Below are 57,671 nucleotides of genomic sequence, written 5' to 3'. Positions count from 1 at the left end.
CCGCCCACGACATTCCCGATGTGCATTTCTCCGGCGTGTAACTGCACCACTTCTTCCACGAAATTCAGCCCGAGCCCGGTGCTCTTTCGGCCGCTGTCAGGACGCGGCAGGGAGTAGAAACGCTCGCTCAGGCGTGGCAAGGCGTAGTCGGGAATCGGGGCGGCGTCGTTGTAGAGCGTGAAGCGGATCCGCTCACCCTCAGGCTTGGCCGTCAGACAAAGCCTGCCATCGACGGGAGTGAAGTCCAGTGCGTTATCGATCAGGTTCGCGAGCGCCTGACTCAGCAGAAAGCGCTCGCCCAGCAGTTGCAGACCGGGATCAATATGGATGTCGATGCGTAATGCCTGCCGCTCGATGCGGGTACTTCTGGCGGCCAGCAGTTTATCGATCAGCTCCGCCAGCGCAACGGGAACCCGTTCTTCCAGGCCCTGGCGTTGCTCGACCATTGCCAGGTTAAGCAAACGCTCGATAAGCTGCTGCAATCGCGCACTTTCGCCTTCGATGTTGCTGGCAAAACGTTGTCGCTGTTCGTGGGGCATCTCATCCTGCAACAGCTCGGCAGCTCCGCGAATCGCTGCCAGCGGGCTTTTCAATTCGTGGGTCAGCGTATGCACGTAGCGCTCAACGTAGGCTTTGCCTTCCAGTTGGGTGCGCATATGTTCGACCGCGGCAGACAGTTGCTCAAGCTCGCCTCCACGGTAATGCGGAAGCTTGGCGCGGCGTCCTTCGCTGACGGCCTGGGCGTAGCCGGTCAGACGTCGCAAGGCCGAACCCAGCCACCACGAGAACAACCCGCCCAGCAACAGGCCCAATACCATCAGGCCACCGCCATACCAGAGCAATCGGCGCTCGGCACGATCGACATAGGGTTGCAACGAGCTGTTGGGTTTGGCGACAGTGACCACGCCAATGATCCTGCCGTTGTCACGAATCGGCGCACCGACATGCATGACGGACGAATTCGGATCGTCGGGGTCGCTGCGGGTCGAACGCGCGCCGTACTCGCCGCGCAGGGTCAGGTAGACGTCGTTCCAGCGTGAATAGTCCTGACCCACCGCCTGCCCGCTGGAATCAAGCAGGACGATACCGTTGGCATCGGTCACGTAGATGCGGTTGTTGACCTGATTCTTGGGCAAGCCCCAGATGGTCGCGCCGGGCTGTCTCAGGCCGTAAGCCTGTAGCGCGTCCGGCAGGCGGCTTTGATCAAGGGTGCCGTCCCTTACATCGTCATGAAGAATTTCGGCCAGCAGATTCGCCGTGTCGACCAGGGTTTCTTCGGTGGACTGACGCACGCCGGGGCGCACTTCCTTCATCACCGTGCTGAGCACGAAGTAACCCGTCAACGCGATGAACACCGCATAGACCAGAAAGATCCGGATGCTCAACGGCATCAGCTGTGGCCCGGGCTGAAACTGTAGCCCAGTCCGCGATGGGTCTGGATCGGCTCGGCATCGGCCGCCACGACACGCAGCTTGGCACGCACGCTCTTGATATGGCTGTCGATGCTTCGCTCATAACCGGCATCTGCCGCTACGCCCATCGCATCGAGCAACTGCTCGCGACTGAAAACCCGCTCGGGCTGAGCCAGCAGGCATTGCAGCAGCCGGAATTCGTGACGGGTCAGGCTCAAGGGCTGAGCGCGGTAGCTGATCTGGAAACGCTCAAGATCGACCTTGAACGGCTGGTTCTCCGAGACAGGTGCAGTACGCGGCTGCATACGCTTGAGAATCGCCCGGACTCGCGCCGCCACTTCTCGCGGGCTGAACGGTTTGACGACGTAGTCATCAGCCCCGATCTCGAGCCCCACGACCCGGTCGATTTCGCCATCACGCGCACTCAGGAACATGACAGGCACTTCGCTGAAGCGCCGCAGTTGCTTGCACGTCTCGAAACCGGTGATGTCCGGCAGACCGATGTCCAGAATGATCAGGTCGGCAGGCGATGCGCGCTGATGGTTGACGGCATCCTGCCCCAGGCTGAGCCATGACGTAGTGAAACCCTCGCTTTGCAGCGCATAGACCAGCGTATCGGCAATTGCGGCTTCGTCTTCGACAATCAGTATGTGAGGCATGGCATCCGAGCGCTGGGAGAGAGGGCGAAACGTTGCGCGATTTCAGCCCTCTGCGTCAATCAGCAATCGGGTTTGTCAGCGGTATAACGGCGTGCCGGATTGACGGCTGCGTCAAACTCGCGAAGCGCCTTGGCACCGATCAGCAGCGGATAGTTGAAGTGGCTGCGATCCACCAGATTGACCTCGACGGTACGCTTCTTGTTGCCCAGGCACAGTTCCATGTCCACGACCGGACGCTTGGTCGGATCGATCACTTCATCGTCTTCGTCATCGCCTTCGGAACGGCCCTTGATCTTGCTGATCCGCGAGACCTTGTGCTCATAGACCTTGCTGTCGGCGTCCTTGGTGGCGAGGCGGAAACGCACCCAGTCGTCGCCATCGCGCTTGAACAGCTCGATGTCCCTGGCCGACAGAGAAGCGGTCAGCGCACCGGTGTCCATCTTGGCCTTGAAGGTCTGGCCGACATCCACCACCTTGATGTTCTCGTAACGACCATACAGCGTCGGTTCGGCTGCCATGACAGGCAGAGCGAGCAGGGACAACAGCGCCAGAATCGGTTTCACGTGCAAGATTCCTCTCAATGGACAACGCCTGATTGGCGCCCGGTTTTAGACAGCGAACCCGCCGTTGGTTCGGCAGTTCGGCGTCTGGTGAACATAATCACCCGCACATGAAACATTTGTAAGTACCTGTGTAATTGGCGTAGAGCGCGAGGGTCTTTATCATTGCCAGCCCTGAACGTTCAAGAGTCCTTTATGCGCCGTGTACTCACCGGCTGTTTCGTCGCCCTGCTTCTGCTGATCAATACACTCGTACTGATCGGCCCGCTACTGGTCTTCGCCCTGCTCAAGCTGCTGTTCCGAGGCAGGATGCGCGACCGCTGCTCCCATGCCGTGATGTGGATTGCCGAAACCTGGGCCGAGATCGACAAACTCATCTTCGCAGCGTGCGTCCCGACACAGTGGGATATCCGTGGCGACGAAGGCCTGCGCGCTGACACCTCGTATCTGGTGATCAGCAACCATCAGTCCTGGGTCGATATCCCTGCGTTGATTCAGGCACTCAACCGGCGCACGCCGTTCTTCAAGTTTTTCCTGAAAAAGGAACTGATCTGGGTGCCGTTGCTGGGTCTGGCCTGGTGGGGGCTGGATTACCCGTTCATGAAGCGCTACACCAAGGCGTTTCTGGCAAAGAACCCCGAACTCAAGGGCAAGGACCTGGAAATCACCAAGGCTGCCTGTGAACTGTTCAAGCGCCAGCCCGTGACCATCGTCAATTATCTGGAGGGCACACGTTTCACCCCTGCCAAGCATGCGACACAGACCTCGCCCTACACCAGCCTGCTCAAGCCGAAGGCAGGCGGAGTGGCGTTCGTGCTGGCGGCTATGGGTGAACAACTGGATGCGATTCTGGACGTGACGGTCGTGTACCCCGGCTCCGGCATTCCAGGCTTCTGGGACATGCTTTGTGGGCGCGTGCCGAAAGTGATCGTGGACATCAGAACGCGCCCCATGGACCCCGCGCTTTGGCAGGGCGACTACGAGAACGATCCTGTGTTTCGCGAGAAAATCCAGGGTTGGGTCAACCAGCTGTGGATAGAGAAGGATGCACGGATTGCGGCGTTGAGGCTGGAGGCCGCGCAGCGCTGACTAGCAGTTTCGACAGGTAGACGGCTCGCCGCGGCTGAACGAAGCTGAGTCAGACATGGAAAAAGGACTTTCTCATGCTGCCGACTACTCGCACCACGGCGTCAGGCCTTTACGCCTATGACGCAATGGATCGCCTTGCTGCTTGCATGCCTGTTGATCAGGAGAGCATCAGGCGGTTTTATCAGAATGACGTTCTGGTCAGCGAGCTGAGGGGCCTGGTGGGACTTACCTTCCTCCGGTCCGAACATCGACTGCTGGCCGCGACAGAGAAGGATATGCGCGAGCATCGCGTTCATCTGCTGGGCACGGACCAGTCAAACTCGGTGCTTCACAGTGTCAGCCTTCGGCAGCGCGAGGCCTTCGCCTATTCTCCCTACGGAACCTCTACACCAAAGAACCCGCCTTACCTGCCGGGTTACACAGGCCAGGCACCCGACCCGATCACAGGTCATTATCAACTGGGCAATGGTGCACGTGCCTTCAATCCGATACTGATGCGCTTCAACAGCCCCGATACCCTAAGCCCTTTCGGTGATGGCGGTCTCAGCGCCTATGCCTACTGCAAGGGCGACCCCGTCAACTACACAGACCCAACGGGGCACTATTCGATACCGGGCATGACAGGCATGGCCACTGTGCGACTGAAAACGGTCATCAGTCCCCGAGCAAGAAGACCCAGCATGATCGCCGAGGAGGGCTTCGCTCGAACCGTAGCCAGAGCCCTGAGCCGGAATACAACCTCGCCAGAGCCAATGCCGGAAACCAGAAAGTACCTCCACAACAGGCTCAAAAACTTAGACAAGGAGGCGCCTTTCGTCCAGAAACTTGCCTCAGTCAATCTTAACTTAGCCAGTCACGGCGACACCGACCTCAGCTTGCCCCATGCAAAATATTACGCGGACCTGGCCGTACAGGTGCATGCAGGCCAGTTGAGCAATACGGCCGCACACGTCGAAGCGGCCTTGAAATGGGCCAGCATGGTACGCGCACGAGGGGGAAGCACAACGCCTTTGATCGGCCTGGCATTCAACCTGCTTGGAGCATTGACCTCTGGCACCGCAGATCAGAAGCCGTACATAACCGGCGAGGCGTTGTTGAGTCAGAAGAATCAGTCAGTAAGACAAGTTGATAGTGCCCATCAGTGACCCGCGCCCCATACGCCACTCAGACTCTGCAACGCAGAGCCGCCCGCACCCTGTTGACCCAGGTATTGCAGAATCACCGGGACAAACTGGCTGACCATGCTGCTGTCCATGCCCAATGCCTTGAACGCGTTGTTCACGTCGCCCATGCTCTGCACGTTGCCCAAGGCACTGTTGAGCATTGAATTGTCGCCTGCCTTGCTGCCTCCCAACAGCTTGCCAAGGCCGTTTGCACCGCCCAGGCTGTCGAGCGCCGAAGTACCGGACAGTTGCTCCAGACCGGGAACCGATTTAGCCAGTTGCGAGTAATCATTACCGGCCAGTTTGTTTTTGGCCAACCCCAGCAATGCGCCTGTCCCTCCTACCGCTTGTTCCGGGGTCACGTTGAGCTGAGAACCCAGCGCATTGAGCAGGCCAGCGGCTTCAGGCGCAGCGGTCGCTTTCTGATTACCGCCTGTTGCATTGGAAACCGCATTCGCTGCGTCATTCAGGTTGAAGGCAAACACCGGGCTTGCTGCCAGGCCCATCAACGTTGCCAGTGCCATCATGCGTGCAGTCTTCATTCGGTCAACCTCATCAAAACCTGAACCGCCCGATAGTGGGCGGTAAAACAGACGGTTTGACTGGAGGAGCGGAAGCTTGTTCCCGGTGTGGGTCAGTGGATGGGGGTTATTTCCTGCTCTGACGTCGGAGCAGGGAGTGCGCATCAGGTATTGCCTGACAGTTCTGATAGCTAGGCAGCTCACTCAGCCGGACACAGACTCAGCCATGAATGCCTGGCGTCGAGAAGGAGAATCACATGACCCCCGTTGCGAGTGAGACACGCTGCCGTTATGACTACGACGCCCTTGATCGTCTGGCAGGCAGCGAAGTCGATAGTCAGGCCAGCGTACAGCGCTTCTATCAGAAAAATCGCCTTGCAACGCAGATCCAGGCGCAGACCCGACACAGGCTGTTGCACGCTGGTGAGTATCGGTTGGCGTTTCAACGAAAGCATGAAGAAGGGTCGGAATGTGAGTTACTCGCGACAGACCAACAGGACTCGGTCATTGCAATACCGCAATCAGCCTTCTGCTATACGCCTTATGGAGGTCGGCACCCAAAGGACAATCCCATGGATCTGCCCGGCTTCACAGGTCAACAGGCAGACCGGGTGACCGGGCATTATCCGCTGGGCAACGGGTACAGGGCATTCAATCCAGTGTTGATGAGGTTCAACAGCCCGGACAGTTTGAGTCCGTTTGATGAGGGTGGTCTGAATAGATATGCCTATTGCGCAGGCGATCCGATCAATCGAATGGATCCGAGCGGGCATATATGGGCCTTCGCAAGAAATTTTTTTGGCCGCTTCTGGCGAACTGAAAATGGGCTGCGCTCAGGTTCCATAGCCGTGGGCAGCTCGGAAGACCTTGTAACTCGGCCAATTGCTCAACAGGAGTCGATACGGCCCGTCATCCAGGAAACTAAAGGACCGTTAACGCGCGCCGATACCAAACACTTGAAAGCCATCTCAAAACAACTAAACAAACACAAGCGTACTTTATTCGACAGGGCGGCTGTAGCTGTAAACACAGAAGAGCTTTTGCACCCTGTCAACAACGCCCTAAAAAATATTCCAAGAATAAAACGTCTTATGATCCAACGGGAACGGCAAGCCCCGGCCTACCTTCTGTTCTCTAGAAAATACATAGCAGCCACCAACGATCATCAGCGGCTGCAAATTGTTCACAATGAGGTAATGAGACCATTCGACATTCATCACATTCCCTTGGACGGCTTTCCCCGTGATATCGCAGTAAGGATGGAGAGCATTCGAGGTATTGAACGTTGACAGCCGATTATTTTCAAACACCTTAACCATTAAATCGAAAACGCATTAACCAAAGGCCAACGCTATGAGTCTGCCGGGCCTGCGCTCACCTATGGGAAAACGAAGCGCACTATTTGTAGTGGGCGGCATCAGCCGCCCACCCGTCACGATCACGCCGCACTGAACAACTTGTGCGGATCGATCACAAACTTCTTCGGCACACCCGCATCGAACTCGCCATAGCCACGCGGCGCGTCATCGAGACTGATAACTTCGACGCCCACAACGTCGGCGATCTTGATGCGGTCCCACATGATGGCTTGCATGAGTTGACGGTTGTACTTCATGACAGGCGTCTGGCCCGTGTGGAAGCTGTGGGATTTGGCCCAGCCCAGGCCGAAGCGGATGCTCAGGCTGCCCATTTTCGCGGCCGCGTCCACGGCGCCTGGATCTTCGGTGACGTAGAGGCCCGGGATACCGATCTTGCCTGCGACGCGCACCACACCCATCAGCGAGTTGAGCACGGTGGCCGGTGCTTCGGACTGCGCACCGGCATGGCCGTGGCCACGCGCTTCGAAGCCCACGGCATCAATGGCGCAATCCACTTCAGGCTCACCCAGCAGCGCGGCGATCTGTTCGTGCAGCGGCGTGTCCTGGGACAGGTCGGCGATTTCGAAGCCCTGCGCCTTGGCGTGAACCAGGCGGGTCGGGTTGACGTCACCGACGATCACCACCGCAGCGCCCAGCAGACGCGCTGAAGCAGCCGCTGCCAGACCGACCGGCCCGGCACCCGCTACGTACACAGTGCTGCCAGGTCCGACGCCTGCAGTCACTGCACCGTGATAGCCGGTGGGCAGAATGTCGGAAAGGCAGGTCAGGTCGCGAATTTTTTCCATGGCCGCGTCGCGATCCGGCAGTTTGAGCAGGTTGAAGTCGGCGTAAGGCACCAGTACGTATTCCGCCTGACCGCCGACCCAGTCGCCCATGTCGACATAACCGTAGGCACCGCCTGCGCGAGCGGGGTTCACAGTCAGGCAGACACCCGTGTGCTGTTCCTTGCAACTACGGCAGCGGCCGCATGCCACGTTGAACGGCACCGACACCAGATCGCCGACTTTCAGGTGTTCCACATCACGGCCGGCTTCGAGCACTTCACCGGTGATTTCGTGACCGAGCACCAGCCCGGTCTGGGCAGTGGTGCGGCCACGAACCATGTGTTGGTCCGAGCCGCAGATATTGGTGGACACCACACGCAGAATCACACCGTGTTCGATGCGCTTGCCGCGTGGGTCTTCCATTTTGGGGAAAGGAATGCTTTGCACTTCGACCTTGCCAGCGCCGAGATACACTACACCGCGATTACCAGACATGCTTTCACCTCGCTTTTATTGTGTTGTAGCGGAGAAATGCGCTGCTTTGATTGGGTGTTGCGGCAACGCACCGATTGCTCTGGGTTGCTTGTGTCGTACTTGCCGAGAAACCATGGCTGTGGAAGGGGGTTCGCCCCCGATGCGTGTTCGAAGGCGACCCAGCAATAACCGGTCTGACGCCATCGCCGGCAAGCCGCCTCCCACAGTCGTTGGTGGTGTGAATGCCTACAGAACCACTGTCCTGTTGGCGTTCAGAAACACTCGGCGCTCAATGTGATACCCCACCGCGCGAGCCAGTGTCAGCCCTTCGATGTCCCGGCCCTTGGCAATCAGGTCTTCGGGATAGTGACTGTGATCGACCACTTCCACGCCCTGCGCGATGATGGGGCCTTCGTCCAGGTCGTTGTTGATGTAATGCGCCGTTGCACCCACCAGTTTCACGCCCTTGTTGTAGGCCTGATGGTACGGCTTGGCGCCTTTGAAACCGGGCAACAGCGAGTGGTGAATATTGATCGCCTTGCCATCGAGCTTGCGGCACAAGTCCGGTGACAGCACTTGCATGTAGCGGGCAAGGATCACCAGTTCGGCACCGGACTCTTCGATGACCTTCCAGACCTTGGCCTCCTGCGCAGGCTTATCGTTGGGGTCGAGGGAGAAATGGTAGTACGCAATGCCGTGCCACGCTGCCAACGGCTCAAGATCAGGGTGATTGGACACCACTGCGACCACGTCCATGGACAACTGATTGATGCGCTGGCGGTAGAGCAAATCGTTCAGGCAGTGATCGGCCTTGGAGACCATGATCACGACCTTGGGCCGGTAATTGGGCGCTGTCAGTTCGAAGATCATGCCGAAAGCACTGCCCCGCTCGGCCAGGCCTGCGCGAAAACCTTCTTCGTCGAAACCGTCGGGCTGGCGAAATTCGACACGAATGAAAAAGCGTCCCGACAGGCGATCATCGAACGAATGGTGCTCGGTCACGTAGCAACCCTGCTCGAACAGAAAGCGGGTCACGGCATCGACCGTACCCAGAACGCTGGGGCAGTCGGCAGTCAAAATCCATGTATCGGGGGCACGACTCATTAAGCGAATACTCCTGAATCCTTATCGCCTGTCAGGTCTTCGCGAAGACGCTGGATCAGGCACCACTCACTTCAAGCCTGAATACTCAAACCATACTCGGCTGACGCATCCTGCAGCCACAGCCACCAGTAATCGGCAAAGCTGCGGCGGATCAGCAGCTCCCAGGTGTCTTCACCTGTACGACGGATCACCAGTTGCGACTTGGCAAACACCGTCCCGACGGCCTTACCGACTGGAAAGTTGTCGGGGTGAACGTCGTAGCTGGTGGATTTCATCAGGACCTGACGAACCTTGGGACCGGTCAGTTCAAGAATCGACTGGCCGCCGCTGACATTGACGATTGCGATGTGCAAGCCCGCCAATGCTTCGCGCAGTTGTTGCTCCGCAGCGAGTTCTTCGCCGCTCGGCACGATCAGCAGCCACTCGTCCGGGCCCATCCACTGCAGCGAGCGTTCACCGCTGGTAACCAGCATCAGTGCGGCGGGCAATTCCATGCCGAGCGCCTTGTGTACGCCAGCGGCAAACGCTGGATCGTGTGCATCACCCCGCAGGGTCAGGTGGCCCAGCAGCTTCTTCTCGCGCAGGAACACGCCCGGACTGGCGCGGCCCTTGCCGACAAGGGTTTCCAGGCTGGCATGAAACAACGGCGACTCGGCCTTGACGTCGGTGGTCGGGCGTTGTGGGTAAACATTGACTGTGGTCATGGATCACCTGCTCTGAATTCTGTTGTACCGAAACGCGGTTAGCTCACTGATCGTTCCCACGCTCGGCGTGGGAACGATCAGGTCACGCGTTTACTCCACGCTCTGCTGCTCGCCCTTCGGATCAAAGAACACCGACGAAACGATCTCGGCCTCGATCACGCTGCCGTCAGCCAACGGTGCGAACACCCGCTCGCCCATGCGGCTCAGACCGCCCTTGACCACGCCCATTGCAAACGAATAACCCAGCGAGTTGTGCGCATAACTGGAGGTTACGTGGCCGACCATGCTCATCGGAATCGCCTGCTTTGTGTCGAACACCAGTTGCGCGCCTTCCGGCAGCCATTGGTTCGGGTCGACCGGCTTGAGGCCGACCAGTTGCTTGCGCTGCTCACGCACGCAATCTTCTCGGTTCATGCCGCGCCAGCCGATCCACGAGAACGGTTTGGTACGCCCGACACACCAGCCCATGTTCAGGTCGTCCGGGGTCATCGAGCCGTCCGTGTCCTGACCGACGATGATGAAGCCTTTCTCGGCCCGCAGTACGTGCATGGTCTCGGTGCCGTAAGGCGTCAGGTTGTATTGCTTGCCCGCTTCGATGATCTTCTCCAGCACGCCCATCGCGTAGTCGGCCTGAATGTTGACCTCGTACGAAAGTTCGCCGGTGAAGGAGATACGGAACACCCGAGCCGACACGCCTGCGACCAGACCTTCTTTCCAGGTCATGAACGGGAAGGCTTCGCGGCCCAGATCGATGTCGGTGACTTCGCTGAGCAGCTTGCGGCTGTTGGGGCCGGACAGCGTCAGGGTCGCCCAGTGGTCGGTCACAGAGGTGAAGTACACCTTCAGGTCCGGCCATTCGGTCTGCTGATAGATTTCCAGCCATTGCAGAACGCGTGCAGCGCCGCCGGTGGTGGTGGTCATCAGGAAGTGGTTGTCGGCGATGCAGGCCGTTACGCCGTCATCGAAGACCATGCCATCTTCCTTGCACATCAGGCCGTAGCGCGCCTTGCCCACGTCCAGTTTGGTCCAGGCGTTGGTGTAGATGCGGTTCAGGAACTCACGGGCATCCGGCCCCTGAATGTCGATCTTGCCCAGTGTCGAGGCGTCCAGCAGACCCACGCTGGCGCGCACGGCCTTGCACTCGCGGGCGACCGCGGCGTGCATGTCTTCACCGTTTTTCGGGAAGTACCACGGACGTTTCCACTGACCGACGTCTTCGAATTCGGCACCGTTGCGCACATGCCACGCATGCAACGCTGTGAAACGCACCGGCTCGAAAACGTGGCCGCAATGCCGACCGGCAATCGCGCCGAAGGTCACCGGCGTGTAGTTGGGGCGGAACATGGTGGTGCCCATTTCCGGGATCGACACGTTCAACGAGCGCGCCGCAATGGCCAGACCGTTCACGTTGCCGAGCTTGCCCTGATCGGTGCCGAAGCCCAGTGCGGTGTAACGCTTGACGTGCTCGACCGACTCGAAGCCCTCACGGGTCGCCAGCTCGATGGCCGCAGCGGTGACGTCATTCTGCAGGTCGACGAATTGCTTCGGCGCACGGGCAGTGCCCTTTTCGTGCGGTACCTGAAACAGCGCCAGGGTTGGCTCTTCAGCACGGCTCAGGGCCTTGGGCATAACGCCTTCAACCAGTTTGAAACCTGCTTCGCTGGCAGCGCGCACGCCCCCTTCGAAACCGTCGGCCAGGCTGTCCGCCAGGCTGTAAACCCCGTTTACGCCACCTACGCAGACGCGCTTCTGCGGTGCCTCGCCCGGTACGAAACCAAGAATATCTTCACGCCAGACCGGCTTGCCGCCCAGGTGTGATGCCAAGTGAACGATCGGGCTGTAACCACCGGAGCTGGCGACCAGATCGCATTCCAGCCATTCGCCGGGGCTGGTTACGCTGTGTGATTTGATGTCGATGGCGGCGACACGTGCAGCCGTCACGCGTTTGGTGCCACGGGCTTCGATCACGGCACTGCCGGTGAGGATGCGAATGCCTTTGGCACGCGCCTCTTCCACCAGCGGGCCGCGCGGGTTGTGACGCGCATCGGCAATTGCCACGACTGGCAGGCTGGCGTCGAGCCAGTCCAGTGCTACGCGATAGGCATGATCGTTGTTGGTGGACAGTACAAGCTTCTTGCCCGGCGCCACGCCGTAACGGCGAACGTAGGTGGAGACGGCGCCGGCCAGCATGTTGCCCGGCACATCGTTGTTGCCGTAGACCAATGGACGTTCGTGAGTACCGGTCGCCAGCACCACACGTTTGGCACGCACGCGGTGCATGCGCTGACGCACCATGCCGATGGGCGCACGGTCGCCGAGGTGATCGGTCAGGCGCTCATGAATGGTCAGGAAGTTGTGATCGTGATAGCCGTTGACCGTGGCGCGAGGCAGCAGGGTCACGTTGCGCAGGCTTTTCAGCTCGGCAATCACAGTGGCCACCCATTCAATGGCCGGCTTGCCATCCAGGCTTTCGCGGCTGTCGAGCAGGCTGCCGCCAAACTCTTCCTGCTCATCGGCCAGAATCACGCGGGCACCACTGCGCGCCGCTGCCAGTGCCGCCGCCAGACCTGCAGGGCCTGCGCCGACAATCAGCACGTCGCAGTGCTGGTTCATCGCATCGTAGCTGTCCGGATCGTTCTCGGTCGGCGAGCGCCCCAGACCTGCCGCCTTGCGGATGTACTTTTCGTACGTCATCCAGAAGGACTGCGGGTACATGAATGTCTTGTAGTAGAAGCCCGGCGGCATCAGCTTGCCGCCGACCTTGCCGAGAATGCCCATCACATCGTTGTTCACGCTCGGCCAGCCGTTGGTGCTGGTCGCAACCAGTCCCGAATACAGGGCTTGCTGCGTAGCACGCACGTTGGGGATCTGGGTGGCTTCGGTCGCGCCGATCTGCAACACGGCGTTCGGCTCTTCGGAACCCGCCGCGAAGATGCCGCGTGGACGCGAGTACTTGAAGCTTCGGCCAATGATATCAACGCCGTTGGCCAGCAAAGCGGACGCCAGGGAGTCGCCTTCAAAGCCTTGGTAGGTCTGACCGTTGAAGGTGAAATTCAGCACCTTGCTACGGTTGATACGGCCGCCGTTGGGCAGTCGATTGCTCTGGCTCATACCTTGTCTCCCTTGTCCGTGAACTGCGGCCTGGCGCCAATCGGATAGGTTTCGAGAATTTCATAGGTCACGGTGTTGCGCGTGGCATTGAAGTACTGGCGGCAACCGGCAGCGTGAATCCACAGCTCGTGGTGCAGGCCTCGCGGGTTATCGCGAAAGAACATGTAATCGCCCCACTGCTCGTCGGTGCAGGCACCCGGATCGAGCGGACGCGGAATGTGCGCCTGGCCCGATGCGTGGAATTCCTCTTCGGAGCGCAGTTCGCCACAGTGAGGACAGAAGATATGCAGCATGAGTGTTTCTCCTGTTAGTGGGCGACCGCGGCTGCGCCGTGTTCGTCGATCAAGGCACCGTTGTGGAAACGATCGATGGAAAAAGGCTTGGCCAGCGGATGCATTTCGCCTTTGGCCAGGCTTGCGGCAAACACGTTGCCCGAGCCGGGAGTGGCCTTGAAGCCGCCCGTGCCCCAACCGCAGTTGAAGAACATGTTCGGGACCGGCGTCTTGGAGATGATCGGGCAGGCGTCCGGCGTGGTGTCGACGATGCCGCCCCACTGACGGTTCATGCGCACACGGGACAATACCGGGAACATCTCGACGATGGCCTGGATGGTGTGTTCGATCACCGGGTACGAACCGCGCTGGCCGTAGCCGACCCAGCTGTCGATACCGGCACCGATCACCAGATCGCCCTTGTCGGACTGGCTGATGTAGCCGTGAACGGCATTGGACATGATCACGCTGTCGATAATGGGCTTGATCGGCTCGGACACCAGCGCTTGCAGCGGGTGGGATTCGATCGGCAGACGGAAGCCCGCCAGTTTGGCCATATGACCAGAGTTGCCTGCAGTCACGACGCCGACGCGCTTGGCACCGATGAAACCCTTGTTGGTTTCAACGCCGATGCACACACCGTTTTCCTTGCGGAAACCGATCACTTCGGTCTGCTGAATCAGGTCGACGCCCAGCGCATCGGCTGCACGGGCAAAGCCCCAGGCCACGGCATCGTGACGGGCCACGCCACCACGGCGCTGAACGGTTGCGCCGATGATCGGATAGCGGGTGTTTTTCGAGCAGTCCAGGTAGGGGATTTCTTCCGCAACCTGCTTGCCGTTGAGCAGTTCACCGTCCACGCCATTCAGGCGGTTGGCGCTGACACGACGCTCGGAATCACGCATGTCCTGCAGGGTGTGGCACAGGTTATAGACGCCACGCTGGGAGAACATGACGTTGTAGTTCAGATCCTGTGACAGTCCTTCCCACAATTTCATTGCGTGCTCATACAGATGAGCCGATTCGTCCCACAGGTAGTTGGAGCGCACGATGGTGGTGTTACGAGCCGTGTTGCCACCGCCCAGCCAGCCTTTTTCGACCACGGCAACGTTGGTGATGCCGTGCTCTTTGGCCAGATAGTAGGCCGTAGCCAGACCATGCCCGCCGCCACCGACGATGACCACGTCGTAGACCTTTTTCGGGGTTGGCGTGCGCCACATGCGCTGCCAGTTCTCGTGGTGGCTGAGGGAGTGCTTGAGAAGGCCGAAGCCTGAGTAATGCTGCATGTAGGGCTACTCCTGACTCAGCGATAAACCGGAAAATCGGCACACAGTGCGGCGACCTGACCTGCCACATTGGCCTCGACATCGGCATCGCCGAGGTTGTCGAGGATGTCGCAGATCCAGCCCGCCAGTTCGACGCACTGGGTCACCTTGAAACCGCGCGTGGTGACAGCCGGTGTGCCGATTCGCAGGCCAGACGTCACGAACGGCGACTGCGGATCGTTCGGTACCGAGTTCTTATTGACGGTGATGTGCGCACGACCCAGCGCGGCGTCGGCGTCCTTACCGGTCAGGCCCTGACGGATCAGACTGACCAGAAACAGGTGGTTATCGGTGCCGCCGGAAACGACATCGAAGCCGCGATCGATGAACACCTGCGCCATGGCCTGGGCATTGTCGATCACTTGCTGTTGGTAGGCCTTGAAACCTGGCTCCATGGCTTCCTTGAAGCACACGGCCTTGGCGGCAATAACATGCATCAGCGGGCCGCCCTGACCGCCTGGGAACACGGCGGAGTTGAATTTCTTTTCCAGCTCTTCGTTGGCCCTGGCCAGAATCAGCCCGCCCCGCGGACCGCGCAGGGTCTTGTGGGTCGTGGTGGTGACCACGTCGGCATACGGCAGCGGGTTCGGGTACAGACCTGCGGCAACCAGACCGGCAACGTGGGCCATGTCAACGAACAGGTAGGCGCCGACCTTGTCGGCGATTTCACGGAAACGCGGGAAATCCAGCGTCTTGGAGTAGGCAGAGAAACCGGCAATGATCATCTTCGGTTTGCTTTCCAGCGCGATACGCTCGACTTCGTCGTAGTCGATCAGGCCGGTGTGGGTGTCGATGCCGTACTGCACGGCGTTGTACAGCTTGCCGGAAAAGCTGACTTTGGCACCGTGGGTCAGGTGACCGCCATGGGCCAGGCTCATGCCCAGCACGGTGTCGCCCGCCTGCAGTAACGCCAGATAGACAGCGGCGTTGGCCTGACTGCCGGAGTGCGGCTGGACGTTGGCGTAACCGGCACCGAACAGCTGTTTGGCGCGCTCGATGGCCAGTTGCTCGACCTTGTCGACGTGCTCGCAACCGCCGTAATAACGCTTGCCGGGATAACCTTCAGCGTACTTGTTGGTCAGACCGCTGCCCTGGGCCTGCATCACGCGCTTGCTGGTGTAGTTCTCAGAGGCGATCAGCTCGATATGGTCTTCCTGACGCTGCTCCTCGGCATTCATCGCCGCCAACAGTGCGTCGTCATAACCCTGGATCTGGTCTTGCTTGCTGAACATCGCGGTTCTCCCAGCGGCGGCGCGGCGCCTGTCTTATCGGTCGGGCATGTGGATTGCCCCTTGCCAGCGATGGTATGGCCGACGCCAAGCGACCAGATGCCTACGGACGCCACACAAAGGTGCGTTTACGACATTGGTGCTGGATGTACCTGATCGTTATCATGCTCGGCGTGAAAATGCCTCACAGGATGCTCCACGTCCGCTCCCCGGTGTGACGCGGAGCGTCACAAATGGCACAGACTGAGGATTCAGTGAGCCGAGCGCATGACGTGGATAATGTTGGAGCTTGTCCACGCATCTGCGCCACATTCAAGAGCGGACGCGANGGGAGGCATTCCCACGCGGAGCGTAGGAACGATCAGCGTGATCTCAAGCACGCCGATCATGCCCATGCCTGCGCTCAGCGTTATACCCGAGTCTTGCTGCGACCTNCGGACTGTGGGAGGCGNNNNGATGCTTTTTCTGAAGCGATCTATCAGTGACTGAACTGACGCCATCGCCGGCAAGCCGCCTCCCACGGGGTGTCCATTCAGTCAGTCACTTTCGTTTTGCCCCCCGTTTTGCGCGTCTTGCGGATTTGTGTATAGCGACGAGTGCTCCGCGTGGGTATGCCTCACTGGACGCTCTACGTCCAGACGTACGCACGGAATGTCGCGTGGGCACGATCAATTCGCCAGGGTAAAAAAAATCCCCCGAGTTCACTCGAGGGATTCCTGTTCAGCCGTGTCGCAATCAGACCGCCTTGCCCGACACAAACCCGTCCGCCCGGAACATCGTACGAATACCGCGCACGGCCTGGCGAATGCGGTCCTGGTTCTCGATCAGCGCGAAACGCACGTGATCGTCGCCGTACTCACCAAACCCGACGCCGGGCGAGACACACACCTTGGCTTCGAGTAGCAGCTTCTTGGCAAACTCCAGCGAACCCAGGTGCGCGTAAGCTTCGGGAATCTTCGCCCACACATACATCGATGCCTTGGGGTTCTCGACCATCCAGCCCAGTTCATGCAGGCCTTTGACCAGCACATTGCGACGCTGGCGGTACTGCTCGGCGATGTCGAGCACGCACTGCTGATCGCCTTCCAGTGCCGCGATGGCTGCAACCTGCAGCGGCGTGAAGGTGCCGTAGTCGTGGTAGCTCTTGATCCGCGCCAGGGCGTTGACCAGTTCGGGATTGCCGACCATGAAACCGATCCGCCAGCCCGCCATGTTGTAGCTCTTGGACAGGGTGAAGAACTCCACCGCAATGTCCTTGGCACCGGGAACCTGCATGATCGATGGCGCTTTCCAGCCGTCATAGACGATGTCGGCGTAGGCCAGGTCATGAACCACCAGCACGTCATACTGCTTGGCCAGCGCAACCACGCGCTCGAAGAAGTCCAGTTCTACGCACTGCGCGGTAGGGTTGGACGGAAAACCCAGGATCATCATCTTCGGCTTGGGAATCGAGCCACGAATGGCCTTCTCCAGCTCGGCGAAGAAATCCACACCCGGCACCAACGGCACCGAACGCACCTGAGCACCGGCAATCACCGCACCGTAGATGTGGATCGGGTAGCTCGGGTTGGGCACCAGCACGGTGTCGCCCTGATCGAGCGTGGCAAGCATCAGATGCGCCAGGCCCTCTTTGGAGCCGATGGTGACAATGGCTTCGCTCTCGGGATCGATATCGACCTCGTAGCGCTTCTTGTACCAGTTGGAAATCGCCCGACGCAGACGCGGAATGCCACGCGAAGTCGAGTAGCCGTGAGTGTCTTCACGTTGGGCGACGGTCACCAGTTTTTCGACGATGTGCGGCGGCGTAGCCCCGTCGGGGTTGCCCATGCTCAGGTCGATAATGTCTTCACCACGACGACGGGCAGCCATTTTCAGCTCGGCGGTGATGTTGAACACGTAAGGGGGGAGTCGATCGATGCGCGCAAAGCGGCGCGGCGAACCTTGGTCAGCCATGAAAATCTCGCAGACGTAAGCGCCCGGAACCGTCCGAGCGACGTTGGCCACATGAGGCGGCCTGCTGCGGAAGATAAATGCAGTGCTGGCGTTTTGTCTATAGCGATGAGTGGGAACGATCATCGTCGTATTTCTGCGCCCAGGTTCGGATCAGCATGCAGGCTCAGACCACCCGCAACACTTCACGCAACCCCAGCAACGCCAGAAAATGCAGCGGGTAGATCCCATACGCCCAGCGCCGCATCGGCATGACCCTGAATCGCGGCTTGATGCGCAGCAGCGCAAGGCCCGATACCGGCGCAATCAAACAGGCAATCAGCGACCCGATGGAAATCGGATCACCCCACGACGCACCGGCAAACATCTCGGGCCAGGCATTGCCCGCCACGCAGAACACCGCCGGAAAAACCGCATATCCAAGCGATCTGTTCAGCACCAGAACAAACACCAGCGGCAACAGCACGCCGGCCATTCCAAACATCAGGTATTTCTGAAACATCACCCCCAGCAGCAACGCGACAAGCGCCATCACCCGCGTCACGGGCGTCTGCTGCTGCCAGCCCTGCGCAATCAGCAGACCTAGCAGCAGGGTCGGCATGACGTTAAGCACCGTGGCATCAGCCATGAACAGCCGATAGGGAATCTCCGACAGCGTGGCGAAGGCCAGCAACCACATCAGATATCGCCATTGCACACGCGGCGCTATCACCGCTGCGCTGCGTCGTGAAAGATTGACGGCAATGGCCAGACAGAAAAACGGAAAGGCAAAACGCCCCGGCACGTACAGCTCGTTGATCGACCAGCCCACATAGCGCAGATGATCGAGCACCATGCTCAGCATCGCCAGCCACTTGAGCAGGTCCAGCGCCTTGTTGCGTCCCGGCAGAAAAGGCGGGCTGGAAAGATCCATATCACTCCTGACAGGTAAAGAGTCGAGCAGGCAATACATGACCGCGACACCGGTTTTTCGATACAGTGCGCAGGATAAGCCCACAAGGAATCGGCCATGACAGACCAAAGCCAACAGTTCGCCAGTGACAACTACTCCGGCATCTGCCCCGAAGCCTGGGCAGCGATGGAACAGGCGAACAAGGGTCATCAACGGGCCTACGGTGACGATCAATGGACTGCGCGGGCGTCGGATGATTTCCGCCGTCTGTTCGAAACCGACTGCGAAGTGTTTTTTGCGTTCAACGGAACAGCCGCCAACTCGCTGGCACTGTCATCGTTGTGCCAGAGTTACCACAGTGTCATCTGTTCGGAAACGGCCCACGTTGAAACCGATGAATGCGGCGCGCCGGAATTCTTCTCCAACGGCTCCAAGCTGCTGACCGCCCGCAGCGCAGGCGGCAAGCTGACCCCTGAATCGATCCGTGAAGTGGCGCTCAAGCGTCAGGACATTCACTACCCCAAGCCTCGGGTTGTGACCCTCACTCAGGCCACTGAAGTCGGCGGCGTCTACCAACCCGAAGAACTCAAGGCCATCAGCGCGACCTGCAAGGAGCTGGGTCTGCATTTGCATATGGACGGCGCGCGCTTCTCCAACGCCTGCGCCTTTCTGGACTGCTCGCCAGCTGAACTGACCTGGAAGTCGGGCGTCGACGTGCTGTGTTTCGGCGGCACCAAAAACGGCATGGCGGTGGGAGAGGCAATTCTGTTCTTCAACCATGACCTGGCCGAAGATTTCGATTACCGCTGCAAGCAGGCCGGGCAACTGGCGTCGAAGATGCGCTTTCTGTCAGCGCCGTGGGTCGGCCTGCTGGAAAACGACGCGTGGCTCAAACACGCCCGTCACGCCAACCGCTGCGCACAGCTGCTGGCGGATCTGGTCAAGGATATTCCCGGCGTGGAGCTGATGTTCCCGGTAGAGGCCAACGGCGTGTTTCTGCAACTGTCCGAAGCGGCCATCGCGGCACTGACGGCCAGAGGCTGGCGCTTCTACACCTTCATCGGCAACGGCGGTGCACGCTTCATGTGCTCGTGGGACACCGAGGAAGCACGCGTTCGTGAACTGGCCGCCGACATCCGGCTGGTGATGCAGGGCTGACCTGCATCCCGGCCGCAGACCTCAATATTCGATTTGCACGTCCCCCTTTGGCACGCTGCAGCAGGAAAGAATGTAGCCTTCTGCAACGTCGTCGTCGGTGATGCCGCCGTTGTGCTCCATCTCCACTTCGCCGCTGATTTTCATCACCTTGCAGGTCCCGCAGATCCCCATGCCACAGGCTTTGGGGATCATCAGACCCAGCTTGGCGGCGGCGGCGTGGACGGTTTCACCCGGGCCAACCCGAATGCTCTTGCCAGTGTCGGTGAACTCGACCTGATGCAGATCGGCAATATCGACGTCCGGAGCATCAGCAGCGATTTCCGCCTGCTCGACGGCATCGGCACGGGCTTCCGGCGGCGTAGCACCAAAGGATTCCTCATGGTATTGCGCCATGTTGAAACCGTTTTCCTGCAACAGACGCTTGACCGCAGACATGTAGGGCGTAGGTCCGCAGCAGAACACTTCGCGATCCATGAAGTCCGGGGCCATCAGCTCGAGCATTTTCTGGTTCAAGTAACCGCGATAGCCGGCCCATGGCTCGCCGAGTCCGTGTTTTTCACAGACCAGGTGCAGGCTGAAGTTGTCGATCCGCGACGCCATGTGCTCCAGCTCGCGGTGATAGATGATGTCCTTGGGCGAACGGGCGCTGTGCACGAACACCATGTCGACATTGGCGTTGGTATCGTAGAACCAGCGCGCCATGGACATTACCGGCGTGATGCCGACACCGCCGCTGAGGTACAGAATCCTGGGGTTGGGAAAGTCGATGGCGTTGAACAGACCGACAGGCCCGTGCACGGCCAGCTCCTGGCCTTCGTGCAACGTGTCGTGCAGGTAGTTGGACACCTTCCCGCCCGGCACGCGCTTGACGGTGATCGAGAAGCTGTAGGGCACCGACGGCGAACTGGAGATGGTGTAGGAGCGCATGATCGGCATGCCGTCGATTTCCAGCTCCAGGGTCACGAACTGCCCGGGCTTGAAAAAGAACAGGATCGGCTGGTCGGCCATGAAGCAGAACGTACGTACATCCCAGGTTTCCTGGATGACTTTGACGACACGAACCAGGTGGCGCCCGTTGGCCCATGTCTGGGTTGTGACCGGGCTGAGGAAACTTTGGGACATACGCAATCTCCACGGCCGACTGTCGGCCTCTTATGGTGCGGATTCTGCTTAACAGAAGGCGCTGTCACTTATCCATCAACGACATTCACGTACTTACGGCGACCAGCCCCCAAAGACAAGGTGTTTCGCGTCGGGAACGGATTCGGCCATGTCGCGCATGGATAAGGTTCGTCGAACGCCCACCTCCACACTCGCCACCAAGGGCAATCAAGCAAGGACGACTGATCCGTCGCCCTGCGTGCAGCGCTACAACAACCGTATCAGCCACATTCGCAGGCCGCCTTCAGACGCGGTCATGAGGGATTTTAACGATGGACGTCACCGCAACCCTGAGCCTGGGCGACCTGCTGGAACCTGCACGCAAGGCCACTGCCGAGATGCTGCAGAATCGTGAACGCACGTATTCGTTGCCGCAGCCTTTCTACAGTGATGAACGGCTGTTTGAAATCGATATGCAGGAGATTTTCCAGAAGGAATGGCTGATTGCGGGGATGACCTGTGAAATCCCGGCCAAGGGCAATTACCTGACGCTGCAGATCGGCAAGAACCCGATTCTCGTGGTGCGCGGCCCGGATGGAGCGGTCAACGCGTTCCATAACGTCTGCCGTCACCGGGGCTCGCGTCTGTGCACCGCCGAGAAAGGCAAGGTGGCCAAGCTGGTCTGCCACTATCACCAGTGGACCTACGAACTGGATGGCCGCCTGTTGTATGCCGGCAGCGAGATGGGGGCCGACTTCGACATGTCTCAGTTCGGCCTCAAGCCGGTGAACGTGAAAACCGCGGGCGGTTACATTTTCATCAGCCTGGCGGAAAACCCGCCGGCCATCGACGAGTTCCTGTCGACCCTGCGTCACTACATGGAACCCTACGACATGGAGAACACCAAGGTGGCGGTGCAAACCACCTTGATGGAGAAGGCCAACTGGAAGCTGGTGCTCGAAAACAACCGCGAGTGCTACCACTGCAACGCCTCGCACCCGGAACTGCTCAAGACCCTGCTGGAATGGGACGACGTGACCGACCCGCGTGCTGACCAGGCCTTCAAGGATCATGTAGCCGCCTCCGCCGCTGCCTGGGATGCCGAAAAGATCCCTTACGCCCACGCCAGCTTTGGCCTACGTAACCGCATCGTGCGCATGCCACTGCTCAAGGGCACCGTGTCGATGACCATGGACGGCAAGGTTGGCTGCAAGAAACTGATGGGCCGCATCCAGAACCCGGACCTGGGCTCGATGCGCATCCTGCATTTGCCGCACTCCTGGAACCACTGCATGGGCGATCACATCATCGTGTTCACCGTGTGGCCGATCAGCGCACAGGAAACCATGGTCACCACCAAGTGGATCGTCCACAAGGACGCTGTCGAAGGCGTGGATTACGACGTGGAACGCATGCGTCAGGTGTGGGACGCCACCAACGACCAGGACCGTCGTCTGGCCGAAGAAAACCAGCGCGGTATCAACTCGACGGCCTATCAGCCAGGTCCTTATTCGAAAACCTACGAGTTCGGCGTGGTCAACTTCGTCGACTGGTACAGCTCGCGCATGCTGGAGAATCTTGGCGCCGAGCCTGCGCCTTATTTGAAAGGCGTGGCGGTCAATCACGAATAAGCTCGGAAAGTTTATAGACACGAAGTTCAGGTGCCTCCTGAACTTCGTGTCGGTTGCAACGATAAAACATTGACCACTGGTCTCGAATCGATCAAAAGCCCCTCTCTGTTTCATGACCCGCCGCTAAACAGCTTTTTCTCCGACTAAACTTGGTTGACGTTCCAACGGAATGGAAACGTACGGCGCACATCACGCGTACGTTATTTAGCGCACGGAGAAAACATATGTTCACTCGCTATTTATTCAAAAAATACATAAAACGCTATCTCTCACGTTTTAAAAAACGCAGAGAAGATGCTGCCTCCGTCATGCCGGATATTTCGAAAAAAAATATCCTCATGGGTTTCTGGCATAACTGGGGACCTGAACCGGGTCAGGGTTACCGGCAGGGCATGTTCAAGGAAATGTCGCTGAGCGAGATTCCAGAAGCCTACAACGTGGTGGCGGTGGCCTTCATGAAGGGCAACGGCATCCCGACCTTCAAGCCTTACAAAGGGACCGATGCAGCGTTTCGCGCCGAGGTCGCCAAGCTGAATGCACAAGGCAGAGCGGTCCTGATCTCTCTGGGTGGCGCTGATGCCCACATTGAATTGCACGCAGGTCAGGAGGCAGCGCTGGCTGCTGAAATCTGCCGACTGGTCGAGGTCTATGGCTTTGACGGCATGGACATCGATCTTGAACAGACCGCAATCACCTTTGCCGATAACGCCACTGTATTACCTGCCGCACTGAAACTGGTGCGCGAGCATTACAAAACCGAAGGCAAGCATTTCATTATCAGTATGGCGCCAGAGTTTCCTTATCTGAGGGATTCTGGGCCTTACCTTGCCTATATTTCAGCGCTCGAGGATTACTATGACTTCATTGCACCGCAGTATTACAACCAGGGCGGTGATGGCATATGGGTCGACGAACTGAATGCGTGGATCACACAAAACAACGATGAACAGAAGCAGGAATTTCTTTATTACCTGACCGATAGCCTGATTAACGGTACACGGGGTTTTTCATCCATTCCTGCCGACCGTCTCGCCATTGGCTTGCCAAGCAATAATGACGGCGCAGCCACCGGCTACGTGATTGACCCTCAGGATGTAAAAGATGCACTGGAAGAATTGGAAATCGACGGCAATCCGATTCGCGGCCTGATGACATGGTCGATCAACTGGGATGCTGGCGTCGACAAAGACGGCAAGCCTTACGATTGGGAATTTCATGAGCGTTATAAATATCTGACTGAAGGTGAACAACCAGGACCGGACAAACCACCAGCACCCACCCATTTCAGGTCGACGGCACAAACCACCAGCTCCATCACGCTGCACTGGGATCTTGTGGTATGGAACAGGCCGGTCCTGCGATATGACGTTTATCGTAACGGCGTTCACCTGCCTGAAACGACACATCCTCCGTTCACAGACACAGGTCTTGAGCCGGGCAAAGCCTACGATTACCAGATCACAGCGACTGACACGGATAACGTCACCTCAGATAAATCCGCCGTCATCAGTGTCAGTACCAAGGCCGAAGGCGGCGACGGAAGACCAACCGCTCCAACTGATCTACACACCACAGAAATAACGTCGACCAGTATCTCGCTGATGTGGAACGCGTCGTCTCCCGGCTCGAGCCCTTTGATGGAATACGCACTGATTCGAGGTGACGAGCAGATTGCCTCGATCAAATCGCCCACCACCCGCTTCACTGATACCGGGCTGAAACCGGATACCCAATATCAGTATGTTGTCTTTGCACGAGCGGTGGACAACCTGTTTTCCCAACCCAGCAACATGGTGAAGCCCAAAACCAGAGCCGACGATGGCGGTGATGAGATTGCTGAATGGGTGGAAGATCATTTCTACGACATAGAGGATAAGGTGACGTATAAGGAACTGAAGTACATCTGTATCCAGTCTCATGTTTCGATTGAAGATTGGAATCCGGGCCAAGCGCATACCTTGTGGTTGCCTTATGCACTCAGGGCTTATCGTCGCAAGTCCAACTGACAGCAACCCTGAAAATCAGGCAGGCAACGGATTCTCAGGCACGCACTAAAAGAGAGACGACTTATCCACAGCGCTGTAGATGAAACATGGAGCAGGTCGTTTCTCGAAGGACAAACCTTTCCGAAAAAACGCAGGTCATGCATGACCGTCAGATTACCAAGCCACTGTATATTTTTTAACCACAATCCTTAAAGCCTTGAATTCATTGGGCCAAGACAGATCGCAAACACGTTATCCACAGAAAAGCCAACAGACTTTGGGTACAACTCAGTCTTTTATCGATGCGTGCTGTGGAAAACTGAAAAATGAGCGATGTCTGCGCTATGAAATGCAGTTTTGATACCTGCACAGACCGATTGGCTATTTTTTGAACGATAACCCGAAAGCCACGTAGAAAGGGGCTTACAGCGGATAACGAACAACTTGTCCACAGAGACGCCAACAGAGATTGTGGGCAATTATCGAATCAGGCGCGCAGCGTCGACTTATTTATCCACATGGAAAAGTCTTTAAAAACCGCGACTTAACCTGATCAATATTTGATCACCTCCATGTAAGCCACATTCTATAAGGGGTTCAGCAAGGCGCGAACACGTTATCCACAGACGAACACACAGGGATTGTGTGTAAGTTGGCGTATTGCTCAGCGCACCACGCCTTCCTCAACCAACAGTTTAAGAATTGCGGCCGCGCCTTCTTCAGCACTCAAGCCTTTCAACACCTGCCCACCGCCACCGCTGGCCTTTGCAGTCGCGGCTTTCATGCGATCAGCGCCGCTTTTGGCCTTGATGACTTTCAGGCGTTTGGGACGTGGCTTGGCGGGTTGCAGCGGCTGGCCTGTGAGTAACTCGTCGCTGACCACTTCGACGTCTTCCACACCGAGAACACCGCGTTGCGCGGGTCCGTAAGCGCTTTGACGCGGTTTTGGCGCAGCGTTATCCACAGTGGCGAGGAACGGGAGGCGCACCTTGAGACGACGACGCTGGCCACGAGGCAGCGCCTGCAGCACAAGCGCCGCACCGTTATCCAGCGACTCGACCTCGGCAAGCCCGGTCACCAAGGGCCAGCCCAGTTTTTCAGCCAGCAGGAACGGCAACATGCCTGAGCCTTCGCCGGTTTCTGCCTGACTGCCGGTCAACACTACCTGCGCTGAAGAGTCGCGAATGTAATCCGTCAGTACACCCAGTGCATCGGCGCCTTGCGGCTGCTCCAGCACATGCAGCTCGCTCAGCCCCATGCCTAGATAAGCACGCAACGCGGGCTCCTGTGCATCGCCCGCGTGGAGCACGTGCAAGTTATCCCCAACCAGCTGCATCCCCAACTCAACGGCTCGTGCGTCCTGCTCAGCGCGGCGCGCACGGCCTGAAGTCGGGTGAGCGCCGATGGACACCAGACTGATGATCTGCACGCCTGACTTATCCACTGCCACGTTGTTTTTATCAGGCCGCATCTCGTTTCTCCCCGTTGCGCCAGGCTTCGACTGCAGCGATCAGCGCGTCGAGAATGGCGGCGCTTTCGCCGATGACGGACAGATCGGCCCGCTTGACCATGTCGCAGCCTGCATCAAGGTTGATGGCAACGACCTTGTCGCAAGCGCCGATACCCTGCAAATGCTGGATGGCCCCCGAGATTCCCACTGCCACGTAGACACGCGCCGTGACCCAGGTGCCGCTGGCGCCGACCTGCCGCTCGCGGCCCATGAATCCATCGTCTACAGCCACACGTGAAGCACCTTCGGTAGCGCCCAGGGCCATCGCAGTGCGGTGGAACAAGGCCCAGTCTTTCACCCCATTACCGCCGGACAGAATGAATTCGGCCTCCGCCATGGGGATAACTGCAGGATCGACTGTCACCGCCCCCAGGTCCTCGATACGGGACAAGCTGCGGGCCACTGTTGTGGATAACTCTACGGGTGATGCCTCATGGCGGGTTTCGCTTACGGGTTCTGCACATTCGGCCGCCGCCAGAATCAGCCTTGCGACAGGCCGAATCAGGTCTTCACGCCCGGCCCCGGCCCTGCCAATGCACAGCTCATCCTTGACCTGCCAGACGCGTGTCGCCGGGCGCTCGCCGATACTGGCTGCAAACCGTCGTCCGAGCTCGCCACCACCGGTACGGCTGTCGGGCAGCAACCAGTGGCGAGGGTTGAACTGGTTATCCACAGCACGAAGACCCTGAACGCGCTGCTCAGGTGAATAACCGCTGAACTGCGTGCCATCCAGAACCAGCAGACGGTCCACACCAGCCGTTTCGAATGCCGTCTCCTTGTGCTCGCCAAACACCACGGCCAGCACGGCACCGTCCGTGCCCGCCAACTGATTGGCCAGACCCAGCAGGTCGCGGTCATGGCTGCTCAGGCGGCCGCCGACCATGTCGGGAACCACGCTAATGTAGAACGCTGGATCAACAACCTGATGCAACGGCAACTGCACTTCAGTGGCGGCCGAGCGCTTGACTGCTCCACCCTGCTGCGCACCGCTGCGGTCGATCCGTTTGATGCCGTTGGGGCCGATGAAGCCCAGCCCATGCACAGTCTTGCGCATCAGGCCGTTGGGCCCCATCCAGCTGGTTTGCGCAGGTTGCATCGCTGCGTGTAGCGGATGCAGCCGATTACGTGCGATCCACTCGGCGCGGGGGTCGCGGCGGATAATGTCGCTCATCAGTGCACCTCCGCAGGTTCACGTTTTGCCGGAACAGGCTTGCTGGGGATAACGTCGTCTTCCAGCAGCGCATCGGCCACCAGTTCGGCGATGTCCTTGATCAACGGTCGAGGCTCGACCACGCCTTCGAGCATCGCGGTACATTGTGGACAACCGACCGCCACCAGTTCGGCGCCTGTCTCCCGAATGTCGTCCATGCGCATATCCGGGATACGCTGCCTGCCAGGAATGTCGGTGATCGGCGCACCGCCACCGCCGCCACAGCAGCGCGAGCGGAAGCCGGAACGCTGCATTTCCCTGATCTCGATACCCAGCGCCCGCAGCACGTCGCGAGGCGCTTCGTATTCGCCATTGTAGCGGCCCAGATAACAGGGATCGTGATACGTCACGCTGGTGCCTTTATGCTGCCCCAGCCGCACGGATCCGTTTTGAATCAGCTCGGCCATATACGTGCTGTGATGCTGTACCTGATAGTCGCCGCCAAACGCGCCGTATTCGTTTTTGAGCACGTGAAAGCTGTGCGGGTCGCAGGTCACGATGCGCTTGAAGCTGTACCTGGCCAGCGTCTGAATGTTGCGTCGGGCCAGCATCTGGAAAGTCGCCTCATCACCCAAACGACGTGCCACATCACCACTGTCGCGCTCTTCCAGCCCCAGCACGGCGAAGTCGACTCTGGCTGCTTTCAGAACTTTGACGAAGGCTCGCAAAGTACGCTGGTTGCGCATGTCGAACGCGCCATCGCCGACCCAGAACAGAACGTCCACGGTCTTCTTCTCGCTGAGCAGATTCAGGTTCAGATCCGCCGCCCAGTTCATGCGACCGCCCGGTGCGAAACCGCCCGGATTGTCGGTGGCGATCAGGTTCTCCAGCACTTCGGCGCCCTTGTTCGGCGTCGCGCCTTTTTCCAGGGTCAGGTGACGGCGCATGTCGACGATGGCATCGACGTGCTCGATCATCATCGGGCATTCCTCGACGCAGGCGCGGCAGGTGGTGCACGACCAGAGTGTTTCGGCATCCACCAGACCGTTGACGATCGGTTGATGCGGGTTGCCACCATGCTCGCCAATCGGCTTGCCTTTACCATCCAGCGACGGATATGGACTGCCCGCAAAATGGGCATCGGTGCCGCCCGCCAGACCCACGACCATGTCCTGAATCAATTTCTTTGGGTTGAGCGGCTGGCCTGCAGCAAACGCCGGGCAGGCAGCTTGGCACTTGCCGCATTGCACGCAGGCGTCGAAGCCCAGCAACTGGTTCCAGGTGAAATCCTCGGGTTTTTCCACACCGAGTGGCGCGGTCGGGTCATTCAGGTCCAGAGGTTTGAGCCCCGTGGAACGACCGCCGCCGAAGCGCTCGGCGCGGCGGTGCCAGGCGAGGTGCAGCGCACCGGCAAAGGCGTGTTTCATCGGGCCGCCCCAGGTCATGCCGAAGAACAGTTCGCTCACGCCCCACAGCACGCCCAGTCCCAGAATCGCGACCAGCACCCAGCCGCCAAAATGCTCGGGGAGGATGCCGGCGACCGGCAGCGTGACGATGAAAAAGCTCGCGGCAAACGCCATGAGACTTTTTGGCAGCCGCATCCACGGCCCTTTGGACAGACGCGCGGGCGGATTCAGACGTCGGCGGTAAACGAAGATGGCACCGACAAACATTACGGCGGTCATCAGCAGTAACGCGTAGCCGAGCAGGCGGTTATGCAAGCCGAAACCGTGCACCAGAATCGCCAGGATGATCGACGCGACAGCACCGCCCGCCGTGGCGACGTGGGTGTTGGCAATGTATTTGTCGCGGGCAACCACGTGGTGCAGATCGACCATGTAGCGCCTGGGCATGGCCAGCAGACCGCCCAGCCAGTCGACCTTCGCGGCCCGGCCGTTGCGCCACATTTTGACCCGCCGCAAAGCGCCCAGCGCCGCAAGGGCCAGCGCGGTGAACAGCAGGATGGGAAGAAGGGTGTCTAGCATCTGAAGCTCCCAAAAATCAGGCGGTCTTGCAGGCCAAATCGTCTGACTGTCGCAAAGGACAGAACGAACGCTATTCCTTGTGGGAGGGGGCTTGCCCGCGATGAACGATTACGAGGTACTCCTGATGCACCGTGTCGACTGCATCGCCGGCAAGCCGCCTCCCACAGTCTTGTGTTTGCTGCACGACAGCGCTGTGTCATGGACATAGCGATAACTCCCACAAGACCGTGGCACCTCAAAAAAGACCTTCAGAAATCCTTGCACAGGCGCAAGCCGTCGTAGATCGCTGCGTGGGTATTGCGCTGCGCCACGCAGTCGCCGATCCGGAACAGCAGGTAGCCGTCGCCCGGCTCACTCAGCGAAGGCTGCGGCTGAATGGCAAACAGGGCATCGATGTCGATCTGGCCCTTGTTGCGCGAACCTTCCTTGAGCGCGTAGTAAATCGCCTCGTCCGGACGCACGCCGTTCTCCACCACCACCTGATCGACCACCCGTTCTTCCTTGGCCCCGGTGTATTCGTTCTCCAGCACAGCGACCAGCTTCTCCCCCTCGCGGTAGACCTTTTCCAGCATCATGTCGCCGGTCATGATCACTTCCTTGGGGTACATGCTGCGGTAGTAGGTCGGGAACGACGTACCGCCAATCGCTACGCCCGGTTTGATGTCGTCGGTGACGATCTCGACCTGACAGCCCTTGTCGGCCAGGAAGTCGGCTACGGACATGCCGGTGAATTCGCAGATGGTGTCGTAGACCAACACGTTCTTGCCCGGCGCAACCTTGCCGTCCAGCACGTCCCAACTGCTGACCACCAGACCTTCGGCCGCGCCCCAGTGCTCGTTCTGCTCCAGAAACGGATGACCGCCCACCGCCAGCACCACGATGTCGGGGCGCAGGTCCAGGATGGTCGCCGCGTCGGCAGCGGTGCCCAGGCGCAGATCGACTTTCAGACGCGCCAGTTCCAGCTGGAACCAGCGGGTGATACCGGCAATCTGGTCACGCTGCGGCGCTTTCGACGCCGTGGTGATCTGTCCGCCAATGAATTCCTTTTTCTCGAACAGCGTCACGTCGTGTCCACGTTCGGCAGATACCCGTGCTGCTTCCATTCCGGCAGGCCCGGCACCGACGATCACCACCTTGCGTTTCGGCCCGGTGGATTTTTCGATGATGTGCGGCACGCCCATGTATTCACGCGACGTGGCTGCGTTCTGGATGCACAGCACGTCCAGCCCCTGGTACTGGCGGTCGATGCAGTAGTTGGCGCCCACGCACTGTTTGATCTGATCAATCTGGCCCATCTTGATCTTGGCGATCAGGTGCGGATCGGCAATGTGCGCACGGGTCATGCCGACCATGTCGACATAGCCGCCTTCCAGAATGCGCGTGGCCTGGTTCGGGTCCTTGATGTTCTGCGCATGCAGTACAGGCGCCTTGACCACTTCCTTGATACCGGCCGCCAGGTGCAGAAACGGCTCCGGTGGATAACTCATGTTGGGGATCACGTTGGCCAGGGTGTTGTGGGTGTCACAACCCGAGCCCACCACACCAATGAAATCGATCATGCCGGTGTCGTCGTAATACTTGGCGATCTGTTTCATGTCCTCATGGCTCAGGCCATCAGGGTGAAACTCGTCGCCGCAGATGCGCAGGCCCACGCAGAAGTCGGGACCGACTTCCTTGCGCACCGCCTTGATCACTTCCAGACCGAAGCGCATGCGGTTTTCGAAGCTGCCGCCCCACTCGTCCGTACGCTTGTTCACGCGCGGACTCCAGAACTGATCGATCATGTGCTGGTGCACAGCCGACAGCTCCACGCCGTCCAGGCCACCGGCCTTGGCACGTGCTGCGGCGCTGGCGTAGTTGCCGATCACGCGCCAGATTTCCTCGGGCTCGATGGTCTTGCAGGTGGCGCGGTGCACCGGCTCGCGAATGCCCGACGGCGACAGCAGGGTCGGCCAGTGATCGCCGTCCCAGCGAGAGCGGCGTCCCATGTGGGTAATCTGGATCATGATCTTGGCGCCGTGCTTGTGCATGGCGTCGGCCAGATTCTGGAAGTGCGGAATGATCCGTTCGGTGGCCAGGTTGACCGATTTCCACCAGCTCTGCGGGCTGTCGATCGCAACACTGGACGAACCGCCGCAGATAGCCAGACCGATACCGCCCTTGGCTTTCTCTTCGTAATACTTCACGTAACGATCGGTGGTCATGCCGCCATCGGTGGCATAGACCTCGGCATGCGCCGTGCTGAGCACGCGGTTGCGGATGGTGAGCTTGCCGATCTGGATCGGCTGGAACATCGCTTCGAAAGCCATAACGCGATCCTCAATTTACAGCGGCTTGACGACAAAGAGTCCGTCGTCATGACCTTCTTCCGAACCACCGTAGACCTGCTCGGCCACTGTACGGATCGAGCTGCCGCTGGCGGCCAGAATCTGATCCATGGCACCTGCGAACCAGCCGGTGAACATGTAGTCGACCTTGCGACCGACCTTGCCGTAGACGTATACGAAGCAGGAGTGTTCGAGCTTGACGCTGGCCGTGCCCTTTTCGAGGTCGATGTCCTGAATCTTGAACAGGCCCCAACCGCGCTGCGACAGGCGCTTCATGTAATGTTCGAACACGGCGACGCCCTCGATGCCGTGGCATTCGGCTTCTTTCTCACACCAGTGCCAGGCGGATTTGTAGCCTGCCTTGTAGAGAATTTCGGCGTAGGCATCGGCGCCCAGCACTTCCTCGATGCCCATGTGGTTGTTGACGAAAAAGTGGCGAGGCACGTAGAGCATCGGCAGTGCATCGGAGGTCCAGACACCGGTTTCGCTGTCGACTTCGATGGGCAGTTGCGGGGCGATTTTGGCCATGGGGAACAAACTCCAGATGATTCGGGTTACACCCACCGCAACCAGGGCCGTGGGCGTGTATAGGTTCAGGTGTAACAGGCGGCTTATTCGCCCCAGACGTCGGCCAGAACGTTGACCCAGTTCTCGCCCATGATCTTGCGCACCACGCGCTCTGGATGGCCGCGCTTGAGCAGGGTTTCGGTCAGGTTGGGAAACTCGCCCACGGTACGGATGCCCAGCGGGTTGATGATCTTGCCGAAGTTGGTCAGGCGGCGGGCGTAGCCCTTGTCGTGGGTCAGGTACTCGAAGAAGTCCTGGCCGTGACCTTGGGTGAAATCGGTGCCGATGCCGATGGCGTCCTCCCCCACGATGTTCATCACGTACTCGATGGCTTCGGCATAGTCGTCGATGGTCGACTCGATGCCTTTGGCCAGAAACGGCGCGAACATGGTCACGCCCACGAAGCCGCCATGGTCGGCAATGAACTTCAGCTCGGCGTCGGATTTGTTGCGCGGGTGTTCTTTGAGGCCGGACGGCAGACAGTGGGAGTAGCAGACCGGCTTTTTCGATTCGAGGATGACTTCTTCGGAAGTCTTGGAGCCGACGTGGGACAGGTCGCACATCACGCCGACGCGGTTCATCTCGGCGACGATCTCGCGGCCGAAGCCCGACAGCCCACCATCACGCTCGTAGCAGCCGGTACCGACCAGATTCTGGGTGTTGTAGCACATCTGCACGATGCCGACGCCGAGCTTCTTGAAGATCTCGACATAGCCAATCTGGTCTTCATAGGCATGGGCGTTCTGGAAGCCGAAGAGGATGCCGGTCTTGCCCAGTTCCTTGGCCTTGCGGATGTCGGCGGTGGTGTGGACCGGCATCACCAGGTCGCTGTTTTCGCGCATCAGTTTCTGGCTGGTGCAAATACTGTTGATGGTGGCCTGAAAGCCTTCCCATACCGACACGGTGCAGTTGGCCATGGTCAGGCCGCCCTTGCGCATGTCTTCAAACAGTTCACGGTTCCACTTGGCGATGATCAGCCCGTCAATAACGATGCTGTCGGCGTGCAGTTCGGCTGGGCTCATCAGGCTGTCCCCATTCAGGTTCTTGCGCACCGAATCGGCTGTCGGCGCTAATGGGATCAGCATATGCCGGAGGGTTGGCCGAGCCGGGTGCAAAAACGACAAGGGGCTTGCCGAAAGCGTCAAGAAACGACAAAGGGTGACAGCACTTCGTCACACCCTGTCGTAAACCTGTTCATTGTCACGCGGTTAGGACAGAATTCGTTACATCAATGGATCGGAGCGACTCAATGAGAACGATTTTCCTGACCCTGGCCTTGATGGCTACGGCCGTGACAGCCGCACACGCTGCTCAGAATCCGGACAGCACGCCGTGCGATGGCGTGGACAGCGATAATCAGACCCTGGAATGCTCGGCTTACAGCCGCCATACGGCTGAAGAACTGCTCAAGGAAAACTTCCAGAACCTGCTCCAGCGGGTCCAGTCGCAGTTCGTCGCCAACAAGACACAATTCAACGACTTCACCAGCAAGCTCAAGACCGCTCAGGCCGCCTGGGAAAAGCTGCGCGATGCCGATTGCGCTGTCGAAGTGTTTCCGTCTGCTGCAGGCAGCAAGGCTTTCACCATCAGTGAGAACGATTGCGTGGCTCGCATGAGTGACGAGCGGTCCGAGTATCTGGAGTCGATTGCACAGGAATAACGCCAGCGATGAGATAACCTGTTTCTTTTATGAATCACTTCATCAGGTTTTCTCATGATTATTTGCGGTGTAGAAATCAAAGGCAGTGAAGCCATCTTTGCTCTGGCCACGCGTCAGCAAGGCGGCATCGCACACCTGCCACTGGCGACCAAAAAGATTGCGCTGGAAGATGACGACGAGTCTGCCAACGTCAAAGCCTTCGCCACTCAGATCGCCAGCTTCGTGCGCGAGAATGGCATCAGCCATGTCGCGATCAAGAAGCGCAGCAAGAAAGGCGAATTCGCCGGCGGACCGACCACGTTCAAGATCGAGACGGTATTCCAGTTGCTGGCCGACTGCGACGTGACGCTCGTTTCCCCGCAAACCATCAACGCCCAGAACAAGAAACACGCCTTCGCCCTGCCCGATACGCTGAACAAGTATCAGCACGAGGCTTACAAGACAGCGTGCGCGGGGCTGATGAAGTCGGCGTAGGGAAACCGTGGATCTCACGCACACTGATCGTGCCCATGCTCCGCGCTCAGCGTTATACACGGGTCTGGAAAACGCTCAAACGGGGCCAAAACAAAAATGTCTGACTGAGTACGTACCCGTGGTTGCAGCAAGACTTGGGTATAACACTGAGCGCAAGCATGAGCATGAGCATGATAGGTGTGCCTGAGATCACGCTGATCGTTCCTACGCTCTGCGTGGGAATGCCGCCCAGGACGCTCCGCGTCCGGCCGTGTGACGCGGCGCAGCAGATTTCGGACGGGCACAGAAAAACCCGCATCGCTGCGGGTTTTTTCAATGCTCAATCAACTCAGTTGATCTTGGCATCCAGCTCGCCACGGGCGTAGCGTTCGAACATGGCGTCCAGCGAGATCGGTTTGATCTTCGAGGCGTTGCCAGCGGTGCCGAAGGCTTCGTAGCGGGCGATGCAGACGTCACGCATGGCGACGACGGTCTTGGCCAGGTACTTGCGCGGGTCGAACTCGCTGCGGTTCTTGGCCATGAACTCGCGGATGGCACCGGTAGACGCCAGACGCAGGTCGGTGTCGATGTTGACCTTGCGCACGCCGTGCTTGATGCCTTCAACGATTTCTTCGACCGGCACACCGTAGGTCTCTTTGATGTCGCCACCGTATTCGTTGATGATTTTCAGCCATTCCTGAGGAACGGACGAGGAACCGTGCATCACCAGGTGAGTGTTCGGAATCCGCTTGTGGATTTCTTTGATGCGCTCGATCGCCAGAATGTCGCCGGTAGGCGGCTTGGTGAACTTGTAAGCGCCGTGGCTGGTGCCGATGGCGATGGCCAGGGCATCGACCTGAGTCTTCTTGACGAAGTCAGCAGCTTCTTCCGGGTCGGTCAGCATCTGGCTGTGATCCAGGATGCCTTCGGCGCCGACGCCGTCTTCTTCGCCGGCCATACCGGTTTCCAGCGAACCCAGAACGCCCAGCTCACCTTCCACGGACACGCCACAGGCGTGAGCGAAGGCCACCACGCGACGGGTCACGTCAACGTTGTATTCGTAATCGGCCGGGGACTTACCGTCTTCCTTCAGCGAGCCGTCCATCATTACCGAGCTGAAGCCCAGCTGGATCGAGCGCTGGCAGATGTCAGGGCTGGTGCCGTGGTCCTGGTGCATGACCACCGGGATGTGTGGAAACTCTTCGATTGCCGCGAGGATCAGGTGACGCAGGAACGGGGCACCGGCGTATTTGCGGGCACCGGCCGAAGCCTGAACGATCACCGGGGAGTCGGTCTTGTCGGCCGCTTCCATAATGGCGCGCATTTGTTCCAGGTTGTTTACGTTGAAAGCTGGAACGCCGTAGCCGAACTCGGCTGCGTGGTCCAACATCTGGCGCATGCTGATAAGTGCCATTGTCTGTGTCTCTCCCGGTAGGGTCGTTAATCGTGCAAGCCTGCCGTAGTGGCGGCTGCTATTCAAGTTATACGCACGGGCCGCAAGCCCTGCGAATGGTGCATCGGCTACGACTTATCTGGCTTTGCAGCCGCGACCGATCAAATCATTGGTGGCGTCCCAATACACAAGGCCTTCGCTGCCCTTGTTGTCGAACGCCAGCACATTATTACTGTAAAGCGTGCCACTGGAAGCACCGGGTTCAGCCTTTAGCCTGAAAACCTGATCGCTCTGATTCAGCCGCGCATCCACTTCTTTTTTAGCTGAATCGATATAGCGCCAATGAATCTCGGCACCGCTATCGCAGACCCAGTGATTCCACGGGTCATTCTGTTGGGGCTTGCTCATCATCGAGCAACCGCCCAGCACCGCCAATGTTCCGAGGGCAATCAAGCCTTTCATGACTTCTCCTGGCCTGCCCTGCGAAACCCGGCGTGTGCCTGCGGCTTCGTTGTATCAGGGGCAGTTCTGTTCCTGTTTACCGTCATCGGCCGGTTCACCCGTGGCGCGCGCCTCGACCCGCTGACTGTTCTCGGTTGTCGGCACATCCACCGAGGCCGGGCTGAATACTTTGCAGGCATGAGAACCTGAACCGGCACAACCGGCCAGTACCACACAACTCACAAGCGCCAGGGCAGCGATCTTCATGGCAAAACTCCTTCTTCATAAAAAGATGTCCACCCACTAATGACCGCTGAAGCTTGCCGTGGTTGCCGCAAAAGCCTCAACCCGGCTTACGGACAGCCTGGCAACCCTGTTGCCTTGGGCATGAATTCGTAACGATCCCATACCTCCTGGCCGCCGCGCTTGTAGATCACCGGCACTGTCTCGGCCTGCCAGCCCGCCTGATAACAACTCAAATGCAGCACATCGGTCCGGGAAGCGCTCTCGGCCTCTTCGGCTTCAGGCTTGCCTGCACAACCGCCCAGCAACCCTGCGATGAGGAACCACGGTAACGCCCTGACCATGTACGACTCCTTGTCCAAATGCCTGTTTTCAGGCCTTGGCGCGTTGTTCAAGCACTTCAACCGCGGGCAGAACCTTGCCTTCCACGAACTCGAGGAACGCGCCGCCGCCTGTGGAAATATAGGAAATCTGTTCGGCTACACCGTACTTGTCGATGGCTGCCAATGTGTCGCCGCCGCCCGCGATGGAGAACGCAGAGCTTTCGGCAATGGCCTTGGCCAGCGTTTTGGTGCCTTCGCCGAACTGATCGAATTCAAACACACCGACCGGACCGTTCCACAGGATAGTCTTCGAAGATTTCAACAAGTCGGCGAAGTGCGCAGCAGTCTGCGGACCGATGTCCAGAATCATGTCGTCATCGGCCACATCGGCAATCAGCTTGACGGTAGCGGTAGCGCTTTCGGCGAATTCCTTGGCGACCACAACGTCGGTAGGCAATGGAACGCTGACCTTGGCGGCGATTTCGCGTGCGGTGTCCAGCAGGTCCGGCTCGTAGAGGGACTTACCGACCTTGTGACCGGCTGCTGCCAGGAAGGTGTTGGCAATGCCGCCGCCGACGATCAACTGGTTGCAGATCGCGCTCAGGCTGTTGAGCACGTCCAGCTTGGTGGAGACCTTGGAACCGGCGACGATGGCCGCCATCGGCTGGGCCGGAGCACCGAGCGCCTTGCCCAATGCATCCAGCTCGGCAGCCAGCAGCGGACCTGCCGCAGCGACCTTGGCGAACTTGGCCACGCCATGGGTCGAGCCTTCAGCGCGGTGTGCGGTACCGAAGGCGTCCATCACGAACACGTCGCACAGCGCGGCGTACTTCTGCGCCAGCTCATCGGCGTTCTTCTTCTCGCCCTTGTTGAAGCGCACGTTCTCGAACAGCACGATGTCGCCTGGCTTGACGTCAACGCCGTCCAGGTAATCGGCAACCAGCGGAACGTCACGACCCAGCGCCTTGCTCAGGTAGTCGGCAACCGGCTTGAGGCTGTTCTCTGCGGAGAACTCGCCTTCGGTCGGACGGCCCAGGTGCGAGCAGACCATCACAGCCGCCCCCTTTTCCAGCGCCAGCTTGATGGTCGGCAGCGAAGCAAGGATACGTGCATCGCTGCTGACGACGCCGTCCTTCACAGGGACGTTGAGGTCTTCACGAATCAGTACACGTTTACCTTGCAGATCGAGGTCGGTCATCTTCAACACGGTCATGAGGCGTTCCTGTTTTTTACTGTTGTTGGTCAGCGACGCGCAGAAAGTGCTCTGCAACGTCGAGCATTCGATTGGCAAAGCCCCACTCGTTATCGAACCACGCCAGCAGGTTCACCAGCCTGGGTCCGGAAACGCGGGTCTGACTCGCATCGACAATCGCCGAATGCGGGTCATGATTGAAATCGCAGCTGGCGTGCGGCAACTCAGTGTAGGCCAGCAAACCCTTCAACGGGCCGCTGGTAGCGGCCTCGCGCAGGATTCGGTTGATGTCCTGTGCGTCGGTGTCACGAGCCGTCTGCAACGTGATGTCCAGACAGGACACATTGACGGTCGGTACGCGAACAGCTTTGGCCTGAATTCGGCCGGCAAGTTCCGGAAGCAGCCTTTCGATTCCGCGGGCAAGGCCTGTGGAGACCGGAATGATCGACTGAAACGCCGAGCGCGTGCGGCGCAGATCTTCGTGGTGGTAGGCGTCGATCACCGGCTGGTCGTTCATGGCCGAGTGGATCGTGGTGATGGTGACGTACTCAAGCCCCACAGCCTGATCCAGCAGGCGAAGAAGAGGCACGCTGCAGTTGGTGGTGCAGGACGCGGCCGACACCAACAGCTCATGGCCGGTCAGCTTCTGCTGGTTGATGCCAAACACCACCGTGGCATCGACATCGGCCTCGCTGGCCATCGGCTGCGAGAACAGCACGCGTGGCGCGCCAGCATCCAGAAAACGCTGGCCGTCTTCACGGGTGTTGTAGACACCGGAGCATTCGAGCACCAGATCGACGTCCAGCGAAGCCCAGTCGATCTCTTCGGGCGTCGAGCTGCGCAGCACCTTGATCCTGTGATCGTTGATGTGCAGGTATTGCCCTTCGACCCGGACCTGACCGGGAAACCGGCCGTGGGTGGAATCGAAGCGCGTCAGGTATTCGAGACTGGCCATGTCGGCCAGATCGTTTATTGCAACCACTTCAAACCCGGCTTTCGTCCCTCGCTCACACAGCGCACGCACGACGCAACGACCAATGCGGCCGTAGCCGTTCAGAGCAACTTTATAGGGGCGGGGCTGGGGCATGGGGTTCTCATGGATTTAAGCTGAACCCGAAGGGGCGCGCTTGCTGACGGCCACGGCTGCCCGGACAACAGAGAAGACTGTCCGGGCAATCCGTTTGCGGGCAAACGCGTCCCTGCGAGGGGACGCGTCGTGCTTAGCCTTCGAGCAGCTCTTCAGCAGTGCTCAGGACGTTTTCCAGCGTGAAGCCAAACTCTTCGAACAGCGCAGGCGCAGGCGCCGACTCGCCGAAGGTGGTCATGCCGATCACGCGGCCTTCCAGACCGACGTACTTGTACCAGTAGTCGGCATGCGCCGCTTCGATGGCAATGCGCGCGCTGACCTGCAGGGGCAGAACGTCCTGCTTGTACATCGCATCCTGAGCTTCGAACACGCTGGTGCATGGCATGGACACCACACGAACCTTGCGGCCCTGCCCGATCAGTTTGTCGTAAGCCTGAACGGCCAGACCGATTTCCGAGCCAGTGGCGATCAGGATCAGCTCAGGCTCGCCGACGCAGTCGCGCAGCACGTAGCCACCGCGAGCGATGTTAGCCAGCTGGGCTTCGTCACGCGCCTGGTGAGGCAGGTTCTGACGCGAGAAGATCAGTGCCGAAGGACCGTCGTTACGCTCGATGGCGTATTTCCAGGCCACGGCGGATTCCACCGCATCGGCTGGACGCCAGGTGTCCAGGTTCGGCGTAGTGCGCAGGCTGGTCAGTTGCTCGATCGGCTGGTGAGTCGGGCCGTCTTCGCCCAGACCGATGGAGTCGTGGGTGAACACGTAGATCACGCGCTTCTTCATCAGCGAAGCCATGCGCACTGCGTTACGGGCGTATTCCATGAAGATCAGGAAAGTTGCGCCGTACGGCACGAAACCGCCGTGCAGCGCGATGCCGTTCATCATCGCGCCCATGCCGAACTCACGCACACCGTAGTGCAGGTAGTTGCCGTTAGGGTCTTCGCCGGTGATGCTCTTGCAGCCTTTCCAGATGGTCAGGTTGGAACCGGCCAGGTCAGCCGAACCGCCGAGAATCTCGGGCAGCAACGGGCCCAGTGCGCTCAGGGCGTTCTGGCTAGCTTTACGGCTGGCGATGGTTTCGCCCTTGGCGTTGACTTCAGCCACGTAGGCTGACGATTTCTCGGCGAAGTCGGCTGGCAGCTCGCCGCTCATGCGACGGATGAAATCATTGGCCAGTTCAGGATGAGCAGCAGAGTAGGCCGCGAAACGCTGATCCCACTCGGCTTCGGCAGCCAGGCCTTTTTCCTTCGCGTTCCATTCGGCATAGATGTCAGCCGGGATTTCGAAAGGACCGTAGTTCCACTTCAGAGCAGCACGGGTCAGGGCGATTTCATCAGCGCCCAGCGGAGCACCGTGGGACTCTTCCTTGCCCTGCTTGTTCGGCGAACCGAAACCAATGGTGGTCTTGCAGCAGATCAGGGTCGGCTGATCGCTCTTGCGAGCGGTGTCGATAGCGGTCTTGATCTCGTCGGCGTCATGGCCGTCGACATTGCGGATGACCTGCCAGCCGTACGACTCGAAACGTTTCGGCGTGTCGTCGGTGAACCAGCCTTCGACTTCGCCGTCGATGGAGATGCCGTTGTCGTCGTAGAACGCGATCAGCTTGCCCAGTTGCAGCGTGCCGGCCAGCGAGGCGACTTCGTGCGAGATGCCTTCCATCATGCAGCCGTCACCCATGAACACGTAGGTGTGGTGATCGACGATGGAATGGCCCGGGCGGTTGAACTGCGCCGCCAGTGTTTTCTCGGCAGCGGCGAAACCGACCGCGTTGGCAAAGCCCTGACCCAGCGGTCCGGTGGTGGTTTCAACGCCCGGCGTGTAACCGTACTCGGGGTGACCCGGCGTGCGGCTGTGCAACTGGCGGAAATTCTTCAGGTCGTCGATGGACAGGTCATAACCGGTCAGGTGCAGCAACGAATAGACCAGCATCGAGCCGTGACCGTTGGACATGATGAAACGGTCACGGTCAGCGAACGCAGGGTTGGCCGGGTTGTGCTTCAGATAATCGCGCCAAAGAACCTCGGCGATATCCGCCATGCCCATGGGGGCACCCGGATGGCCGCTGTTGGCTTTTTGCACGGCATCCATGCTGAGGGCACGAATAGCGTTGGCACGCTCACGACGGCTTGGCATCGCTGATCTCCTGACAGTAAAGGATTGGGATCTGAAAAAGGCGGCCATTTTCCCTCAGGGACCGGCCGGGGGCAATCACAGATAGTGGACCTTAGGCTTTTTTCCTGTGTTGTGGACATTAATTAGCCTGTTACTACTGGATAACGACAGCTTGCGACAAGTTCAGCAGGATCGACAGGCGCCACCCATCAAGCAATATCAAAACTTTTTGATATTGACCTTGCGACCTCATGAATCGATCACTAGACTGCGGACCCTATGAACCTGCGTGTGCCTGCAATCCGCCATGATGCATGCGACGACCTCTCTGCATTGTGCAAGGCCGGCGGCGATCCGTTGCGACTGAACGTTCTGCGTGCGCTGACCAACGACTCGTTTGGCGTGCTGGAACTGGCGCAGATTTTCGCTATAGGTCAGTCGGGCATGAGTCACCACTTGAAGGTGTTGGCGCAGGCTGACCTGGTGGCGACCCGGCGTGAGGGCAATGCGATTTTTTATCGTCGCGCCCTGCCCCACACCGACTTGCCCGGCGGCAGATTGCACGCCGCCCTGCTCGATGAAGTGGACACACTGGCATTGCCGGATGAGGTTCAAGGGCGTATTGGTCTGGTGCATCGTCAGCGGGCGCTCGCCAGTCAGGATTTCTTTGCCCGGACAGCGGAAAAGTTTCGCGCCCAGCAGGACCTGATCGCAGGCCTTGCCCAGTACAGTGAAAGCCTGCTGACGCTGCTCGATAAACTCAGCTTCGGCAGCGAGGCAACGGCACTGGAAGTAGGCCCCGGCGACGGCGGCTTTCTCCCGGAGCTGGCAAGACGTTTCAGGCACGTGATCGCGATGGACAACAGCCCGGCGATGCTGGAACTGGCCCGCGACCTGTGTCAGCGCAAGGCGCTGTTTAATGTCGAGCTGAAGCTGGCCGATGCACTGACAGACAGTAAAGTACTCGCCGACTGCGTCGTACTGAATATGGTGCTCCATCATTTCGCCGCACCAGCCGAAGCGCTGGCGCAACTGGCCGAATGCGTACAACCCGGCGGTAGCTTGCTGGTAACAGAATTGTGTAGTCATGACCAGAGCTGGGCCAGGGAGGCCTGTGGCGATCTCTGGTTAGGTTTCGAGCAGGAAGACCTGGCCCGTTGGGCCATCGCTGCGGGGCTAGTTCCCGGGGAAAGCCTTTATGTAGGCTTACGTAATGGTTTCCAGATCCAGGTTCGCCATTTTCAGCGACCGGCTGGCGACACTCACCATCGGTAAAATGAAGGAAACCCGTAGAGATGAGCGAATACTCACTTTTCACCTCCGAGTCCGTGTCCGAAGGGCACCCGGACAAGATCGCCGACCAGATTTCCGACGCGGTTCTGGACGCCATCATCGCTGAAGACAAATACGCCCGTGTGGCTTGCGAAACGCTGGTCAAGACCGGTGTGGCGATCATCGCTGGCGAAGTGTCGACTTCGGCCTGGGTCGATCTGGAAGACATCGTGCGTAACGTCATCCTCGACATCGGCTACAACAGCTCCGACGTCGGCTTCGACGGCGCGACCTGCGGCGTGATGAACATCATCGGCAAGCAGTCGGTGGACATCGCCCAAGGCGTTGACCGCAGCAAGCCTGAAGATCAGGGCGCCGGCGACCAGGGCCTGATGTTCGGCTACGCCAGCAACGAAACCGACGTACTGATGCCGGCTCCGATCACGTTCTCGCACCAACTGGTCGAGCGTCAGGCTCAGGCCCGCAAGTCCGGCCTGCTGCCGTGGCTGCGCCCGGATGCGAAATCCCAGGTCACCTGCCGCTACGAAAACGGCAAGGTCGTGGGCGTCGACGCGATCGTTCTGTCGACCCAGCACAACCCGGACGTTTCCTACAAAGACCTGCGCGAAGGCGTGATGGAGCTGATCGTCAAGCACGTCATCCCTGCGCACCTGCTGCACAAGGACACTCAGTTCCACATCAACCCGACCGGCAACTTCATCATCGGTGGCCCGGTGGGCGACTGTGGCCTGACCGGCCGCAAGATCATCGTCGACACCTACGGCGGCATGGCCCGTCACGGCGGCGGCGCGTTCTCCGGCAAGGATCCATCGAAGGTTGACCGTTCGGCGGCCTACGCCGGCCGTTACGTGGCCAAGAACATCGTCGCTGCGGGCCTCGCCGAGCGTTGCGAGATTCAGGTGTCCTACGCCATTGGCGTTGCACAACCGACTTCGATCTCGCTGAACACCTTCGGCACCGGCAAGCTGTCCGACGACAAGATCATCAGCCTGGTTCGCGAGCACTTCGACCTGCGTCCGTACGCGATCACCACCATGCTGGATCTGCTGCACCCGATGTACAAGGCCACTGCGGCCTACGGCCACTTCGGTCGTACCCCGGTCGAAATGACCGTTGGCGACGACACCTTCACCGCCTTCACCTGGGAAAAAACCGACCGCGCCGACGCCCTGCGCGCTGCTGCCGGTCTGTAATTCTCCTGCGGTCATCAAAAGCCCCCGGCGGCGTGAGTCTCCGGGGGCTTTTGTTTGGGACTCCCGCCCCACCCAAAGGAACAGCGAACCCCGAATAACGCGCAAAATCACCGCCCTGTATGATAGGCGCAACGATCGCAAGGCCGGTGACGTTATACGCTGCTGGTGTCAGCACCAACGCGGGACGAAAATCGCGCTGCTGTTCTCGGCCAGCGGTTGGATTGAGGCTGATGCGGACGATATCTGCGCGATTGAATCCGTGCTGCTTCACGCTTCACGCCCTATGGGTTGCATGGCGTTCCAACCAGCCAACTCCTCTGGCTCGGACGCATTCAAATCACATTGGGCCATAAGGTCGGCCAATTGGTAATGCAGTCTGGCCTTGGCAGGCTTGAGCGTCATCACTTCGCTGGAAACATCCAGCACCAGCACATCACCGATGACCAGGCTCATCTGCTTGAGCACATTGGCTGGCAATCTGATTGCTGCGCTATTGCCCCACTGCTGAATTTTGACTTCCATACAACACCCCGCCAAATAGTAGATACATTGCAGAAGCGTCACCCCCCTTACGCAAACAGTTATTTACACCAAACCCGCCGGTCATCATCGACGCTTTTGTAACAGCGAGCGAAGTTATCGGCTGGATACGAATGCCATCACCTTCAGTGCGCCAAGGTCGAAAAACCCGGTAACCATGCCGACAAGCCTCATATCCAGACGGCAGCTAGCCTTCTCCAGCCAATCCCAAGCAAGGATGCTTCGATGCTGTCTGTTACCCGCCTGATGGGCTGCGCCCTTCTGATCGCCCTTTCCCCCTTCACGACTGCCAGCCAGTGTCCGAACTGGACTGCGCCCCAGGCACAAACCGAGATCCTCTCACTTCAACAACAGATCGCCGAATGGGACGACAGTTACCACCGTCTGGGCGTCTCGCGAATTCCCGACGAGCTTTACGATCAGTCGCGGCAGAAGCTGAAGACATGGCGTACGTGTTTTGCCGTTCCGGCGTCGGACGAAAATCCACTGAAGACCGCGGGCGGCTCGGTGGTGCATCCCATTGCACACACGGGCGTGAACAAGCTGGCCGACGACAAGGCGGTCAAGGCCTGGCTCAAGGGCCGGACCGGTCTGTGGATTCAACCCAAGGTCGATGGCGTGGCCGTTACGCTGGTCTATTCCAGGGGCAGCCTGGCGAAGGCCATCAGTCGTGGCGACGGGGTCAATGGCCAGGATTGGACGGCTCAGGCGCAGTTGATCAAGGCCATTCCTCAGCAATTGCCGTGGCCGGATGACGTTGTGCTGCAAGGCGAGTTGTACGAGCGGCTGTCCGAACATGTGCAAGCATCGGCAGGCAGCGTGAATGCACGCAGCAAGGTGGCCGGACTGTTGGCACGCAAGACGCTGAGTCCTGCGCAGGCAGAAAGCATCGGGCTATTCGTCTGGGACTGGCCCGATGGCCCGGCCACCATGAGCGAGCGTCTGGCAGGCTTGAACGCCATGGGTTTTGCCGACAGCACCCGCCACACGCTTGCGCTGGAAAGTTATGCGCAGGCCGCGCAGTGGCGCGAGCATTGGTATCGGACGCCGATGCCGTTCGCCACGGACGGCGTGATCATGCGTCAGGGCGAACGCCCTTCCTCCGAGCGCTGGCTAGCGAAAGCGCCTTACTGGATCGCCGCCTGGAAGCACCCTTATGCGCAAGCGCTGGCCGAGGTGCGCAAGGTCAGCTTCACGATTGGTCGCAGCGGCAGGATCACCCCGATCCTTGAGCTGACACCGATACGTCTGGACGACCGGACCGTCAGTCGAATCAGTACAGGCTCGCTGCAACGCTTGCAGACGCTGGATATCCGCCCCGGCGATCAGGTGGCGATCAGTCTGGCCGGGCTGACCATTCCACGGCTCGACGGTGTGATTACGCGCAGTGTCGAGCGGGCAGAGGTGAATGTTCCGCAGGCCAGTGACTTTCATGAACTCAGTTGCTGGCAACCGACGCCGGGCTGCGAAAGCCAGTTTCGGGCGCGGCTGACTTGGCTCAGCGGCAAGAAGGGGCTGGCCTTGAGTGGCGTGGGGCCGGGCACTTGGGACAGGCTCATCGAAAGCGGGAAAATCAACGGCCTGGTCGATTGGATGACACTCGATCAGGCTGAGCTTGTTAACATTCCCGGTCTTGCCGAGCGCAGCAGCGCTAAACTGTTCGCCAGCCTGCAAACGGCCCATCAAAAGCCGTTCCAGACATGGCTCAAGGCTATCGGCCTCCCGCCTGCCGGAGGTGCTCGACTGGATGACGATTGGGATCAGTTGGCCTCACGCAGTGTTGAACAATGGCAGGCAGAACCGGGCGTCGGTCCGGGACGGGCGGCAAAACTCGTTGCATTCTTCAACGATCCGCAAGTACAGGCATTGAGCCAGCAATTGCGTGTTTCAGGTATTTCAGGTTTCTAGAGTCCGGGTTTCACTTTTTATGCCCGGGCGTTGTTGCTTTCAAAAGGAGTTCATATGAAGTTTTTATCAACACTGGTTCTTTTCACCAGCTGCACGCTACTGGCTACACCTCTGTTCGCCGCTGAACAGGCACCGCCTTCCGAGTGCCTGCTCAAGAGTCAGGAAATCAGCAGCAAGATTCAGGAAGCCAAGAGCGAAGGCAACAAGGCTCAACAGGCAGGTCTGGAAACAGCACTCGCCGAGGTCAATGCAAACTGCACGGAGGCGTCGCAAGTCAAACAGCGCGAACAGAAGGTCCTGGACGCCAAACGTGAAGTCAGCCGTCGCCAGTCCGATCTGACCAAGGCGATGGAAAAGGGCGATCCGGAGAAGATCAACAAGCGCAAGGACAAGCTCGCCGAGTCGCGCAAGGAATTGCAGGATGCGCAGGCAGAGCTTGAGAAAGTGCAGCCGGACGAGTGAGCGGCCGTTGGCAACTGCTTACCCGCGTAATCCACTGAGGCTTGCCGGCGATGAACGATGACGCGGTTTCCTGGCAAACCGCGTCGACTGCATCGCCGGCAAGCCGCCTCCCACGGTCAAATGTTTGCTGCGCGACAGCGCTACGTCGAAAACGTGGTGGCGCCTCCCACAGTTTTAAGCGACTGCCACAGCCAATCACGCCGCAGCAGGGAATGCCGACACGCCGAACAGGGCAACGATCAGGCCCATCCCGACCAGCCAGATGATGGAGCGCATCGCTGCCAGATCGGCCAGATAAAAGATGATGTAGAGCAGGCGGCTGGTGATGAACAGCACCGCAAGCACGTCGATGGTGACCAACTGCGCGTTGCCCGCGACATGCGCAATGATCACCGCCGCTGCGAACGCAGGGGTCACTTCATAGCTGTTCAGTTGCGCGGCATGTGCGCGCTTCGGAAATCCTTCCAGCTTGTCGAGAAAAGCGCGAGGGTCATGATTGTTGCCGGGCTTGAATTTGCCGCTGCCGACCTTGGCGATGCCTGCGCAGGCGATCGGCAAAAGGATCGCTACCAGCACACACCAGAAAGCTACTGTCATACATCCATCCTTATTATGTCGGCTTCATCTAGAAGCATGCCAGGCACGAACAGCCTTAAAGCTCAGAGCCGGACGCGGCCCAAAGGTTCTTCCGGCTTACACCAGTTTAGGAAAAATCAGGCTGAACGTGGTGAACCGCCCAGGCTCGCTCTCGGCTTTCACCTGGCCTTCATGCAGGCTCATGATCGACCGGACGATGGCCAGCCCCAGGCCTGTACCGCCCTGCTGTCGGGCGCGACTGACGTGAACCCGGTAAAACCGGTCGAACAGGCGTGGCAGGTGCTCGGCATCAATGCCTTCCCCGGCATTGCGCACCGCCAGCGTAATGTCTTCGGCGTGTGTGACAATCCTGATCGTGATGGCGGTGCCACTCGCCCCATGGCGAATCGCATTGGATAGCAGGTTGGAGATCGCCCGCTGAATCATCAGCCGGTCGCCCATGGCCTTACCGTTGCCTTCGATCTGCAAGGTGATGTCACGGTCTTCAGCCGATGCCGAAAACAGTTCAGCCACTTTTTCCGACTCCTCGCGCAGATCGATGGGCTCCAGCGCCAACGGTGCCGAGGGCTGGCTGACGCTTGCGAGAAACAGCATCTGGGCGATCATGCGCGACATGCGCTCCAGCTCTTCGGTACAGGACTCGAGCGCCTGTCTGTACTCTTCCGGCGGACGGGGTCGCGACAGCGTCACCTGCGCCTTGCCCATCAGGTTGTTCATGGGCGAGCGCATCTCGTGCGCCAGATCGTCCGAGAACTGCGACAGCTGCTGAACGTCGCCGTCCAGCCGGTGCAGCATGAAGTTCACGGCGTGAGCCAGATCGCGCAGTTCGTCCGGCAGACCGGTCACTTTCATGCGGTGCGACAGGTCGCGGGCCGAAATCAGCGCGGTCACTTTCCGGAATGCTCCCAAAGGCCTGAGCCCGCGGCGCACGACCCACCAGGCCCCGAGCCCGACCAGTAACAGAATCACCGGCAGGATCATGAAGGTGGACATCATGTAGGCATGCAGCAGTGAGGTGTCGTTTTTCCGGTCCAGCGTCAGCATGACCAGAATGTTTTCATCCGTCTTGAGACGAATGTTCTTGTAGCCCACCAGCAGCTTGTGACCTTCGCTGGCCTCCAGCGCGTGAAAGCCCTGATTCTGCCCCCCGGCCGCAGGCGGTGGCAAATTGCGGCCTTCTTCATTACCGATATTCATCAGCGGCCGGCGGGGCACGTTCGAGTCGAAGATGCTCAGGGCAAAGCTGTCATGACCGACAATCTGATCGCGCAGCGTATGCGGATACTGGACGATGTCGCCAACCGACAGAAAGCCCTCGCTGAGCCCATGCTCGATCTGCGTGAATTTCTCCCTCAGGCTGTCTTCTGCACGCAGGTCGAGTTGATGGGAAATGGCCGCGTAGGCGAACAGCTCCATGATCACCACCAGAAACGCACTCAATGCGGTGACCGTCAGGCCCAGCCGCGTCGAGAGGCGCGTGGGTTTCATTCGCGCACTTCCAGCACATAACCGACACCACGCAAGGTGTGGATCAGCTTGGTTTCGAACGGGTCGTCGATCTTGGCCCGCAGGCGGCGGATCGAAACCTCGACCACGTTGGTGTCGCAATCGAAGTTCATGTCCCAGACCAGCGAAATGATCTGGGTGCGCGACATGACCTCACCGGTATGGCGCATCAGCAAATGCAGCAAGGCGAATTCCTTGGTGGTCAGGTCGATACGCTGCTTGCCACGAAAGGCCCGGTGGCGCCCCTGGTCCAGCTCCAGATCACCGACCTGCAGGACCTGCGGCGTGCTCGGCTGTTCGCAGCGACGCATCAGGGTGCGGACTCTGGCCAGCAACTCGGGAAACTCGAACGGCTTGACCAGATAGTCGTCGGCGCCCATTTCCAGGCCCTTGACCTTTTCTTCCAGACGGCCCCGCGCAGTGACCATCATGATCCGGGTGTTGACGGTTTTCCTGAGCCGGGCCAGGACCTCCCAGCCATCCATTTCAGGCAGGTTCACATCCAGAATGACGATGTCATACGCCTGATGCTGCGCGAGATAAAGCCCGTCGAGTCCGGTGGCGGCGATATCGACAACATAGCCACTTTCGGTCAGACCCTGATGCATGTATTCGGCAGTTTTCGGCTCGTCCTCTACTACAAGGATTCGCATGGATAAATGTCCTGTCTGATGTCGGTTGATCCGCAGTGTACGGGCAAACAGCCAGCCTCCACAGCACATAACGGAATTGTAATTTTGCAGCAATCCCTCTGATACCTCCGGTTACATAAAGTCCTCCTCATTCAGGTTCAACGGGCCTTTTGGCGCGGTTGTTCTTTCCACTGACGGGGGTGTTGTATGCAACGGGAGAGCCACGATCGTGCTCGGGTTTAGGCTGGCGTCAGGGTGGACGCACATCAGAACGGGCGCGCTGTGCGTGCTGCTGTTTCCATTGATGACTCCGGTGGCGATCGCTCAGGGGTTGAGCCTGCCACAGGCCATCGAAGCGGCGTTTGCCGAGAACCCTGACCTTGCGGCCGCCCGCTGGGAAATCGGGGTGGCTGAAGGTGAACGCCAGCAGGCGGGCTTGATGCCCAACCCGGTAGCGTCCTGGGAGGCGGAGGACACACGCAGCGAGACCCAAACCACCACCGTGATGCTCAGTCAGGCGCTGGAACTGGGCGGCAAGCGCGGGGCGCGAATCGAGGCCGCCAGCCGTGGCCAGGACGCCGCCCGGATCGAGCTTGAACGGCGCGGCAACGAGTTGCGGGCCGAGGTGGTTCAGGCGTTCTACGCCGCCGCCCGTGCGCAGGCCGGTCTGGATCTGGCGCGGCAATCCCGCTCACTGGCCGAGCGTGGCCTGCAAGTGGCCGAAGGCCGTGTGCAGGCGGGCAAGACCTCACCGGTCGAGGCGACACGGGCTCAGGTGCAACTGGCCGAAACCGACCTGCTGGTACGGCGCGCCGAGACCCTGAAAATCAACAGCCACCGCGAGCTGGCTCGAGCGACAGGCTCCCCGACCGCCTCGTTCGACCGACTGGACTACACCGATCTGTCACCCGGCCAAGTGCCGCCTTCAGCCAGACTGCTGACCGCCCTCAACGAAACGGCCGAACTGCGTCTCGCCCAGGCCCAGATCGACCAGCGTGAAGCCGCGCTCGGTTCGGAACGGGCCAAGCGGGTTCCGGACCTGACCGTCAGTGTCGGCAGCCAGTACAGCCGTGAAGATCGCGAGCGCATCAACGTGGTCGGCCTGTCGATGCCGATTCCCTTGTTCGATCGCAATCAGGGCAACGTCCTTTCTGCTGCCAGACGCTCGGACCAGGCACGCGACCTGCGCAATGCCGTGGAGCTGAAACTGCGCACCCAGATCCAGTCGGCGCTTGATCAATGGGCCACCGCCTCGCGCGAAGTGGAGTCGTTCAACCGGGTCATCCTGCCTGCAGCGCAGCGCGCGGTCGATACGGCAACGCGTGGCTTCGAGATGGGCAAATTCGGTTTCCTCGAAGTGCTGGATGCCCAGCGAACCCTGATTTCCGCCCGCAGCCAATACCTGGAATCGCTGGCAACGGCCACCGACGCCAGCGTCAGCGTCGAACGCATCTATGGCGACCTCGACCGGTTCAGCCTCAAACCCTGACTTCTTTTTTGCGCACCTATCGAGCGCACCGCAGCGTGCGCAGCACCTACCTGATTGCCGGGAGCATCCATGGACAACAAACGAAGCATTGGCATCGCCCTGGCGGTGGTGGTCATCATTGGCCTGGGCAGTCTGACCCTGAAGCCTGGCCTGCTGCCTTTCAGCGCCCAGGCTGAACCGGACACGCACGCCAACGAATCGGCGGACGCCCACGCAGGCGAAGAAGCCCACGCGGACGAGGAACATGGCGAGGACAGCCATGGCAGCGAACCAGAACAGCACGGCGCCGCCAAAGCGGAGCCCGCTCACGAGGAAGAAGAAGGCCACCTTGAGCTCAGCGCCGAACAGATCAAGGCCGCCGGCATTGAACTGGTCGCCGCCGAGCCCCGGCCAATGAGCACGTCAGTCACCTTCCCCGGCGAAATCCGCTTCGATGAAGACCGCACCGCCCACGTAGTGCCTCGGGTCGGCGGCGTTGTCGAATCGGTGAAGGTCGAGCTGGGCCAGAGCGTCAAAAAAGGTCAGGTGCTGGCCGTCATCGCCAGCCAGCAGATCTCCGATCAACGCAGTGAGTTGAACGCGGCGCAGCGACGTCAGGAACTGGCGCGGCTGACCCTGCAGCGCGAGAAGAAACTCTGGCAAGACCGGATTTCGGCCGAACAGGATTACCAGCAGGCGCGTCAGGCCTTTCAGGAAGCGGACATCAGCCTGTCCAACGCCCGGCAGAAGCTCAGCGCCATCGGCGCCAGCGTCAGTCCCTCGGCAGGCAACCGCTATGAGCTGATTGCCCCTTTCGACGCGATGGTCGTGGAGAAACACCTGGCCATCGGCGAAGTGGTGAGCGACGCGAGCAACGCCTTCACGCTGTCGGATCTGTCCCGCGTCTGGGCCACCTTCGGCGTCGCGCCCAAGGACCTGGACAAAGTCATCGTCGGTCGCCCGGTCTCGGTCAGCGCACCTGACCTGAACGCTCGTGTCGAGGGCCGTATCGGTTATGTCGGCAGCCTGCTGGGTGAGCAGACCCGTGCGGCCACCGTTCGCGTCACCCTCGCCAACCCCAACGGCGCCTGGCGACCGGGGCTGTTCGTCTCGGTCGATGTGGCGGCAGAACAGAGCCAGGTCGCGGTCAGTCTGCCGGAGTCGGCGATCCAGACCGTCGAAGACAAGCCTTCGGTGTTCGTGCGCAACGACGAGGGCTTTCAATTGACGCCCGTCACGCTCGGCCGCAGCGATGGCGGCTACGTAGAAATCGTCAAAGGCCTGGCCGCAGGCACTCAAGTGGCCGCCGCCGGCAGCTTCATTCTCAAGTCGGAGCTGGGCAAAGGCTCCGCCGAGCACGCCCATTGACCTGCGTCGTACGAGTATTCCCTCATGTTTGAACGGTTGATCAAATTCGCGATTGAACAGCGCATCGTGGTGATGCTCGCGGTCCTGCTGATGGCAGGGCTGGGCATCGCCAGTTACCAGAAACTACCCATTGATGCCGTACCCGACATCACCAACGTACAGGTGCAGATCAACACGTCGGCACCCGGCTTTTCGCCGCTGGAGACCGAGCAACGCATCACCTTCGCCATCGAAACCAACATGGCCGGCCTGCCCGGTCTGCAACAGACACGCTCGCTGTCGCGCTCGGGTCTGTCACAGGTCACGGTGATTTTCGAGGACGGCACCGACCTGTTCTTCGCCCGCCAGCAGGTGAACGAACGACTGCAGATTGCCAAGGACCAGTTGCCCGAAGGCGTCGAAACCATGATGGGCCCGGTCTCCACCGGACTGGGCGAGATTTTCCTGTGGACCGTCGAAGCCCGAGAAGGCGCACGCAAGGAAGACGGCACGCCGTACACGCCGACCGACCTGCGGGTGATTCAGGACTGGATCATCAAGCCGCAGTTGCGCAACGTGCCCGGTGTGGCCGAAATCAACACCATCGGCGGCTTCGCCAAACAGTATGAAATCGCGCCCGACCCCAAGAAACTCGCCGCCTACAAGCTGACCCTGAATGATCTGGTGGCGGCGCTGGAGCGCAACAACGCCAACGTCGGCGCGGGCTACATCGAACGAGGCGGCGAACAACTGCTGATCCGCGCACCGGGCCAGCTCGAAAACATCGATGACATTGCCAACATCGTCATCGCCAACGTTCAGGGCACGCCGATTCGGGTGAGCAGCGTGGCTGAAGTCGGCATCGGCAAGGAGATGCGCTCCGGCGCGGCCACTGAAAACGGTCGCGAGGTAGTCCTCGGCACCGTGTTCATGCTGATTGGCGAAAACAGCCGCACGGTTTCCCAGGCCGTGGCCGCCAAGCTCGCCGACATCAATCGCACACTGCCCGAAGGTATCGAAGCGGTCACGGTGTACGACCGCACCAACCTGGTCGAAAAAGCCATTGCGACGGTGAAGAAAAACCTCGTCGAAGGCGCGATTCTGGTCATCGCGATCCTGTTTCTGTTTCTGGGCAATATCCGTGCTGCGCTGATCACGGCGATGGTCATTCCATTGGCGATGCTGTTCACCTTTACCGGCATGTTTGCCAACAAGGTCAGCGCCAACCTCATGAGCCTTGGCGCGCTGGACTTCGGCATCATCGTCGATGGCGCGGTGGTGATCGTCGAGAACTCGATTCGCAGGCTTGCCCATGCGCAGCAGAAACACGGCCGGATGCTGACCCGCGCCGAACGCTTCCACGAAGTCTTCGCTGCGGCTAAAGAAGCTCGACGCCCGCTGATCTTCGGCCAGTTGATCATCATGGTCGTGTACCTGCCGATCTTCGCCCTCACCGGCGTCGAAGGCAAAATGTTCCACCCGATGGCGTTTACCGTGGTCATCGCCCTGCTCGGTGCCATGATCCTGTCGGTCACGTTCGTGCCTGCGGCCATCGCCATGTTCGTGACCGGCAAGGTCAAGGAAGAAGAAGGCTTCGTGATGCGCACCGCTCGCCAGCGCTATGCGCCGGTGCTCGGCTGGGTACTGGGGCACCGCTGGATTGCCTTCACCCTGGCGTTCGTGGTGATGGTGTTGTCCGGTTTTACTGCCAGCCGCATGGGCAGTGAGTTCATCCCGAGCCTGAGCGAAGGCGACTTCGCGCTGCAGGCCCTGCGCGTGCCTGGCACCAGCCTGACGCAATCGGTGGATATGCAGCAGCGCCTCGAAAAGGCCGTGATCGAAAAGATGCCGGAAGTGGAGCGCATGTTCGCGCGTACCGGCACGGCAGAAATTGCCGCCGACCCGATGCCGCCGAACATCTCCGACAGCTACGTGATGCTCAAGCCGCAGAGCGAATGGCCAGACCCTGACAAGTCGCGGGAAACCCTGATCGCCGAGCTGCAAAAGGCCGCTGCCAGCGTACCGGGCAGCAATTACGAGTTGTCCCAGCCTATCCAGTTGCGCTTCAACGAGCTGGTGTCGGGCGTACGCAGCGATGTGGCGGTAAAAGTGTTCGGCGACGACATGACCGTGCTCAACCAGACTGCCGCCAAAATCGCCGCAGCCATGCAAAAGGTGCCAGGTGCGTCCGAAGTGAAGGTCGAGCAGACCACTGGCCTGCCGGTGCTGACCATCAACATCGATCGGGATAAGGCGGCACGCTACGGCCTCAACGTTGCTGATGTGCAGGACGCCATCGCCACCGCACTGGGCGGACGGCAGGCCGGTACACTGTATGAGGGTGATCGCCGCTTCGACATGGTGGTGCGCCTGTCCGAACAGCTGCGCACCGACGTGGCCGGACTGTCCAGTCTGCTGATTCCGGTGCCGGCCAGCGCAGGCAGCATTAACCAGCAGATCAGCTTCATCTCGCTGTCGCAGGTTGCCAGCCTCGATCTGGTGCTCGGGCCGAACCAGATCAGCCGCGAGAACGGCAAGCGACTGGTGATCGTCAGCGCCAACGTGCGCGGCCGTGACCTGGGCTCATTCGTCGAGGACGCGGGCCAGACCATCGACAGCAGCGTGCAGATTCCGGCGGGCTACTGGACCAACTGGGGTGGCCAGTTCGAACAGTTGCAGTCGGCCGCCAAACGCCTGCAGATCGTGGTTCCCGTTGCACTGTTACTGGTGCTCGCGCTGCTGTTCCTGATGTTCAACAACCTCAAGGACGGCCTGCTGGTCTTCACCGGCATCCCGTTCGCCCTGACCGGCGGCGTCATGGCGCTGTGGCTGCGCGACATACCGCTGTCGATCTCCGCAGGCGTGGGCTTCATTGCCCTGTCGGGTGTGGCGGTACTCAACGGACTGGTGATGATCTCGTTCATCCGCAACCTGCGCGAGGAAGGCCGCTCCCTGCACGACGCCATCACCGAAGGCGCCCTCACCCGCCTGCGCCCGGTACTGATGACCGCGCTCGTCGCATCGCTGGGCTTCATCCCGATGGCGCTGGCAACAGGCACCGGTGCAGAAGTGCAAAGGCCGCTGGCGACCGTGGTGATCGGCGGGATTCTGTCGTCTACGGCACTGACGTTGCTGGTGTTGCCCGCGTTGTATCAGTGGGCGCATCGGCGGGAGGAGGAAGAGGTGGAAGCCAAGTGACTGGCTGAGCCATGACGCAGACCAAAAAAAACGCCCCTCGGGGCGTTTTTTGTTCGACGAATAATCAGAGAACACTCAGCGGGTATTCCACAATCACCCGCACTTCATCCAGATCCGACTCAAACGCGGTCGCCCGGGTTGTGGCCTGACGCACGCGTACTGACAGGTCTTTCATGGTCCCGGTCTGCACGATGTATTTGGCTTCGATGTTGCGCTCCCAGCGTTTCTGGTCGGTCAGCGGGTTGCCCTGCGCGTCGCGGCGCATGTAGGTGCTGTTGGCATTGGAGTAATCGGCATCGGTGCCTTTGCCGTAACGGGTCATGAACGTCAGGCCCGGCACGCCGTAGGTGGTCATGTCCAGGTTGTAAGTGACCATCCACGAGCGCTCCTTCGGTGAGTTGAAGTCGCTGTACTGGATGGAGTTGGCCAGATAGATCGAGTCGGACAGTCTCAGGTAATCGAAGTCGTCGTCGCCCTGGTTGCGTTGATGGGACACCGCCAGACTGTGCGCGCCGTATTTCAGGCCGACACTGGCACTCCAGATGTCGTTGTCGAACTCGCCGAGCAGGCGCTTGCCTTCGTCGGTCGCGTTGTAATAGTTCAGGCTGCTGGTCATGGACAGGTCGCTGGTGATCGGCAGCACGTAGGAGGCCGAGCCGTATTTCTGATCCCAGGCATCCTTCAACCGGCTGGTGTACAGCGAAAGGTTCAGTCTGTCGGTGGCTTCATAGTCGCCGCCAAAGTACGCGAGCCAGGGCGAGTCGACCGGCCCGGCGTAAAACGTGGAAAAGCCTTCTTTCATGTCACTGGATGCAGGCTGGCTCATCCCGTTGAGGCGACCACCCTGCACAGTCAGGCCTTTGATGCTGGTGTTACTGGCAGTCACGCCGCGAAAGCTTTCCGGCAGCAGACGCGCATCACCGTAGGCAACCACTGGCGTCACTGGAAACACATCGCCGACATGAACCACGGTGTCAAAAGCTCTGGCTTTCAGTGCGCCGCCGACTTTGGTGTATTCGTCGCGAGCGTTGCCATCCGAATCGACAGGCATCACCGAGAACGGCGTCTGCAGGCCGTTTCGGCCGTCGCCCGTGTCCAGCTTGATGCCCACCATGGCGAACGCATCGAGGCCGACGCCGAAGGTGCCCTGGGTGAAGCCCGATTCGAACCGCCCCATGATGCCGTGCGCCCAGCCTTCGGAGTAGCCGCTGCCCGTCGGGCTCGACTCGCCATTGCGGTGGTCACGGTTCATGTAGAAGTTTCGGTTGAGGATATTGAGCGTGCTGCCTTCGACAAACCCTTCTTTCTGCTCTTCTGCGAAGGCGGCAAAGGGTGTCATCCCGGCGAGGGTCGAACACAAGGCGAGGGAAAGTCTTTTACGTTGATTCATGTGCGCTCCGTTCATTTGGCAGATCGGGTAAACGTGTCGACCTGGCATGTTGTTATAAATAGACGGCTGCCAGTGAGGCACAATCTTGAAGAGGCGGAGATAACACGAAGATGACGAGAAGATTACAAATCCGAAAGAAACCCTACTTGCACTAAAATCAGAATAACCTTTCAGAAATACGAAACTAATACAATATGCCAACTGGCATATTGTGCTTTTTAAAAAAGCAAAAAAAAGCGCCCCGAAGGACGCTTAAACATTCGCCTCAACCAAAGGAGCCGGAAAGCTGCCAAAGGCGAACAAGGGTGCTGCTCATTGCAAACCAAACGCGTTAGCCTTCAGTCTTGTCGGACTTGTCAGACTTGGATTTTTCATCCGAGTTGACATACTGCTCACCCTGCTTGGCGGCCTGACGCTCCTGGAAACGCTGCTCCTGGGCCATCCGCATCTTGTCTGCAGCGGTGCTTGCGAATTCGTTGCCGTCGTCGGCAAAGGCGCTTGTAAAGGACAAGGCGGCAACTGCAAAGACCATCGATTTAATCAGTTTCATCTTCATTTCCTCTTCTCTCGTTAATGTCTGGACCCTGCGTTGCGCTGGGCGCTTTGCAGGAATGTGCCCATCTTACGAGCGGGTACCTAACAGGAAGGTGAGCGGAACATGACAAATTTGTCATAAATAAAAAACATCAAAAAAACCGGGTAATCTCCAAACTTACAAAAACGTAATTATTCAGTAACGTTCGCGTTAACCCTCGACCGTTACATTGAACTCACTTTCAAACAACGGAGAACACGAACATGCGTACTACTGCTAAATCCCTGCTGCTGGCTCTGGCGATTCTTTCCCCTCTGAGCGCTTTTGCTTACACCTCAGACGAAGTCAAGGCAGAAACCCTGATCAAGGACCACCAGGCCGCCGTGCAGAAATATGCAACCCGCGCTAACAAGCCGATGCCGGAAATCAAGGAATACCATTACGGGATGCACCTGGATGTCGCGAAAGTCATCCGCAAGTCGCCGGACGTCAAGACCTGCAGCGTGATGCCCAAACTGATGACTTACCAGGATTCCAAAGGCGATCTGAACACCGTCCAGTACCAGGTTCTCAGCGGCTGCCGTAACAGCCAATGATTCCAGACATGCCAGGAGGCCACCCCGATACATTGAACCCAACGCTCCACCCACCATCAGCCCGGACCCCAGTCCGGGCTGA

50 protein-coding genes (1 of these 50 running past the window's edge) are annotated in these 57,671 nt (G+C 59.4%); 16 read left to right on the top strand and 34 right to left on the bottom strand.

Annotation, left to right across the window (positions count from 1 at the left end; translation table 11 throughout):
• The 3 genes in view from creC to rloA2 are tightly spaced (at most 59 nt apart) and all read right to left on the bottom strand, a layout consistent with a single transcriptional unit that may run on beyond the window.
• On the bottom strand, positions 1 to 1,391 hold the 5' portion of the coding sequence (gene creC / locus AO065_RS25560) for a two-component system sensor histidine kinase CreC (RefSeq protein WP_004880174.1). The gene continues 40 nt to the left of window position 1, outside the view; only the first 1,391 of its 1,431 coding nucleotides appear in the window; the start codon lies at positions 1,389 to 1,391; its stop codon lies beyond the left edge, outside the window.
• Positions 1,391 to 2,071 carry a two-component system response regulator CreB gene (gene creB, locus AO065_RS25555; RefSeq protein ID WP_004880175.1) on the bottom strand — a complete coding sequence of 227 codons (681 nt, stop codon included), beginning with the start codon at positions 2,069 to 2,071 and terminating at the stop codon, positions 1,391 to 1,393. Before creB ends, creC begins: the two co-directional genes overlap by 1 nt.
• 59 nt (positions 2,072 to 2,130) lie before the next feature.
• Positions 2,131 to 2,634 carry a retropepsin-like aspartic peptidase RloA2 gene (rloA2, locus tag AO065_RS25550; protein WP_004880177.1) on the bottom strand — a complete coding sequence of 168 codons (504 nt, stop codon included), beginning with the start codon at positions 2,632 to 2,634 and terminating at the stop codon, positions 2,131 to 2,133.
• A gap of 192 nt (positions 2,635 to 2,826) precedes the next feature.
• Between rloA2 and AO065_RS25545 the strand changes: the two genes are divergently transcribed.
• On the top strand, positions 2,827 to 3,720 hold the full coding sequence (locus tag AO065_RS25545) for an acyltransferase (protein ID WP_004880179.1): 894 nt from the start codon (positions 2,827 to 2,829) through the stop codon (positions 3,718 to 3,720).
• 74 nt (positions 3,721 to 3,794) lie between these two features.
• A complete protein-coding gene (locus AO065_RS25540; RefSeq protein ID WP_004880181.1) occupies positions 3,795 to 4,865 on the top strand; it encodes an RHS repeat-associated core domain-containing protein in 1,071 nt (356 codons plus the stop codon).
• Here the strand turns inward: AO065_RS25540 and AO065_RS25535 are convergent.
• Positions 4,859 to 5,425 carry a DUF2780 domain-containing protein gene (locus AO065_RS25535; RefSeq protein ID WP_004880182.1) on the bottom strand — a complete coding sequence of 189 codons (567 nt, stop codon included), beginning with the start codon at positions 5,423 to 5,425 and terminating at the stop codon, positions 4,859 to 4,861. The genes AO065_RS25540 and AO065_RS25535 overlap by 7 nt on opposite strands.
• Before the next feature lie 236 nt (positions 5,426 to 5,661).
• On the opposite strand from AO065_RS25535, the gene AO065_RS27230 reads away from it, so the two are divergent.
• A complete protein-coding gene (locus AO065_RS27230; protein ID WP_004880183.1) occupies positions 5,662 to 6,693 on the top strand; it encodes an RHS repeat-associated core domain-containing protein in 1,032 nt (343 codons plus the stop codon).
• A 149-nt stretch (positions 6,694 to 6,842) separates the two neighbouring features.
• On the opposite strand, the gene fdhA is transcribed toward AO065_RS27230, so the two are convergent.
• From fdhA to AO065_RS25480, 9 genes are all read right to left on the bottom strand, one after another.
• A complete protein-coding gene (gene fdhA / locus AO065_RS25525) occupies positions 6,843 to 8,042 on the bottom strand; it encodes a formaldehyde dehydrogenase, glutathione-independent (RefSeq protein WP_004880185.1) in 1,200 nt (399 codons plus the stop codon).
• 225 nt (positions 8,043 to 8,267) lie between these two features.
• Positions 8,268 to 9,125, bottom strand: coding sequence for a formyltetrahydrofolate deformylase (locus AO065_RS25520; RefSeq protein ID WP_004880187.1), 858 nt, complete (start codon positions 9,123 to 9,125; stop codon positions 8,268 to 8,270).
• A gap of 71 nt (positions 9,126 to 9,196) precedes the next feature.
• Positions 9,197 to 9,829, bottom strand: a complete 633-nt coding sequence (locus AO065_RS25515) for a sarcosine oxidase subunit gamma (protein WP_004880189.1) — start codon at positions 9,827 to 9,829, stop codon at positions 9,197 to 9,199.
• A 90-nt stretch (positions 9,830 to 9,919) separates the two neighbouring features.
• Positions 9,920 to 12,940, bottom strand: coding sequence for a sarcosine oxidase subunit alpha (locus tag AO065_RS25510; RefSeq protein ID WP_004880190.1), 3,021 nt, complete (start codon positions 12,938 to 12,940; stop codon positions 9,920 to 9,922).
• Entirely contained in the window at positions 12,937 to 13,233 is a 297-nt protein-coding gene (locus AO065_RS25505) for a sarcosine oxidase subunit delta (protein WP_004880192.1), read from the bottom strand. The genes AO065_RS25510 and AO065_RS25505 overlap by 4 nt, the downstream gene beginning before the upstream one ends.
• Before the next feature lie 14 nt (positions 13,234 to 13,247).
• Positions 13,248 to 14,498, bottom strand: a complete 1,251-nt coding sequence (locus AO065_RS25500) for a sarcosine oxidase subunit beta family protein (protein WP_002555602.1) — start codon at positions 14,496 to 14,498, stop codon at positions 13,248 to 13,250.
• Between the two features lie 17 nt (positions 14,499 to 14,515).
• Entirely contained in the window at positions 14,516 to 15,769 is a 1,254-nt protein-coding gene (gene glyA, locus AO065_RS25495) for a serine hydroxymethyltransferase (protein WP_004880194.1), read from the bottom strand.
• 732 nt (positions 15,770 to 16,501) lie between these two features.
• A complete protein-coding gene (alaC, locus tag AO065_RS25485) occupies positions 16,502 to 17,719 on the bottom strand; it encodes an alanine transaminase (RefSeq protein ID WP_004880202.1) in 1,218 nt (405 codons plus the stop codon).
• A 163-nt stretch (positions 17,720 to 17,882) separates the two neighbouring features.
• Entirely contained in the window at positions 17,883 to 18,629 is a 747-nt protein-coding gene (locus tag AO065_RS25480) for a TraX family protein (RefSeq protein WP_004880204.1), read from the bottom strand.
• A gap of 96 nt (positions 18,630 to 18,725) precedes the next feature.
• On the opposite strand from AO065_RS25480, the gene AO065_RS25475 reads away from it, so the two are divergent.
• On the top strand, positions 18,726 to 19,766 hold the full coding sequence (locus tag AO065_RS25475) for a threonine aldolase family protein (RefSeq protein WP_004880206.1): 1,041 nt from the start codon (positions 18,726 to 18,728) through the stop codon (positions 19,764 to 19,766).
• 21 nt (positions 19,767 to 19,787) lie between these two features.
• On the opposite strand, the gene gbcB is transcribed toward AO065_RS25475, so the two are convergent.
• A complete protein-coding gene (gene gbcB, locus AO065_RS25470; protein WP_004880209.1) occupies positions 19,788 to 20,888 on the bottom strand; it encodes a glycine-betaine demethylase subunit GbcB in 1,101 nt (366 codons plus the stop codon).
• Between the two features lie 311 nt (positions 20,889 to 21,199).
• Here gbcB and gbcA point away from each other — a divergent pair, with 311 nt between their 5' ends.
• Both gbcA and AO065_RS25460 read left to right on the top strand, forming a co-directional pair.
• Positions 21,200 to 22,498, top strand: coding sequence for a glycine-betaine demethylase subunit GbcA (gene gbcA / locus AO065_RS25465; protein ID WP_004880210.1), 1,299 nt, complete (start codon positions 21,200 to 21,202; stop codon positions 22,496 to 22,498).
• A 224-nt stretch (positions 22,499 to 22,722) separates the two neighbouring features.
• Entirely contained in the window at positions 22,723 to 24,504 is a 1,782-nt protein-coding gene (locus tag AO065_RS25460) for a fibronectin type III domain-containing protein (RefSeq protein ID WP_004880211.1), read from the top strand.
• Positions 24,505 to 25,147: 643 nt separating this feature from the next.
• Here AO065_RS25460 and etfB read toward each other — a convergent pair.
• The 6 genes from etfB to AO065_RS25430 form a co-directional block, all read right to left on the bottom strand.
• A complete protein-coding gene (gene etfB, locus AO065_RS25455; RefSeq protein ID WP_004880213.1) occupies positions 25,148 to 25,954 on the bottom strand; it encodes an electron transfer flavoprotein subunit beta in 807 nt (268 codons plus the stop codon).
• The gene (etfA, locus tag AO065_RS25450; protein ID WP_004880216.1) at positions 25,944 to 27,164 is read right to left on the bottom strand and encodes an electron transfer flavoprotein subunit alpha; all 1,221 of its coding nucleotides are present in this window, start codon (positions 27,162 to 27,164) and stop codon (positions 25,944 to 25,946) included. The genes etfB and etfA overlap by 11 nt, the downstream gene beginning before the upstream one ends.
• The gene (dgcB, locus tag AO065_RS25445; protein ID WP_004880217.1) at positions 27,164 to 29,128 is read right to left on the bottom strand and encodes a dimethylglycine demethylation protein DgcB; all 1,965 of its coding nucleotides are present in this window, start codon (positions 29,126 to 29,128) and stop codon (positions 27,164 to 27,166) included. The genes etfA and dgcB overlap by 1 nt, the downstream gene beginning before the upstream one ends.
• A 248-nt stretch (positions 29,129 to 29,376) precedes the next feature.
• Positions 29,377 to 31,437 carry a dimethylglycine demethylation protein DgcA gene (dgcA, locus tag AO065_RS25440; protein ID WP_004880218.1) on the bottom strand — a complete coding sequence of 687 codons (2,061 nt, stop codon included), beginning with the start codon at positions 31,435 to 31,437 and terminating at the stop codon, positions 29,377 to 29,379.
• A 15-nt stretch (positions 31,438 to 31,452) separates the two neighbouring features.
• On the bottom strand, positions 31,453 to 31,983 hold the full coding sequence (locus AO065_RS25435; protein ID WP_004880220.1) for a DUF5943 domain-containing protein: 531 nt from the start codon (positions 31,981 to 31,983) through the stop codon (positions 31,453 to 31,455).
• An 83-nt stretch (positions 31,984 to 32,066) separates the two neighbouring features.
• Complete coding sequence (locus tag AO065_RS25430) at positions 32,067 to 33,044, bottom strand: dipeptidase (protein ID WP_004880223.1); 978 nt, start codon at positions 33,042 to 33,044, stop codon at positions 32,067 to 32,069.
• A gap of 227 nt (positions 33,045 to 33,271) precedes the next feature.
• Here AO065_RS25430 and AO065_RS25425 point away from each other — a divergent pair, with 227 nt between their 5' ends.
• Positions 33,272 to 33,682 (top strand): lysozyme inhibitor LprI family protein, encoded by a 411-nt coding sequence (locus AO065_RS25425; RefSeq protein WP_004880224.1) that lies wholly within the window; start codon positions 33,272 to 33,274, stop codon positions 33,680 to 33,682.
• 54 nt (positions 33,683 to 33,736) lie between these two features.
• The gene (locus AO065_RS25420; protein ID WP_004880226.1) at positions 33,737 to 34,156 is read left to right on the top strand and encodes a DUF3010 family protein; all 420 of its coding nucleotides are present in this window, start codon (positions 33,737 to 33,739) and stop codon (positions 34,154 to 34,156) included.
• A gap of 328 nt (positions 34,157 to 34,484) precedes the next feature.
• On the opposite strand, the gene fba is transcribed toward AO065_RS25420, so the two are convergent.
• The 7 genes from fba to tkt form a co-directional block, all read right to left on the bottom strand.
• Entirely contained in the window at positions 34,485 to 35,549 is a 1,065-nt protein-coding gene (gene fba / locus AO065_RS25415; RefSeq protein ID WP_004880227.1) for a class II fructose-bisphosphate aldolase, read from the bottom strand.
• Positions 35,550 to 35,663: 114 nt separating this feature from the next.
• Positions 35,664 to 35,990, bottom strand: coding sequence for an MliC family protein (locus tag AO065_RS25410; protein ID WP_004880229.1), 327 nt, complete (start codon positions 35,988 to 35,990; stop codon positions 35,664 to 35,666).
• A 54-nt stretch (positions 35,991 to 36,044) separates the two neighbouring features.
• The gene (locus AO065_RS25405; protein WP_004880231.1) at positions 36,045 to 36,236 is read right to left on the bottom strand and encodes a hypothetical protein; all 192 of its coding nucleotides are present in this window, start codon (positions 36,234 to 36,236) and stop codon (positions 36,045 to 36,047) included.
• 86 nt (positions 36,237 to 36,322) lie between these two features.
• Positions 36,323 to 36,556, bottom strand: coding sequence for a hypothetical protein (locus AO065_RS25400; RefSeq protein WP_004880233.1), 234 nt, complete (start codon positions 36,554 to 36,556; stop codon positions 36,323 to 36,325).
• A gap of 28 nt (positions 36,557 to 36,584) precedes the next feature.
• Positions 36,585 to 37,748: a phosphoglycerate kinase gene (locus AO065_RS25395; protein ID WP_004880234.1), complete on the bottom strand. Its 1,164-nt coding sequence runs from the start codon at positions 37,746 to 37,748 to the stop codon at positions 36,585 to 36,587.
• Between the two features lie 16 nt (positions 37,749 to 37,764).
• Complete coding sequence (gene epd / locus AO065_RS25390; protein WP_004880237.1) at positions 37,765 to 38,814, bottom strand: erythrose-4-phosphate dehydrogenase; 1,050 nt, start codon at positions 38,812 to 38,814, stop codon at positions 37,765 to 37,767.
• Positions 38,815 to 38,947: 133 nt separating this feature from the next.
• Positions 38,948 to 40,945, bottom strand: a complete 1,998-nt coding sequence (gene tkt, locus AO065_RS25385) for a transketolase (RefSeq protein ID WP_004880238.1) — start codon at positions 40,943 to 40,945, stop codon at positions 38,948 to 38,950.
• A 258-nt stretch (positions 40,946 to 41,203) separates the two neighbouring features.
• Here tkt and AO065_RS25380 point away from each other — a divergent pair, with 258 nt between their 5' ends.
• Both AO065_RS25380 and metK read left to right on the top strand, forming a co-directional pair.
• Positions 41,204 to 42,199 (top strand): ArsR/SmtB family transcription factor, encoded by a 996-nt coding sequence (locus tag AO065_RS25380; protein ID WP_004880240.1) that lies wholly within the window; start codon positions 41,204 to 41,206, stop codon positions 42,197 to 42,199.
• A gap of 20 nt (positions 42,200 to 42,219) precedes the next feature.
• Entirely contained in the window at positions 42,220 to 43,410 is a 1,191-nt protein-coding gene (metK, locus tag AO065_RS25375) for a methionine adenosyltransferase (protein WP_004880242.1), read from the top strand.
• Here metK and AO065_RS26870 read toward each other — a convergent pair.
• Both AO065_RS26870 and AO065_RS25370 read right to left on the bottom strand, forming a co-directional pair.
• The gene (locus tag AO065_RS26870) at positions 43,355 to 43,681 is read right to left on the bottom strand and encodes a type II toxin-antitoxin system PemK/MazF family toxin (protein WP_004880243.1); all 327 of its coding nucleotides are present in this window, start codon (positions 43,679 to 43,681) and stop codon (positions 43,355 to 43,357) included. The two genes, metK and AO065_RS26870, sit on opposite strands and share 56 nt — an antisense overlap.
• Complete coding sequence (locus AO065_RS25370; protein ID WP_004880245.1) at positions 43,678 to 43,932, bottom strand: AbrB/MazE/SpoVT family DNA-binding domain-containing protein; 255 nt, start codon at positions 43,930 to 43,932, stop codon at positions 43,678 to 43,680. Before AO065_RS25370 ends, AO065_RS26870 begins: the two co-directional genes overlap by 4 nt.
• A 243-nt stretch (positions 43,933 to 44,175) precedes the next feature.
• Here AO065_RS25370 and ligB point away from each other — a divergent pair, with 243 nt between their 5' ends.
• Together ligB and AO065_RS25360 are read left to right on the top strand one after the other, a co-directional pair.
• The gene (gene ligB, locus AO065_RS25365; RefSeq protein WP_004880247.1) at positions 44,176 to 45,858 is read left to right on the top strand and encodes an NAD-dependent DNA ligase LigB; all 1,683 of its coding nucleotides are present in this window, start codon (positions 44,176 to 44,178) and stop codon (positions 45,856 to 45,858) included.
• A gap of 54 nt (positions 45,859 to 45,912) precedes the next feature.
• A complete protein-coding gene (locus AO065_RS25360; RefSeq protein WP_004880249.1) occupies positions 45,913 to 46,320 on the top strand; it encodes a DUF1090 domain-containing protein in 408 nt (135 codons plus the stop codon).
• A gap of 195 nt (positions 46,321 to 46,515) precedes the next feature.
• On the opposite strand, the gene AO065_RS25355 is transcribed toward AO065_RS25360, so the two are convergent.
• The 3 genes from AO065_RS25355 to AO065_RS25345 form a co-directional block, all read right to left on the bottom strand.
• Positions 46,516 to 46,917, bottom strand: coding sequence for an MAPEG family protein (locus AO065_RS25355; protein ID WP_004880251.1), 402 nt, complete (start codon positions 46,915 to 46,917; stop codon positions 46,516 to 46,518).
• Positions 46,918 to 47,013: 96 nt separating this feature from the next.
• On the bottom strand, positions 47,014 to 48,405 hold the full coding sequence (locus AO065_RS25350; RefSeq protein ID WP_004880254.1) for a heavy metal sensor histidine kinase: 1,392 nt from the start codon (positions 48,403 to 48,405) through the stop codon (positions 47,014 to 47,016).
• Positions 48,402 to 49,076, bottom strand: coding sequence for a heavy metal response regulator transcription factor (locus AO065_RS25345; RefSeq protein WP_004880256.1), 675 nt, complete (start codon positions 49,074 to 49,076; stop codon positions 48,402 to 48,404). The genes AO065_RS25350 and AO065_RS25345 overlap by 4 nt, the downstream gene beginning before the upstream one ends.
• Before the next feature lie 244 nt (positions 49,077 to 49,320).
• On the opposite strand from AO065_RS25345, the gene AO065_RS25340 reads away from it, so the two are divergent.
• The 3 genes from AO065_RS25340 to AO065_RS25330 all read left to right on the top strand — a co-directional run bounded on the left by AO065_RS25340 (position 49,321) and on the right by AO065_RS25330 (position 55,068).
• Entirely contained in the window at positions 49,321 to 50,544 is a 1,224-nt protein-coding gene (locus AO065_RS25340; protein WP_032650517.1) for a TolC family protein, read from the top strand.
• 69 nt (positions 50,545 to 50,613) lie between these two features.
• On the top strand, positions 50,614 to 51,891 hold the full coding sequence (locus tag AO065_RS25335; protein WP_004880258.1) for an efflux RND transporter periplasmic adaptor subunit: 1,278 nt from the start codon (positions 50,614 to 50,616) through the stop codon (positions 51,889 to 51,891).
• 24 nt (positions 51,892 to 51,915) lie between these two features.
• The gene (locus tag AO065_RS25330) at positions 51,916 to 55,068 is read left to right on the top strand and encodes a CusA/CzcA family heavy metal efflux RND transporter (RefSeq protein WP_004880260.1); all 3,153 of its coding nucleotides are present in this window, start codon (positions 51,916 to 51,918) and stop codon (positions 55,066 to 55,068) included.
• Positions 55,069 to 55,132: 64 nt separating this feature from the next.
• Here AO065_RS25330 and AO065_RS25325 read toward each other — a convergent pair whose 3' ends face one another.
• Together AO065_RS25325 and AO065_RS25320 are read right to left on the bottom strand one after the other, a co-directional pair.
• Positions 55,133 to 56,458 carry an OprD family porin gene (locus AO065_RS25325; RefSeq protein WP_004880262.1) on the bottom strand — a complete coding sequence of 442 codons (1,326 nt, stop codon included), beginning with the start codon at positions 56,456 to 56,458 and terminating at the stop codon, positions 55,133 to 55,135.
• A gap of 331 nt (positions 56,459 to 56,789) precedes the next feature.
• Entirely contained in the window at positions 56,790 to 57,014 is a 225-nt protein-coding gene (locus AO065_RS25320) for a hypothetical protein (RefSeq protein WP_029244148.1), read from the bottom strand.
• Positions 57,015 to 57,256: 242 nt separating this feature from the next.
• On the opposite strand from AO065_RS25320, the gene AO065_RS25315 reads away from it, so the two are divergent.
• A complete protein-coding gene (locus tag AO065_RS25315; protein WP_004880266.1) occupies positions 57,257 to 57,589 on the top strand; it encodes a DUF2790 domain-containing protein in 333 nt (110 codons plus the stop codon).
• Positions 57,590 to 57,671: the final 82 nt, after the last annotated feature.

This window comes from Pseudomonas viridiflava (assembly GCF_001642795.1).
Taxonomy (GTDB): domain Bacteria; phylum Pseudomonadota; class Gammaproteobacteria; order Pseudomonadales; family Pseudomonadaceae; genus Aquipseudomonas; species Aquipseudomonas viridiflava.
This window is presented reverse-complemented; position numbering and strand designations above follow the sequence as displayed.

Coding starts and splice junctions, on each gene's coding strand:
- creB (WP_004880175.1), bottom strand. CDS start 2,071: ATGCCTCACATACTGATTGTCGAAGACGAAGCCGCAATTGCCGATACG.
- AO065_RS25545 (WP_004880179.1), top strand. CDS start 2,827: ATGCGCCGTGTACTCACCGGCTGTTTCGTCGCCCTGCTTCTGCTGATC.
- AO065_RS25540 (WP_004880181.1), top strand. CDS start 3,795: ATGCTGCCGACTACTCGCACCACGGCGTCAGGCCTTTACGCCTATGAC.
- AO065_RS25535 (WP_004880182.1), bottom strand. CDS start 5,425: ATGAAGACTGCACGCATGATGGCACTGGCAACGTTGATGGGCCTGGCA.
- AO065_RS27230 (WP_004880183.1), top strand. CDS start 5,662: ATGACCCCCGTTGCGAGTGAGACACGCTGCCGTTATGACTACGACGCC.
- fdhA (WP_004880185.1), bottom strand. CDS start 8,042: ATGTCTGGTAATCGCGGTGTAGTGTATCTCGGCGCTGGCAAGGTCGAA.
- AO065_RS25520 (WP_004880187.1), bottom strand. CDS start 9,125: ATGAGTCGTGCCCCCGATACATGGATTTTGACTGCCGACTGCCCCAGC.
- AO065_RS25515 (WP_004880189.1), bottom strand. CDS start 9,829: ATGACCACAGTCAATGTTTACCCACAACGCCCGACCACCGACGTCAAG.
- AO065_RS25510 (WP_004880190.1), bottom strand. CDS start 12,940: ATGAGCCAGAGCAATCGACTGCCCAACGGCGGCCGTATCAACCGTAGC.
- AO065_RS25505 (WP_004880192.1), bottom strand. CDS start 13,233: ATGCTGCATATCTTCTGTCCTCACTGTGGCGAACTGCGCTCCGAAGAG.
- AO065_RS25500 (WP_002555602.1), bottom strand. CDS start 14,498: ATGCAGCATTACTCAGGCTTCGGCCTTCTCAAGCACTCCCTCAGCCAC.
- glyA (WP_004880194.1), bottom strand. CDS start 15,769: ATGTTCAGCAAGCAAGACCAGATCCAGGGTTATGACGACGCACTGTTG.
- alaC (WP_004880202.1), bottom strand. CDS start 17,719: ATGGCTGACCAAGGTTCGCCGCGCCGCTTTGCGCGCATCGATCGACTC.
- AO065_RS25480 (WP_004880204.1), bottom strand. CDS start 18,629: ATGGATCTTTCCAGCCCGCCTTTTCTGCCGGGACGCAACAAGGCGCTG.
- AO065_RS25475 (WP_004880206.1), top strand. CDS start 18,726: ATGACAGACCAAAGCCAACAGTTCGCCAGTGACAACTACTCCGGCATC.
- gbcB (WP_004880209.1), bottom strand. CDS start 20,888: ATGTCCCAAAGTTTCCTCAGCCCGGTCACAACCCAGACATGGGCCAAC.
- gbcA (WP_004880210.1), top strand. CDS start 21,200: ATGGACGTCACCGCAACCCTGAGCCTGGGCGACCTGCTGGAACCTGCA.
- AO065_RS25460 (WP_004880211.1), top strand. CDS start 22,723: ATGTTCACTCGCTATTTATTCAAAAAATACATAAAACGCTATCTCTCA.
- etfB (WP_004880213.1), bottom strand. CDS start 25,954: ATGCGGCCTGATAAAAACAACGTGGCAGTGGATAAGTCAGGCGTGCAG.
- etfA (WP_004880216.1), bottom strand. CDS start 27,164: ATGAGCGACATTATCCGCCGCGACCCCCGCGCCGAGTGGATCGCACGT.
- dgcB (WP_004880217.1), bottom strand. CDS start 29,128: ATGCTAGACACCCTTCTTCCCATCCTGCTGTTCACCGCGCTGGCCCTT.
- dgcA (WP_004880218.1), bottom strand. CDS start 31,437: ATGGCTTTCGAAGCGATGTTCCAGCCGATCCAGATCGGCAAGCTCACC.
- AO065_RS25435 (WP_004880220.1), bottom strand. CDS start 31,983: ATGGCCAAAATCGCCCCGCAACTGCCCATCGAAGTCGACAGCGAAACC.
- AO065_RS25430 (WP_004880223.1), bottom strand. CDS start 33,044: ATGAGCCCAGCCGAACTGCACGCCGACAGCATCGTTATTGACGGGCTG.
- AO065_RS25425 (WP_004880224.1), top strand. CDS start 33,272: ATGAGAACGATTTTCCTGACCCTGGCCTTGATGGCTACGGCCGTGACA.
- AO065_RS25420 (WP_004880226.1), top strand. CDS start 33,737: ATGATTATTTGCGGTGTAGAAATCAAAGGCAGTGAAGCCATCTTTGCT.
- fba (WP_004880227.1), bottom strand. CDS start 35,549: ATGGCACTTATCAGCATGCGCCAGATGTTGGACCACGCAGCCGAGTTC.
- AO065_RS25410 (WP_004880229.1), bottom strand. CDS start 35,990: ATGAAAGGCTTGATTGCCCTCGGAACATTGGCGGTGCTGGGCGGTTGC.
- AO065_RS25405 (WP_004880231.1), bottom strand. CDS start 36,236: ATGAAGATCGCTGCCCTGGCGCTTGTGAGTTGTGTGGTACTGGCCGGT.
- AO065_RS25400 (WP_004880233.1), bottom strand. CDS start 36,556: ATGGTCAGGGCGTTACCGTGGTTCCTCATCGCAGGGTTGCTGGGCGGT.
- AO065_RS25395 (WP_004880234.1), bottom strand. CDS start 37,748: ATGACCGTGTTGAAGATGACCGACCTCGATCTGCAAGGTAAACGTGTA.
- epd (WP_004880237.1), bottom strand. CDS start 38,814: ATGCCCCAGCCCCGCCCCTATAAAGTTGCTCTGAACGGCTACGGCCGC.
- tkt (WP_004880238.1), bottom strand. CDS start 40,945: ATGCCAAGCCGTCGTGAGCGTGCCAACGCTATTCGTGCCCTCAGCATG.
- AO065_RS25380 (WP_004880240.1), top strand. CDS start 41,204: ATGAACCTGCGTGTGCCTGCAATCCGCCATGATGCATGCGACGACCTC.
- metK (WP_004880242.1), top strand. CDS start 42,220: ATGAGCGAATACTCACTTTTCACCTCCGAGTCCGTGTCCGAAGGGCAC.
- AO065_RS25370 (WP_004880245.1), bottom strand. CDS start 43,932: ATGGAAGTCAAAATTCAGCAGTGGGGCAATAGCGCAGCAATCAGATTG.
- ligB (WP_004880247.1), top strand. CDS start 44,176: ATGCTGTCTGTTACCCGCCTGATGGGCTGCGCCCTTCTGATCGCCCTT.
- AO065_RS25360 (WP_004880249.1), top strand. CDS start 45,913: ATGAAGTTTTTATCAACACTGGTTCTTTTCACCAGCTGCACGCTACTG.
- AO065_RS25355 (WP_004880251.1), bottom strand. CDS start 46,917: ATGACAGTAGCTTTCTGGTGTGTGCTGGTAGCGATCCTTTTGCCGATC.
- AO065_RS25350 (WP_004880254.1), bottom strand. CDS start 48,405: ATGAAACCCACGCGCCTCTCGACGCGGCTGGGCCTGACGGTCACCGCA.
- AO065_RS25345 (WP_004880256.1), bottom strand. CDS start 49,076: ATGCGAATCCTTGTAGTAGAGGACGAGCCGAAAACTGCCGAATACATG.
- AO065_RS25335 (WP_004880258.1), top strand. CDS start 50,614: ATGGACAACAAACGAAGCATTGGCATCGCCCTGGCGGTGGTGGTCATC.
- AO065_RS25330 (WP_004880260.1), top strand. CDS start 51,916: ATGTTTGAACGGTTGATCAAATTCGCGATTGAACAGCGCATCGTGGTG.
- AO065_RS25325 (WP_004880262.1), bottom strand. CDS start 56,458: ATGAATCAACGTAAAAGACTTTCCCTCGCCTTGTGTTCGACCCTCGCC.
- AO065_RS25320 (WP_029244148.1), bottom strand. CDS start 57,014: ATGAAGATGAAACTGATTAAATCGATGGTCTTTGCAGTTGCCGCCTTG.
- AO065_RS25315 (WP_004880266.1), top strand. CDS start 57,257: ATGCGTACTACTGCTAAATCCCTGCTGCTGGCTCTGGCGATTCTTTCC.